The following is a 57,671-nucleotide window of genomic DNA, read 5'->3' as shown; positions in this document are numbered from 1 at the left end:
TCCTGTACGCGTTCTGCCTGCTGTCCCAGGGCAAGGAACCGGAGCGAGCGATCGCTGCCGCCGAAATCGCCGCACGCGACCCGGAGCTGCCGGAGGCGAAGGCGCTGCTGCACACGGCCAAGCAGCTGCGAGAGGTGCTGGCCATCAACGCGGCGTTCGAAGAGCACAACAACGCCGTGCGGCGGGTCGGCTCGCCGCCGACCCGCGAGCAGCTGACCACCCTGCGCCGCACCATGGAACAGCTCCGCGGGCGCTTCCCGAAGCTCGAGGCGATGGCCACGACCAAGGAGAGCACGAGACGTGTGGGCGAGCTCAGGCAGGCGGTGACGAGGCAGGTGCGGGAGATCGACCTGGCCATGGCCGACATGGAGGTCTCCGCGCTGGTCGGGCGGTTCAACGAGTGGGCGCAGCAGTTGACGACCGGCTGGCCGATCGGTTCACCCGGCCGCTCGGACAGGCTGGAGGGCGAGCTGATCGCCGCGGAGGCGGAGCGGCTGAAGACCACGCATCCGCACGCCAGGCAACTCCTGCAGGAAATGATCAACGGCATCGACCGCGCCAGGCGCTTCCGGTGAGAGGGCAGCAGATGACCGAGCCCGACAGCCACGACGGGTGGGACGTCTTCATCAGCTATGCGCGAGAGGACTACCAGAAGGCCAGAGACCTCGCGGACAGCCTGCACAAGTGCGTCACGTCCCGAGGCCTGCCACCGCGGATCTTCATCGACGTCGACCGGGAGGGCCTGCCGCCGGGCGTGGACTGGGAGCAGTACCTCGAGGCGGCACTGCCCCGGTCGAGGTACTTCGTCGCCCTCTACTCGCTGCGCTACTTCTCCAAGAACGTCTGCCTCTTCGAGCTGCAGCGTGCGGTCGACCTCACCAAGGCGGGCACGGTCGGGTTCATCCCGGTACTGATGGAGGAGGCGGCCAAGGACAAGATCTGGTTCACCGCCAGCAAGTACAACTGGGTCGCGGTCACCCACCCGGACTGGTTCGAGACCCTCCGGGACGCACTGGACCTGCGTCCCTCGCCGAGCAGCAGGCAGCTGCGGTTCGACGCACCCGTGACCGACGCCGTGGTCAACCACACCCTCTCCACGGTCCGGGTGTCGGTCGGCGGCGCGCACGGGGCCGCGGTGCCGGCGAGCGGTGAGCCGATCTCGCTCACCACCGTGCCGCCCGGCTCCGGGCTCAACGGCACGCTGATCGTCCCGACCGTGCACGGCACGGCGACGTTCGCCGACCTGTCGTTCCGCCGGCCGGTCGAGTCCGTCCGGCTGCGGGCGCAGGCACCCGGCTGCGAACCCGTCGAGACCGCGCCGATCCAGGTGAGCCCGCCCGCGCCGCAGCCGAGCGGTCCGGACCGCGTGCACCCGCGACTGCCCGCGAGTGGCCGCCAGGCGTTCTTCCCCGACGGGCGGCACGTCGCCGTGCTCGACGGCGCGGACCTGTCCGTCCACGCGCTCGACGACCCGGACCGCGTCCTGGGCGCCGCCCGCCTCGCCGCCCGTCCCCGGCTGTGGGCACACGGCACCAGCCACCTCGCCGTCGCCGACTGGACCGGCCGGGTCGTGGTGGCCGCACCCGACGGGCGCACCAACACGGTGGACCTCGCTCGCGCGCCCGGGCTCGCCGTGCCGGGGGCGTTGGCGTTCGACGGGGACACGCCGCTCGTCGGCATGTGGAACGGCACCGTCTGGTCGCTCGCGGACGCAGAACCCGAGACGGTGCTGGAGCATCGCGCGGGCGTGCAGCTGCTGGCGGTCGACAGCGGCGGACGGCTGCTCACCGGGGATCTCGACGGCGTGCTGACGGTGCACGCCGAGAACCGCGCCGGCGCCGAGTTCCCGCTGGAACGGCTGCTGCTGGGCATCCACCACGGACCGGGCTACACGTTGATCGTGGGCGAGCATCACATTTACCGCCTCGACAGCGGAGCCGACCGGCCCCTGGTCGTCGACCTGCCCGTGAAGCAGGTCGCCGACGCGTGGGTCGGCCAGGACCTGTCGATCGTGCTCAACGACGAGGGCCTCGGTGTCTGCTTCGACGCCGAACTGGGTGTGCATCTGGGTTTCCGCACTGTGCCCGGTGCCCGTGTCGTATCCGCGTCCCGGGACGGCAGGCTGGTCGTGTTCGAGTACCCGGACGGCTCGCACGTGCTGATGCAGGACGGCCGCATCGAGGTCACCTCCGCACACCCGCTCGCGCTATCGCCGGACGGGCTGCTGGCGGCGACGTCGGACGGACTGGGCACGCTGATCCTGCCGGTGGACGAGCTGCGGACCGGCGCGGAGAAATCCGCATGACGAACGTTGCCGTCCTGGAGACCCGGTCCGAGGTGTTGCGCCGCCTCGCGGACAAGCTGTGGGCCCGCTACGAACAAGGCGCCGGGTTGAGCGCGGACGAGCTCGAAGCGTTGGCGGAAGCGTGCTTCCGACTGGCCGTCCATCCCGGGACCGAACCGGGCGCGGCGCTGGACCTGCTGGCCCGGGCCCACCGCGTCGACCCGGTCAACCCCAAGCACCCCTACCACGCCGGCTTGATCCACCTCCGCCACGGAAGGCTCGAAGCCGCGTTGCGGTGGCTGACCGCAGCCGCCGGGTCCGCGCCCACCAACCACCGGGTATGGGCACACCTGTCCATCGTGCACCAGGGACTGCACGAGCAGCGAGCCGCCGACCCCACCTACGGAGGCGAGGAGCAGCAACGGTGCGGCGAGATCGCCTCGGCGATTCGCGAAGGCAAGGACGACCTCGCCGCGACCGACGACGTGCCGGTGCCGCTGCTGCGCCCTGGCGACTGCCGCTGGTCCGGGATCCACGACATCAGCGCCGAACTGGTGCTGCGGAGGCCCGCCGGCGCACGCGGCCGTGACGCGATCGCCGAGGACCTGCAGAGGATCGCCGAACTGGCCGACCGCCGCCCCGGGGGCGTCGCCGCGTTCGCCGTACTGGCCATCCAATGGCTCGCGCACGGCTACCCGCCGGCGACGATCCGGCGGCTCGCGCACGCGTTGCCGCCAGGAGACGGCCCGGCCCGGCAGGTGCTCGACGTGACGTGCGAATTGTTCGAGACGGACGAGCCGGCACTGCCTGCCCGGCTCGCCACCTGCCTCGCCCAGCGGGAGCTTCCCGACCTGCTCGTCGCCATCGTCCACCAGCGGCGGCTGCTGTGGCGGCCGCTGCACGTGCCCGATCTGAGCGCGTTCACGGCGGCGCGGACGTACGCCGGCGGTGCCGACCGGGGCGACCCGACGACTCATCTCGACGCGATGGCGTCGGCCGTGCGGGCCATCACCACAGCCACCCCACCGAAAACGCCGGCCGACGTCGCCCCCGACGGTCAGGCCGAGCCGGCTGCCGATCCCGGTGAGCTGCTGACGAGGCTCGAGCGGGACGCCGAGTCGATCTCGCGGCTCAAGAAGAACGCGAGCGTCTTCGCCAAGGAACTCCGCCGCGCCGACCTGGCCGACACCGCCTGGCGCGCCCAGGCCCACGCTGATCACGCCGTGCTGACGGACATCGCGAAACGCCTCGAACAGGCCCGCGTCGAGCGCCTGGGCGCATTGCAGGCGTTCAAGGCGAAGCAGATCGCCGAGCAGTTCGACACGCGCCTCGAACGCTGCGAAAAGGCGCTGCAGCAACCGATCGGGCTCAACGCGCACCTGAGCACCGTCCGGCGAAAGCTGCGCTCCCATGACGGACAGCCCGCCACACCGGTGCCCCCGTCCGCCGGTGTCACGGCGATCGACGCGGAACTCTGGGCCTTCGCGCCGAGCACCGCGCACGTCGCTCCGCCGCCGGCACGTCGTGAGCCGCCCCCGGAGGATCCACGGGCACAGGTCGCGGTCGCCGTGGCCGAGGTGGAAAACGCGTTGGCAGACAATGCCGCCCGCGCCTGGCAGTCACTCGACGCCTACCCGCCCGGCCTGCGGGGCCGGGCCGCGCTCGTCCTGCTGCGGTCCTACGTCAACGGCCGTCTCGCGGAGTCCTGGCACCGGATGGGCGCGCACACGGCTGCACGCAGGCACTGGCAGGCGATGCTCGCCGAGAACCCGATGTCCACCGCGGTGCTGCACAATCTCGCGGTCGCGCACACGGCGGCCGGCGACGTGGCCGCGGCGACCCAGATGTGGAGCCGCTACCTCGAGGCACTCTACGCCGAGGCGCTGCTCGCGGGCACGCCGTCGCGAGGCGCCGCCGAGCGGGCCGAGATCCACCGCGTGCTGGCAGGCTCGTTCGGCACCGCGGCGTTGTGCGGCCGGCCCGCCGACGACGGACCCAACCCACCGCCGCGCGGGATCCCCGCCGCGCTGACCAGTCCCGCGCGAGTCGCACTGGCCGTCGCCCACCTGCGCCTCGAGGAACTCAACCGCGCGCTGTCCTACCGCAGCGCGGTGCTGCGCCTCGGCGTGGCGCGCTCCGTGCGTCGGTCTCAGCTCGACGAGGCGTTCGACGCCCGCCTGAACCTCGTCGCGACGGCCTGCGCCCCGCTGCCGAAACGAGTGCGCGCGTCGTTCGCGGACCTGTGCCGCACCGCGTTCCAGACGGCCCACGAAGCCGCGTGCGACCCCGGCGGCCGGACCCGCGAGGCAAGCGACTCCGACGAGGAGGAAGCTCACATCGCCTGGACGCACGAACGCGTGCGGTGGAAGGAACGCATCGCCCGTGAGCTCGTCGGTGCGGATGACTGGCCGGTCACCGAAAGCTCCGGCGAGATCCTCGCCTGCCTGCGCATGATCGACGAGCTGCGGCTCGACCCGGCGGACGAGACGGTGCGCAAGGCCGTGCTGCGGCTCGGCGCTCCCACGACGTACCTCAGGCAGCTCAACGACCTGTCCGGTCTCGCAGCCCGGTTCGCCGTCGAGCGCATCTTCCGCGCCGCCGAGAACCGGCTCGACGCCTCCGCCGATTTTCCCCGGCGCTACCAGCGCATCTGCCTGTCCTGGCAACGCAACGGCGTACCGGAGCGCTACCTCGACATGCTGGACGACCCGCAGGCCGTCTACCTGCCGTCGGTGGAGCACGCACTCGAGCTGCTGCACGACGACGCTCCCGATCACGAGATCCGTCCCGTGGTGCTGTCGGCGCTGCCCGCCATGGAGCACTGGATCACCCGGCTGCGCGGTGCACCGGGCCCGCCCGCGATGCTCGGCGAACTGCTGCACGCGGTGGGCGAACACAGCAGGGCGAGTTCTCTGCTCGCGGAAGCCCGCGCCACCGCCAACCCACGCGACTCCCTGACCCGCGTACGCCTTTCCATCGAATGCGGCGCTTTCAAGGACGCCCTGGCCTGCCTGACCAGGCTCGAACAGCACAGTGCAGACCCGGCGGACGTACGCCGGCTGCGGGTCACCACCTACCGCCGCTGGCTGGCCTCGGACAGCGTGCTGCCCACCGTGGACGAGATAACCGGGGACCTGGCCGAGCCGCACCCCGAGATCGCGGACGCCCGGCGCCGGCTCCTGGTCGAGGTGACGATCGCCAAACACCTGCGCCGACCGGGCGAAGTGGACCCGGACTCACTGGGCGGGGACCTCCGCCGGCTGCTGCGGGACGACGCGGAGAACTCCCACGCCCGCTACCATCTCGCCCAGCTGCTCTACCAGCACGCCGTCAGCATCCGCACCCGCATGCGCGCGACCTTCGGCTCCCAGCGTGAGGCCCTGCGGGACGAACTGACCCGCCTCTGCTCGGAATGCTCGACCCACACCACCCACCTGTTGACCGAGGCGGAGGACGGCGACACCCACCACGCCCTGGCGGACGACGCCCGGCTCGAAGAGGTGAAGGCCATGGCTACGAAGGTCCGCAGCTACCGCCGATAGCGGGCTCCGGCAGCCGTCACGAACGGCTGCCGGCCTGAACTCTCTGCTGCGTCCCCATCGCACCCTGCAAGCCGCCCAGCACGCGCTCGCCGGCCATACCCCAGTTCATCCGGCCGCAGCCCGGCAGCGATCAGCCCGCGCTTCCGCGTGGGCATCATCCCGTGCGGATACGACGCCCCGGCAGCGATGCACGGCACGGTTTGCTCGTTTGCCGCCCGATCCGTCGGCGAGATGGTTCAGGGACGCCGGCATCGCGCCGGAGGCTAGTGCGCGAATCCGTGGTCAGCGCGGCGCGGCAGATCGAAGGCCGCCTCGGGATCGAGGCCTTGGCCAGCCATCAAGGTCCCTTTCGCCTGGCCGATGACATCGCGGGAGGCGATCGCCCGGCGCAGGCCGGCGCGTTCCAGCTCGGCGGCCTCGGCATTGCGGGCGTGCTGCAGCACCAGCGACGCGTGCGTGGCAAGCAGTGCTGCCGCGGGTCTTTGGACACCCGGCTGTCGGTGAGCAGCGACTTCAGGGTCTCGACGTGGGGAACGGCCCACGCGCGGACACCGCCGGAAGTTCCACCTGCACGGCAGAACCGCTGTCACGCAGCTTCGCGCCCTCACCCGGGATGTCGGCGCCATCGATGTCGAGGACGTACAGCTGCCGCTGATCCATTACCAGCCTCCCCTTCGATTCATGCGTTTCTTCGGCGGATCCACACGAGGCGCAGAGTCTTCCGCCCGCCGACGACGCGGAGACGTCCGCAAGCCGTCACCTCGAAGAGAGCGTTCTCCCCGAGACGACCGGTGACCACCACCAGCTGCCGGCCGATCAGGTCAGCGGCCGAACCGGCGTCTTCGGCCCCCGCACGCTGGTCGTACCTCGTTCCTCCGAGCACAGGCCGATGATCAGGACTACCTGGATCGATCGCATCCGTGGATCCCCGCGGCGCCGACCGGCCGCGGGTGAGGCCCCGAGCGCACCGCCCAGGGCCTCACGGCCGGCTCAGATCACATCGATGCCCGCCGGGCTGCCGAGGGCGCTGAAGTCGCTGGTGCGTGGTCGCGGTCCGGCGTCCGGGGCAGGCCCGCGAACTCCCCGACCTTCGCGAGACTACCGTCGGCGCTGATCCGCCACGCCGCCATCTTGCCCGAACCCGGCAGCACGTTGTAGAGGTTCCGCCCGTCGGGGCTGATGCCGAGATCCAGCGGTGTGCTGCCCTAGCCGGCGGCTGGCTTGTCGGTGGTTCCGGCCACTTCGTGCAGCAGAGTCAGGCTGCCGTCACGGCCGACTTTCCAGCTCAAGACCGTGCCGGAGGTGTAGTTGGAGCCGTAGGCGTACTCGCCGTTCGTGACCACCAAGCAGATGTCGATCTGGTGGTCCGCCACCGCCGTGCTGATCGGCGTCAGGCGCCCGTCGGCGCCGATGCGGTAACTCCCGGCGGCCACCACCGACGAACTCGGCGACCTCCACGTTGCCTCGCTTGTCGAAGTCGAACCCGAACGGACCCCGGTTGGCGAAGTCAGTGCGGACGAAGTCCTTGCCGGGGCGGCCACCGGCGTCGACGGTGGAGGTCAGCACCCGGCCCGGCCCGGCCGGACCGTCCTTGATGGACACCAGCAGGTGCTGCCCGTCCGGGCTGAACGAGACCTGAATCGGGTCCTTCAGCGCGTCCGGGGCGAACCGGTCCTGGTTGGCGGCGAGCTGTCGCGTCGATCCCGGAATGGGCGTCAGCTTGCCGTCGAAACCCAACCGGAAGCCCGTGATGGTGCCTTCACCGGAGGCATTCAGCACGTACACCCGGTCGCCGCGCTGCGTGACAATGTTCGGAAACCGCTGCGAATACGAGCCGTCACCGGTCGGCACGACGTCGACAACCTGCAGCCGGTCGGGCAGGACGCGCAGCACCGAAAGCGTGTTGCTGCCGGCGTTGGTCACCAGCGGGAACCGATGGTCGGCCGTCACCTGCACCGAGTTGCCCGAGCCGAGACCGTCACCAGCGAACCGCTGCCCCGGTGCCGGATCCTTGACCCGTGGCGAACGAGCCGACGAGCGTCAGCTTCCCCTCGGGGCCACGGTGGTAGTTGGCGATCTGGTTCCCGGGCTGGTCCAGGGCACTGCTGTTGTTGTGGTTGGTGCCGACGAAGACCGCGCCCGACGTCCGCCAGTCCGGAGCCGGTAAAGCCGCCACGGTGGCTCCGGTGAACACGGCGGCGAGCGGAACCAGCGCCGCGGCCGCGAGAGCTGTGCGCACGACTCGGCGTGTTGACGACTTGCTCATTCTGGTGAATTCCCTCCGTACCCGCACCGGCTGAATTTTCCGAAGCGGCCTGCCACCGACCCTAGAATCCGGAACGAAAACGACGGAAGAAAGCGAAATGAACGGTAATATATTACGTAGCGCGGAATTTCCGGTCCCCAGGGCGAGCACCGGGGTTTCCACCGATGCGAGTGGCGACCCCGGAGGCGCAGGCTCATCGCGGCCGCCGCCATCCACGACCGGCGGCGAGAAAGGCGATCGACCATGGCTCTTCTGCACCCGGGTGACGCCTTCCCCGAAATCACGGCGACCACCGTGGACGGTGCCACCCACCCGGTCCCCTCCGAGCTGCGCGGGCACTTCGGCGTGGTGCTGTTCTACCGCGGCAGCTGGTGTCCCTACTGCAACGCCCAGCTCCGGTCATTCGAGCGGGCCGCGGCTAAGCTGGCCGAGCTGGACATCAAGGTGGTCGCGCTCTCCGTCGACGACGAACCGACCACCAAGGAGCTGGTGGACAAGCTCAGGCTGTCGTTCCCGGTCGGACACAGCGCGGACGCGAAGGCCCTCCAAGACGCGATGGGCGCCTTCGTCAACCAGGACCCGGTCTACCTGCAGTCGACTGGCTTCGTCCTCGACCCGTCCGGGACTGTTCTCGTGAGCGTCTACTCGGGCGGAGCCATCGGCAGGCTGGTCCCCGAAGACGTCATCGGCATGGTCCGCTACGTCAGCGAGCAGGGCTGAGCACCCCCGGCTGTAACAACTCGGGCGCGCCGACGACTTGATGTCGGTCGACGAAGGAGGCGCTCGGTGACGGACCCGGCAACGGTGGAACCACTCGAGGAATTGACAGCGTTGTGGGCACCGGGAAGTGCTGTGCTGTGCGTGGGTGGCGGCGACGACGGGGTCGAGTCGCTGGCCACCTGGCACGTCAGCCCGGCTGGCGATCCGACGGGCGCGTGGATCTACCCCGCCGACGACGTGTTCGGCTCCCAGGAGGCCGCACGACGAGTCCTGTCCTTCGTCGAACGTCGTGCCATCGCAGCCGTCCACCCGGAGCGCCTGCAGGAGTGGCTCGACCGGCTGACGACAACGGCGAAGGTGGACGTCGAGGACAGCTGGTGGAAGCGGCAGCTGTTCTCGCCCGTGGACGCGTTCCACGAGACGACCCGCCGACGGCGGCAGTACGTCGTCACAGTCGAAGCCGCGCGCGAGAACAACAAGACGATCACCCCTCTGGAATGGACCCACGACCTTCCCGATGACGCCGAGGTCGAGGACATCGCGTCCCTGCAGCGCACCGCCGGCATCTCTAGCGCGCCCGGCGCGCCCGTCGTGTCCGAGATCCTGCCGATCACCCGCGCGCTGAGGTGGCTGGTGTCCCTCTGGGCGGAGACCGAGCAGGTCAAGAACCGGCGCCGCTACGTGCGAGCCGAACACGGGGATCCCGACCCGCTACCGCCCCAGTGGCTGGCCGCGGTCCAGTCCGCCAAGACCAACCGGCTGCCGCTGTGAAGACCTCACACGGCTACGCCGTCATCGACACCGAGACCACCGGCATCCTCACCGGCTGGCACCACCGCATCGCCGAGATCGCCGTCGTCCACGTGGATCCCCGCGGCACTATCACCGACGAGTGGGTGACGCTCGTCAACCCGGACCGCGACCTCGGCCCGCAAGCGATCCACGGCATCCGCGCATCCGACGCACGCCGAGCACCCCGGTTCGAGCAGCTCGCCGGCGACCTCGTCGAGCGCCTGAGCGGGCGTGTGGTGGTGGCGCACAACTGGACTTTCGACGCGATGCACCTCCGTGCCGAGTTCGGCCGGCTGGGTGTCGACACGCCGTTCGAACCCGAAGCCGGCCTGTGCACCATGCGCGCCGCGGGCCGGGCACGGCTGAGCTCCGGACGGTCCCTGGCCGACTGCTGCGCGGCCGCCGGGTTGCCCGATCGTGCTTGGCACACCGCCCTCGACGACGCACGCGGAGCGGCCGAGCTGCTCAGGTTCCTCCTGCGGCACGCACCGAGCGCCGTGGGTGTCACCGGCGCCCAGCTGCACGCCGCGAACTGGGCTTGGCCACACCTGGACCGGCGGCACACCCCGGCTGTGCACCGCACGGCGGTCGAACACGTCGAACCTCATTTTCTGGCCAGGCTCGTCGAGCGGATGCCGCGGGACGGCGAACCGGCCGTCGACGCCTACTACGCGATGCTCGACGACGCCTTGCTCGACCGCCAGATCTCCGCCACCGAAGGCGACGCGCTCGTCGAGATCGCCCACGACCTTGGGCTGCACAAGAACGAAGTGGTGGCCCTGCACCTGAGCTACCTGCGCGATCTGGCCCGCGAGGCCTGGGCCGACCAGGTCGTCACCGGCGAAGAGCGCAGCGACCTGCTCACCGTGGCCACCCTTCTGGCCCTGGACCCGGCAATCGTCGAAGCCATCCTCGACGAGGAACGCGACGCCGTGCGAGAACCGGCGCCCGGGCAGGAACGCAAGGTCGGCGGCTTGGTCCTGCGACCGGGTGACAAGGTGGTGCTCACCGGCGAGATGAAGCGCGAACGCGCCGACATAGCCGCCGAAGCCACCGCGGCGGGGATCCGCGTCACCGGATCGGTCAGCAAGCAGACGCGCGCGCTCGCCGCGGCCGACCCGGACTCCATGTCGGGCAAGGCCAAACGAGCCCGCGAATGCGGAGTACCGGTCGTTTCCGAGGACGCTTTCCTGAAGGCGCTCGCGGACCTCGGATCTTGCCGATGACCACCGTAAGCAGTCGGTAACCGCGCGGCCCAGCGTGACTGGGTGATTCGTCCGCTTCAATGAAGCATCAGCAGACGAAAGCGGAGGAATGAGATGACCCGCGCACAGCGCCTGCTCGCCCGGCCGTGGGCTCTGAGCATCCTGGTAGCGGCTCTGGTGGCCGTCGCGGCAGGCTTGTACTGGTTTCAGCCGTGGCAACTCGTGGTGAACGAGACGGTGCAGGAGGACGTTCCGGCCGCCGCACCGCTGCCCTCGCCCGCGTCTCCGTCGTCACCACAGGCGGCACCCGCCGAACTCGCAACCGGGACACTGATCAGCCACGAGCACCAGACCACCGGCACCGTCCGAATCCTGCGGGCGGCCGACGGATCACTCGTGCTGCGCCTGGAGAACCTCGACACCAGCAGCGGCCCGGACGTGCACGTCTGGCTCACCGACGCACCGGTGAAACCGGGCAAGGACGGCTGGAACGTGTTCGACGACGGCAGGTACCTCGACACGGGCAAACTCAAGGGCAACAAGGGAAACCAGAATTACCCGCTGCCCGTGGGCACGGATCTGAGCGCCTACACGAGCGTGAGCATCTGGTGTGACCGCTTCGACGTTTCCTTCGGCGCGGCGGAGCTGTCCAGACAACCGGCCTGACACCGCCGACGCCATCGAGCCGCAGAGCGTCGACACCGACCGCCGTCGTCCAGTCCGCGCCGCGGACAGTTCTCCCCCACCGCCGCCGGAGGACACCTGACCTTCAGACGCTGCTCATCGGATCTCAACGCAAGCCGAGCACAGCTTGCAGCAGCAGATCTCAGCCGAAACGGAAGCGGAGGAGGAGGGTGGGAACAAAGGTGTCGGTTGGAGGACGATGACCGCGATCTGGATCGCGACCACGGTGGTGGTCACCCACCAGAACGCGGCGCTCGCGAGGACATCGCCCGGACGGAGCGCCTTCGGCGCGCTGGTTCCCAGCATGACCTGGCGGCCATGCGTGCCGGGGGAACATGTCGGCATTGTTCAACGCCACGAAATTGCTCGTGGAGCTGGGCAACCGCAGCGCCGAGCGGCAGGCGCGAACGCGCAGCCGGCACCAAGGCCGACGATCCACCACGGTCAGGTCGGATTGATTTCCTGCCGGCAGAACAGCTCGTACGGGTGTGCGCCCTGATGAGCACGGAGACAGCGACGGGCCGCTGCCCGTCGCTGTAGATCGTGCGCAACTGCCGGATCACCGGCGTCCCCTCGGGCAGCTGAAGGGTCTCGACTTCCTCGACCGTCGGCGACCGGTCCGACGGTCGACCAGCCCCTTCCCCACGCCCGCCGCGACCATCACTTGGCTCGACGAGGTAGCAACAGCTGGCGAAGCTCCAGGTCACCACCGTTGCTGTCGACGTAGCGCCAGCATGCCGGCGAGCGCGGCGAAGGAACGCCTGCGAGTCGTGGCTGAACAAGCTAGTTGGATTCTCGGGCCGACTGCATCGATGCTCTCGCCGGGCCGAACTACTGCTTCCGACCACCCTTGCGCGGCACCTTCCCGGCCCGCGCCAGCTGCCGGACTTTTCTGCCAAGGAGATCGCCCGGGCTAGACTCCGGTTCACTCCTCACGCCCGTGCACAGGACTTCGTCCAACCCGTCCGGCCGTACCCCAACCGCGATCGCCTTCCCGTTATGACTCAGACCTCCAGGACGACGATTCCTTGCGCGGTCCCCACCACCAGGTTGCCGGAATCGGTGAAGACCAACCCTCTGATTTCCGCGTCGAGGTGAATGGTCCGCCGTGCGCCGCTGTCGGCGGTGAGTTCGACGATGTTCAAGCGCCCCAGCGCCAAGCCGTGCTCCTCGAACTGGCACCGGACCCGCAGGTTCGCACCGGTCTGCCTGGTTACGCTGCTGACCGCGGCCTACATGTTCGTGCTGCTGGCGGGCCTGCCGGGACCTCGCTGCTGACGTCCGGAGTACCGCCGACCGCGCTCCTTCCAGTGATCCAGCACGGCAGTTACCTCTTCGGTATCGAAGGCTCGGTGTTGGCGGTGGGGGCACTCGCCGCTCTGGCCCTGCTACTTGTCATATATCGGGATGGGAGTTCCTCTCCCAGCGGCGACGAAACCGACCGGGAAGTCACCCGCGGCGCGGCCGTGACCCTAACTGCCGGAGCTCTGACCGCGGGTGCGTTCCTACTTTTCGGTTACGACGACATCTACCGTGTCTTCAATTCCACCGGCCACTTTTCAGCACTGTTCTGGACACTTCATCTGGTGGGTTTGTTCGCCCCGATCGTGTGGGCCGTCGTGCGCACTCACCATGACATCGGCTCCCGGCGCAAGTGGCGCCCGGTCTCGCTGCCGAAACTGGTCATGAAGTATCCTGCGCAATTCGCTGTTTCCTGGCTATTTCTGGTTCCGACTGTGTCGTTCTTGCTGGCATCACACTTCGTCTACCCCTCGTCCCGGCTGTCGGCCGGCATTTCGACGACGGTGTGCGCGGTCTGGTCGGGCCTCTCGATGGGCGGCCTCCTCATGTACGAGCGAAAGGCCTGACGTCCCTGGTCCGCCGGTGAACGCACAGCACCGCGCGCGGATCGAGCAGGACGTTCAGGCTGGTCGCAAACCGCGGTACTCCTGCCACCAGGTCTCGGCGGGCTTCTCGTCAAGCGCGTCCTTCAGTCGCTCCAAGGCGTACCTCGAGTAGCACCAGGTGCTGATGATGAGCTTGGCGTAGTCGTCGTTCTCCTTGATGGCCAGCAGTTTGATCAGGGCGGTGGTCTGGTTGGTGGTGATGCCGAGCTTCTTGCGGAGCGAGGTAAACCGCAGGTTGTAGTAGTCGAGTTCGGCCACTCGCTTCACCGCGACGACGCTCGATCCCGCGTCCCCCTCGGGCACCAGGGTGACCGGAACGCCTTCCTTCTTCACGATCCTGAGGTTGATCGTCGGCCCCGAGCCTTCGGTGACGAACCTGACCGCGGCGATCCCGGGGAAGAGCGTGTCGAGGTCGGTGACCCCGCTCGCGATCCGCCGGCCGATCTCCCGCAACGTGCCTTCGCCGGGCTGGAGCTTCTCCCCCTGCATCGCGCCGTCCACGATCGACAGCACGCGAAGCCTCGCCGTCACCTCGGCGCCGCGGCGCTTACCCGGCTGCAGGAGGCGCGCGACCTCGCGGATCTCCTCCGTGAAGAGTGCGATGGGGTCGAGCGGCGCGATCGTCGCGATCGGCAGGACGCGGTCGGGGAGGACGTCGCACAGTTCCTCACCGAAGACGTGCTTCAGGAGGTCCCGGTACAGCGTGATCCCGGACTGGGCCTGCAGGTAAAGGTGTCCTTCACTGATGTCCAGCAGGTGGTGCTGCGCCGCGTCGCGAAGACCGTTGATCGACTGCAGGGTCAACGCCTGCTCCTCGGAGAGGAACTGGATCTTCCCGGTCGAAAGGGCGCGCCGGACACACTGGTCGAAGCCGATGGTGTTCTTTTCGCCCGGGTCCCGGATCCGCCCGCCGCGGTGCAGGATCGCCGCCTTCAGGAGCATCTCGAACGAGTGGTCCAGCAACATCAGGACCGCGTCGGTCCGGCCGATGTCCCACGGCCGGTTGAAGTGGTCGATGCTCAGGGTCAGCGAGTTCAGCGCCTTTTCCTTGAGTAGACGAGCTTCTTTCCGCACGGCGCACCTCCTCCTTCTTACTGGGCCAGTGGCTGCAGCCCGCTGGCTAGGTCGGCCTGCACGAGTTCGTCGCGCTCGGCCACGGTCAGCCAGCGCGCCGCCGAGCCGCCGGGCCGCGTTCGACCCACAGGACGTCGTCGACCGCTTCCGCGACGGCGTGCAGGTGGCTGATCACCATGACGAGGCGGTCGCTGCCCGCCCGCTCGCGCAGGACGTCGAGAGCGGCTTGCAGTGCCGCGGTGTCTAGGGCCGCGAAGCCTTCGTCGAGGAAGAGCGCGCCGAGCCGGGGGCCACTGCGGGAGTGCAGTTCCGCCAGCGCCAGCGCCAGCGCGAGCGACGCCAGGAACTTCTCGCCGCCGGAGAGCCGGTTCGGGGTGTGGGTGACGCGGGAGCTGCGACTGATGATCTCGAAGCCTTCGGCGAAGCCGAACCGCTGGTCGGTCAGCTGTCCGAGCAGGTGGCTGGCGACGCCGAGAAGTGCCTGGGTGTTCAGCCCGGTCAGGTGGCGGAGGAACTTGGCGTCGACGAGCTCGCTGCGCAGGACTTCGAGCGCGTCGAGACGGGCCCGACCGGCCGCAATGGCGAAGTCGAGGTCGGCGGCGGGCTTGATCTGGGCCTGAGCCGTCGCCTCCTGGACGCGCTCGGCTTTGGCCTTGTCGCCGGATGTCGCGCAAGCAGCGATGAGGGGATGCAGCGCATGGGGGCCGGTCAAGTCGGCGTCCGGGTCGAACCCGTCGACGTCGGCCAACGCCGCGGCGTACTCGCCGAGACGCGCCTTCGCGTCCTTGGCGCGAACCTCGTGGGCAGCACCGACGTCGACCAGCTCGCGGGACAACGTCGCGACGGCGTCCGCCAGCGTCGCTGCGAACGTCCGGATCTCGGCGATTCCCGATGCCTCGGGGACTTGCGGAACCAGATCCGCGTAACGGCCGTCGAGGTGAACGACCGCCTCGGCGGCGGTGTTCGCCCAGCCGGTCAGGCGGCCGCGCAGTGCGTTCAGCGGCTCTTCCACCTCGGCCCGGTACTCTTGGTCGAGGGCGCGCTCCTCCAGGAGGACCGCGGCCGTCTCCCCGTGGGCCTTTTCCCGGGCGCGCCGCAGGCCCTGGAGCTCCTCTGACCGGCCGGCGATCGCGGCGGCCGCAGCACGCACCCCGTCGACGCTGACGTCGATCGCGTTGTCCGGCAAGAGGGCCCGTACCCGGTCGGGCAAGGCTCGAATGCCGGAGGTCGTGCGGTCCACGGCGAGAGTGTGCTGAGCAGCAGCCGATTTCACGTCGTCGATCGCGTTCTCGAGGGTGCTCTTGCGGCCGTCCAGCGCCCTGCGGTCTGCTCGGATCGTCGCGGTGCGGCCGATCGCGTCGGCCCCCAGCCGCTCGGCGCGGTCGGCTGCGGCCGATTCACAGGCGGAGAGCGCGAGGATGACGGGTCGGGTGAGTTCTCCGGCATCGGGCGGGCTGTCGTCCGTGTGCGTGGCCAAGGCCGTGGTGGCCGTGGTCAGCGTCGCCGACGCGGTTTCGGCGTCGAAGGTTCCCTCGGCTTCATCCACGAATACGGTCAGTCCGGCGAGGACCTGGACTGCCTCGGCAAGAGCCTGGTCCGCCGCGCCCTGGGCCTCCCGGTGTTCTTCTGCGTGGCGGGCCACCGACTTTTCGTTCTCAGCGACCGCCGCGCGCGCGAGGGCAAGCCTGTCGGCGACGTCTTTTCGCTGGACTTTCGCCTTGAGCGCGAGGTCGTTCGCGGCCCGGACCTCGGCCGTGCTCGTCGAGGCGGAAGGCTCGAAGTCTTCGGGCAGCCGCCGCCGACAGACTGGGCAGTCTTCGCCCGGGTGCGCTTCGGCAGCGACGCCAGCCGCCCGATCGAGCAGTTGAAGGGCGCCAGCTCGTTCTTCGGCGGCGGTGAGATCGGCTTCGGCCGTAGCGAGTGCCCCGGCGAGCGGGGCGACGACCCCGCGGGCGGAATCGAGTTCGTCAGCGGCGACGCGACCGGCTCGGGCCGCCCGGGCGACCTGCTGAGCCGCCGCCGTGGCCGCCGCGACTCGGGCGCGCGCGATGTCGCTCTCGACCTTGAGCCGCTTGCTCGCGCGGGCGGCGACCCCCGCGGCCTTGGTCAGGGGTTCGGCCTGCTTCGCGCGCTCCGACAGGTCGTCTTCGACCGCTGTGATGGCCTCGGATTCGGTGGCAAGTGCGTCTTCGCGCACGGCGATGCGATCGCGGTCGGCCCGATGGCCTTCCGCGTCGGCTGCGAGTGTTCCGACGACCGCGGCGGCTTTCGCGAGCGCGTCCTGGCCTTCGCCACGCTCGTCGGCTTCCTTGATCTGCACGCTCAGCGCTGCGTCTTGCCCGGCGGCCGCCTCGGCGCGCTGTTCCAGGGCTTCGCGGCGGACGGCGAAGCCAACGGCGGCGGTCTCGAGCGTGGCCAGGGCGGACACGGCGTCGGGCACCGCGGCCCCGGCTATGGACCGCGCGGCCCGATCGACGGCGGCCGCGGCGCCGGCGGCGCCGAGCGCCTCGTCCCGCAGGTCGGTGATGGCCGCGACGGCCGCGTTCAGGCGCTTGACGGTCATCTCCGCGGCGGCGGCCGCCGCACCGGCCGCCGCCGCGACGTTCGCCGGATCATCCGGTATGCGATCCCGCTTGCGCGTCGCTTCCGCGAGGAGGTCCTTGAGGTTGTCGCGGTGACGGGCGGCGAGCCGCTGCACGGTCTCGAGAGTGTCGGTACCGAAGAGTTCCCGCAGCCGCGCGGTGCGCTCCTTATCGGCGGCCGTGAGCAGCTGATCGAATTTCCCCTGGGGCAGCAGCCCGACCCGCAAGAAGGTCTCGTAGCCCATCTGCAGCACGGCCCGGATGCGGGCGTCGACCAGACCCGCGCCATCGCTCTCCTCGCCGGTGTCGAGGTTGGTCAGGTGGTTCCGCCCGGCGTTCGGGTTGGCCGCGTGGAACGTGCGGTCCACGCACCAGCGCTGTCCGTTCTGCAAGAAGGTGAACGTGACGCGCATGGCCTGGGCGCCGTCGGCGACGAGCAGCCGGATCTCCCTGCCGTCCCAGGAACTCTTGCGGAACAGGGCGTATGTGATGGCGTCCAGCAAGCTGCTCTTGCCGGCCCCGGTGTCGCCCAGCACGGCGGCGAGGGTCTTCCCGGTGAAGTCGACGGTGACCGGGTTCGGGTAGCTGCGGAAACCCACCAGTTCCAGCTTCACGGGCATCATCTCGCGACCTCCGACCGGTGGGTTGCGGCGCTGGTCAACAGACCGGCCCGGCCGATGCCGTCGAGGTCCTCTCCCGCGATGGCCGCAGCGAGCAGGTTCTCCTCGGCGAATTGCGCCGGCGCCGCGGGATCCGGTTCGGCCTGCAGGTCCGCGAAGGTCGCCATCACGTGGTCCAGCGCGGGTCCGGCGGTGCCCCGCCTGGGGAGGTACTCGCGCAGCAGGTCCTCGACACCCGGAAGGTCTGCGGTGGAGGCCGTGCGGTCCAGTACCCGGTTTTCCGCGCCGGGCCAGCGTTCTTCGATGCCGACGATCGTCGCGTCCGGCAGCATCCCGCCGAGCGTCTCCGCCAAGGACGTGGTCGGGGCTTCGACGTCGACCAGAACTTTCACCCAAGCATCGCCGACGCGCCCGGCCTGCTGCGCGATTTCTTCCAGCGTCCCGGTCAGCTGGACCAGGCGGCGGCCGGAAGTCAGCGGTTCGAACTCGATCCGCGGCGGCTTGCCCGGCTCGATCTTGACCAGGACGACGCTCTTGGTGTCATGCGACTCGCCGAAGTCCAGCTGCAGCGGGCTTCCCGCGTAGCAGGCGGGAAAGCCGGCACGGCCGACGAGCTGCGGCTTGTGGATGTGACCGAGCGCGCCGTAGTCGACGGCGGGCAGGTCGGCGGCACCGGCGGCGTAGTCCGAGGAGATGGAGACCTTCCGCTCGGAGTAGGACGGCGTCGCCCCTTCGACAAACAAGTGGGCGGCGAAGACGAGGACGTCACGCGGGCCCCGGCCGTCGGCCAGGCGGCCGTAGACTTCGGCCTGGACGGTGCGGATCCGCTCGGCGTAGGTCGCGGTCGCAGCGGCGGGATCGGTGAAGTCGTAGGCGAACCGGTTCGGGTGCAGGTACGGCAGTGCTCCGACGCGCAGGGTCAGTTCGCCGTCGGCGGCCGGGTACTCGGCGATCAGGAGCCCGTCCGACCGCGCGTCGGTGGCGAAGCGCACCCGGACCTGGCCACCTGTTCGAGTGCCCATGTCGGTGAGCAGGTAGTCGACGAATCCCAGCACGTAGGGGGTGTCGTGGTTGCCGGCCACCACGACCACCGGCGCGATGTCGCCGAGCCGCCGCAGCGCGTACGCGGCGCGGCGCATGTCGTCCAGACTCGGCCGGGGCCCGTCGAACAGGTCACCACTGTGCACGATCAGGTCGGGCCGGAACTCCGCGGCGATCTCGACGATCTCGTCCAGGACCGCCTTGAACTCGGCGTCGCGCCGGCGGTGGCCGATCTGGCGGCCGAGGTGCCAGTCGGAGGTGTGGAGCACGCGTCCCGTCACGGAAGCCTCCCTGGGGAGTAACAGCGGCAGCCGAGACCGCGTCTGTGGGTGTGACACTCGCCATCGTACACGACTTCTCGGGAAAAGTCTGGAACACTCTGGAAGTCTGGTAGGCTTCGATTATGAGCGATCCGCTGGATTCACTGGAGGACACCATCGCCCAACTGCGACGCGCGATCCGCGACGCGGCGGCTGAGGGTGACAGCGAGCGGGTCGGCGAGCTGCGGGCTCGGCTGCGCCGCACCGAACGGGCCTGGAGCGCCCTCGTCGACACCGGTGATCCGGCCGCCGACCCAGTGGCTACCGAGCAAACCGACGTCCCCCCGGGCCCACCTCTCAGCCGGGGTGCGATGCTCCCGGCGCGCGAGCACGCACACCGGGCACTGATGCTGCTGCGGACCCCGGCGGCCCCCAAGCTCATCGTCGGCGTCCACGAGGCGTTCTTCCCCGGCGATCTGTCCACGGCGAAGCTCTCGAGCCTGCGCCGGGACGAAGAACGCTCCTATCGCGCCGCACCCGGCGCCAGACCGTATTACCTGTGCCCCGCCCTGACGCACGACCTGCTGTCCCCGGCGCGAGCACTCGTCACGATCAGCACGTGGCCGCTGGAGCAGCGGATCATCGGCCCGCTGTCGCCACGCACCTCCTTCCTTACTGGCGCCATCCACGTGGCCGAGGCGATCCGCACCATCACCGATTCGCCGGGCGCCGCACCAAGCCCAACGGCGTTGCGCTTGCTCTGGCGCTTCGCCGTGAACATCCCCGGCGCAACGAGCACGAAGCCGGCCACCGGCAGCACGCCGGTACCGAATCAGGTGATCGACGCGGCGCACGCCGAACTGGACGTGCACGCCGAGGCCGACCACGCCACCCGGACCGCATCCGCCCGGCGAGCACGCAAGCAGCTCACCGAGGAGCAGCAGCTGTTCGGCGCGCCGCTGCGCGACGTCACCCGTCGTCAGACCGAAGCTTGACCCCGAGCTCCATCGCACCCCATCGCACCACCGCAAGGAACCGAAACCCGTGACCACCTCTCCCGATCAGCGCCTGGACGCGCTACGCGGTAGCGCACCCCGGAAGCGCCACGACGCGCGAACCTTGGCCGCGCTGGAGAACAACCCCCGCTGCGCGCTCCGAGCCGTGCTGGATGCCGCCGGCTCCGACAAGGCCGCGATCGCCGCCCACGCCGGCTTTCCGGCCCCCTTCGGCCAGTCTCGCTTCGCCATCGTGCGCGGCAACGTGTTCGAGGCGATGGTGAAAGCCGACGGCTGCGCAGAGCTGCTCCGCGTCCTGCGCGAAACCCTCGAACTCACCCTGCCGGAGGTGGGGTACCAGGACCTCAACGACGTCGGCGGGGACATCTGTCGTGGGAACCGCGAAGAACTCTCTCGCGGCGACGAACGACGCTTCCGCTACACCACCGCTCCGCAGCTCCTGGTGCCCAACACCCGTGGGATCAAGGCGCTGGGCGACCTGGGCCGCATGTGCCGGTTCCGCCGCACGACCGGCCCGTACCCGGTGCCCGAAGTCGTGCCAGAGTTCGGGAAGTGGCTGACGTTCTTCGTCGACACGGCCGAGCAGGCGGGCACCTCGATGCTGTTGCCGGTCACCGGCCTGCTCAGCGAGCACTGGGCCACCGGCCAGAGCGCGCTCGAAGACCAGAACCTGGCCTCGATCATGGCCTGGATCTCACCCCCGGCCGGGCAGACCGTTGAGCAGGCCATGGCCGATGCCGAGAACCCCGCGGTGTGCCCGCCCGCGGGGCCGGCGACGTCGCCGGACTTCGACAACACCTACCTCGCGCCCGCGATGCGGCGGTTCGACACCGCGCGGGCGGTCGGGAATCAGCAGGCGCTGGCCGGCGCCCAGGAAGACCTGCGAGAGCTGATCTCCGAGCAGATCAACCCGACCTGGCGGCTGATGTGGGACGCCATCTCGCTGCTGCGCGCAGTCCCCGAGGCACGGCGGGCGGCCGTGCGTTTCGACCGCGACCGCGACTCCTTCACGAACTACTCCGACTACCTGGCCACCGATGACGCCCGGCCGCAGCCCAAGCGGGACGGCGCGATCGGCGCCGCGCGGCGGCTGAGCCGGCTGGAACGCGCACAGGCCGACTTCGAGGCAGACATGGCCTTCGACGACCCGTACGTCCGGGCCGACCAGCGGAGTATCGGCGAAGCATTCGCCGGAACGATCGTGGACGCCGAACCCGGCCGCGTTGTCACGACCGCGAGGAACCGGCGGGTGCCCAGGCCCCGGCTCCTCGTGCGCACCCTCGATCCCGTCCGGCTGGCCGACGACACCAAGCTGATCAGCCCGACGATGCCGCCCGGGCACAAGGCCGAGATCGTGTCCACCATCCGTGACGGCGAGGCGAGCCTGGTCACGGTGGAGGTCACCGGCGGCATGGGCAGCCGCGGCACCCCGAAGCCGGACAGTGTGCCGGCCATCGGGCAGCACGTCGCGTACCTGCCCGACCGCGGCTGGCGCCCCGCCCCGGTGTTCCCGGACCGCGACTACATCCCGTGGACGCACGCCGGTGACCCGGAGGATGCCGAGTCCGTCGACCCGGTGACAGCCGACCGAGACGCCACCGAGGAGTGGGGCGATGACCGCTGACGACCACGCCGGCTCCGACCCGGCCGCAGCCGCCGAAGCGGCGACCACCGCGATCCTGGCCGACCTCGCACGAGCCGACCGCCGGGCGGTCGTCGTCGATTCACCGCCCGGCGCCGGAAAGAGCACGCTGGTGGTCCGGGCCGCGGGCGAGCTCGTCGCGGGTGGCGAGCGCCCGATCGTCGTCGCCCAGACGAACAACCAGGTCGACGACCTGGTCGCCGGTCTGGCCGGGGCGCACCCGGACACCACGATCGGTCGGCTGAGCGCGTCCGGCTACACCGCGCCGCCGACCATCGACTCCCTCGCCAATGCCGTCGTCGCGACGCGGGTGGCGGACCTGGCCGGCTGCCGGATCGTCGTCGGTACCGCCGCCAAGTGGGCCACCGTCCGTGACGAGGTCTTCGGGTGGGCGATCCTGGACGAGGCATACCAGATGCGCTCGGACGTGCTGCTCCAGACCGTGGAGCGGTTCGAGCGCGGCCTGTTCGTCGGGGACCCCGGTCAGCTGGACCCCTTCACCGTCCTGGACACCGAACGGTGGGTCGGACTGCCCTACGACCCGACCAGCAACGGCGTCACCGTGATGCTGGAACACAACCCCGGAACTCCCGTGCACCGGCTGCCCGTGTCCTGGCGGCTTCCAGCCACCGCCGCCCCGACCGTCTCCCGGGCCTTCTACCCCTTCGCCGGCTTCACCGCAGGCACCGGAGAAGGCGTCCGCGCACTCGACTTCGGCACCGCAGGATTCGGCAGCACGGCCTTGGACGAGACCCTGGCAATGGCCTTCTCGACCGGCTGGGCGCTGCACGAACTCGCCCGCCGCCAAGTTCCGCGGACCGACGCTGAGACGATCCAGGCTGCCGCGGACCTCGCCGTCCGAGCGCTGGACCGCGGCGCGATCGCCGCCTGCGAACGCCACCCCGATGGCCGCGTGCTGGACGCCCGTGACATCGCGATCGGAGTCGCCCACCGCGACCAGGCCGACCTGGTCCGGATAGCGCTCGCCCGCACGGGGCGCCCCCACGCAGCGGGCGTCGCGGTCGACACCGCCAACCGCTTGCAGGGCCGCGAGTTCGAGCTCGTGATCGTCGTGCACCCGCTGTCCGGACGCCGGGACGCCACCGCGTTCCACCTGGAGACCGGGCGGTTGTGCGTGCTGACCTCCCGCCACCGGCAGGCCTGCATCGTCGTCGCCCGCGAGGGCATCTCCGACCTGTTGGACAGCCACCCGTCGACAGACCCCGTGCACCTGTCGGTGCCGGCGAAGTTCCCGGACGGCTGGGAGGCCAACCAGGTCGTGCTGGCCAAGCTCGCCGAGCACCGCGTCGCCGGCTGACTTCCCGGCCGACCGCGACGTCGCCGCGGGTTCCGTTCGGCGGTCGTCGTGGTCGGCCTCGGTTCATTCGGTGAGCTGCCAGCGCCGGGTGGGCACAACGGAAAGTCCCCGGCGAGTCAGGTTATCCGCAAAGTCACGCTGTTTCGACGCGACTCCGTGAACGAGCATCACGTCACGCGCACCTACGTCGGTGATGATCGACGAAAGGCCACGCCGGTCAGCGTGTGCCGACAGTCCGAACTTCGCGACCCGGGCATTCACTTCGAGCTCATCGCGGCCGAGTGCGAACGTGCCCCGCCGGTCGCCTTCGGCCAGCTCGAGCAGTTCGAACCCCGGCGAGTCCTCGTCCTGGTAGCCGGCGATCAGCAACGCCGCATCCGGGTCCGGCAGGATCGACCGGGCCCACGTCACCGCGGGACCGGCCGTCAGCATTCCGGACGTGGTCACCACGACTCCGCGCCGGAACGTGCGCAACAGCTGCTGACGATCACCCGGCCGCACCGCCGACACCTGATCGCCGTAGATCTCCAACGGTCGTGCGCTCCCGGCGGTCTGCTTCTCGTAGATCGTCGCGATCTCCTTGGCCATCCCGTCGATGAGGACCGGGACGTCCGGCAGGCGGTTGCGCAGCGTCAACGCGACTTCTTGCGCCCTTCCGAGAGCGAAAGCCGGCACGAGCACCCGCCCGCCGGCCGCCGCCGAGTCGCCGACGGTTTCGGCCACCATCCGCACGAACTTCTCGACCTCGGCCTCGCGGTTCGAGCCATGGTCCCCGCAGTACGTCGATTCGATCACCAGCAGGTCCGACCCGCGGGCCACCTCTGGTACGACCAGACCCGGCACGCTCGCCTGCTCGAGGTCCGACACGTCTCCGGTGACCGTGATGCGGTTCGGGCCGGCCGACACCACCACGCCAGCCGCACCGAGGATGTGCCCGGCCGGGAACAGCGTGATCGTGACACCGTCGGCGATCTCGACGACCCGGCCGCACCGGACCTCCCGGATGCGGTGCTGGGCGGCGAGCACCTGCGGCTGTCCGTAAGGAGGCTCCGCCAAGGGTTCATCGCGTTGAGCGCAGTCGTCACGGGCTCGCTCGAACACCCGCACCGAGTCGTTCCACATCGTCGGCAGGAGCGCAGCGGTGTCCGGGGTGCAGATCACCGGCAGGTTCGGGTAACGCGCGGTCAGCGCCGGCACGTAGCCGGCGTGGTCGTTGTGCGCGTGCGTGATCACGATCGCGTCGATCCGCCCGGTCAAGGCCACGTCGATGTGTTCCGGTCCGGCGTCGTCCATCGGTTTCCTTGGCCGCATCCCGGCATCGACGAGGAGCCGGACGTCACCGGCGCTCACCAGCATGCAGGAGCCGCCGATGTGGGTGCCGCCGCCCAGCGGCGTCAACACGATCTCGCGCGGCTCGCCGACCCACACCTGCTCGGCCTGTGCTGGCGGCGCAAGTACCCCGTCCAGGATCGCCAGAAGCAGTTCCGGCGTCACTTCGGTCTTGGCGAGCGCCGTGGAAATCCGTGGATCGACTCTGGTCTCCGCCGCTTGCGCGGCACCGACCGCCCCTTCGGCTTCTCGTTCACGCGGGTCGATGTCCACATCGACGACCGAGGCCGGAGCCGGCGGCGGCAAGAGCGCGGCCCGCAACACGGCCGCCGCTGCCGGAACGTCGGTGGCCAGTTTCGCCGCCCGGGCACGTTCGGCGGCCAACTCCGCCCGTAGCGCTTCGCTGACGGCCAGCGACTCGTCCCGATCCTGCTCTGCGGCTTCCAAATCACGACGCAATCGGTCGGTTTCCGTCCGGGCATAGTCGCGTTGTGCCCTCGCCTGGTCACGAGCTGCTCGAACTTCGGCCAGGCGTCGTCCGAACCGTTCCGATCGCCGGATCGCAGCCGGATCCGGTGACCGCTGTCCATCCCCGTTGCCGGACGGAAGTCCACCGCCGACCCGAGCCCTCGTTCGGCCGCGAGGCATTCGAAGCGGCCTCGGGCCCCGCAGCGCCTTCGCCGCCGCGACACTGCCCGCCCCGTCCGCACCCAGCAGTGCCACCAGCCGCGGATGTGTGTCGGCCAGGTCGTCACGGTACTTCCGCGCAAGCTCCGCTCGCAGGGTGGGCACACAGGCGATGAGATCCAGCAGCTTTTCCCGGTTCACCTTGGCGAAACCGGGTACGTCGATCTGCTCCTCGGCGTACATCGGCGATTCCACGGCTGCTCGGGCCGCGTCGAGGATCATGGCATCGAGCAGCTGCGCCGGGGTCTGGCTCATTCGTACCCGCGCTTGGTCGCGGCCACCATGACGGGCTCGAGCTTGAACTCGCCTTCAACAGGTAGCCCGATGACCACTCCCAGGACGCGCAGTACTTCAAGCACGTCCGCCATGCCGTTGTACCCGGCGTCGGCCAGCGCGGCCGAGGTCAGCGCATCCGAACCGGCTTCACCGCTGCCTCCGTGCAGGGTGAGGTAATCCGCCAGAGTGTCCAAGTCGGTCACCTCGTCGGCAACGGTCCGCACGAGGAAGTTCCACGCCTGCATCAGCGTGGTACCGCTGCGCACACCTGACGCTTCGACGAGTTCCCGGGAACGCTTGACGTCCATCGAGTCCGGCCGGACCGCGCGCAGGGGATCGGAACGCAGGCCGGAATCGTTCCTGGTGAGGTCTTCGGCCACCGTGTTCAGCAGGATCGGCCAGCCTCCGGTGATCGCGAGCAGCTCCTCACGCGCGGCGTTGTCCTGGAAGGGCAGGGTCGTGTCGGTCAACCACAGCCGCAGGTCGGTGCGGTCGTAGCGGTGCAGCTCGGTCAGTCCGGAGGACGTGTCCGACTCCCGCGCCGCGACCGGCCAGGTGGCCGCCAGCTCCGGACCGGACACGAGCACGACCCCGAGGGTGCCCCCGGAATGGGTTGCGATCAGCTCTCGTGCCTGCTTCCACGTCGCCGAAGCCGTCTCCGGGGAAGCATTCCTCAGGTCCACTATCATGATCACGTGGCGGCCAGCGGTCGTGAGCATCACCTGCCGGCACACTTTGGCCAGCGTCGCCGGGGTCGCGTTCCGCATGACGCTTTCCCTGTGACCGGACACCGCGTGCCCGTTCTCGTCCTGCAGCGCCTTCAGGCACCGCTCGATGGTCAAGGCGCGCGAACCGACCACCAAGCGGACCTGGCTGCGTGCGGCGAGCAGGTCCGCGATCTGCTGCGACGTCAAGGGCCCCCGGGTCGGCCCGTCGCCGAACACCGGCCGCATCATGCTGCCGTCGAAGCTTTCCGGCAGCTCGATCGACTCGGCTTGATCCAGAACCGCTTCGACTTCTTCCTGCGTACCGAGCAGGTCGAGCACGTTCGGCGTTCGCAGCCGGTACCCGCGGTTGGTGTAGGAAAGCACGCCGAGATCCACGCATTCGTCGAGCAAGGCCCGGAACTCACCGGTGCGGACGTCCTCGGCGGAGAAGCCAGCCGGCCACCACGTCTCGCACTCGGCCCGCAGCTCGCTCGGGGTCATCGTCGTCTCGATCCCGTCTGCGTGGGCGTGCAGTGCGACGCTGTAGGCAATGATCTTGTACCGCGGGTCGAGTTCGAGGGTCCAGTCGAACCGCCTGCGGAACGAAGTCCGCAGGCCGGCATCGGCCCATACGCGCTCGATGTCCTCAGCGTGCACGGTTTGCGGAGGCGCGGTGCCGGGCATCTTGGCGGCCTGCAGATTGCGCAGTAGCTGAGCGGCGAACAGCTGGATGAGGGCGGGCTGGTTGTTCGCCAGCGCAAGCACCCGCGCGGCGTGGTCGTGGTCGTCGAAGTGGTACCCGAGCGCGTGCAGCGGCCGGGTCAGCAGGTCGTAGGCGGCCTGCGGGGCGAGCGGACCGACGCAGATGGGTTCCCCGAAGTGCGCCAGCGGGTGGTTCGCCAGCCGGTCGAACCTGGCCGTCTGGTGCAGCCCGGCGAACACCACCTTCACCGCGCGGCCGGTTCGCTCCATCAGTTCCTTGAAGTGCGTGACGTGGGTGAACATCCCGTTCACCGCCTCGGCGTCACCGTCGAGGAACTTGTCGGACTCGTCCAGCAGAAGCAGTAGCTGCCGGCCAGGGCGGGCCGAGATCCAGGCCTCGACGTGCCGGGTGAGCGCCCCGGCGACATCCCCCGCCGGGATGTCCTGCGGCACGATGTCCCGGGCGGCCAGCAACGGCCACAACGTCGTCCACACCGCGTCGACGGGCACGGCGAGGCCGATCTTGAAGATCGACTCGTAGATCGCGTGCCGGTTGTGCTTGTCGTCGAACTTCCGGGCCGCCTCCAGCAGCAGCGCCGACTTGCCGAGCTGCCGGCCGCCGTACACGATGCACGGGCCCATCATGTCGATGATCTTCGCGCGCTCGTCGCTGCGCCCGTAGAACATCTCCTGCCGGATGCTCGCACCAGGCACGTCCGGGGTGAACGGTGAAGAGGCCGTGAACGGCAGCAAGGTCGACATAGTGATCTCGCGGCTCGGCTCCGGCTGGCACGACAGGTATGCGAACGCGGCGTCGTCGATCACGATCGTCGGCGGCAGCCGCCGGTCGCCGCGGAACAGGCTCGCCAGCTCGCGGCGCGCGATCGCATCGAGCGTGCCGAAGTACAAGACCACGATCGAGTTGTCGCTCGGCTCGTCGCGCAGCATCTCCACGAGCTCGCGCGGGGTGGGGCCGCGCCAGATGCCCAGCAACCGCAAAGAATCGCCCGACGGGCTCATCCCCGACCCGAACGCCGGCACCAGGGCCTTGCCGGAGGTGGCTCGGACACCGTGCAGGTCCAGCCATGAGACGCGGCCGCCGGCGTGCCCACGCCGGGCAGGTGGGTTGGTGGACTTGTCGAACGCGAACCCGATCTGTTCGACAACCGACTTCACGCTGCTGACCCGGGCGTCGAACGAACGGGCCTCCGCCAGCAGCGTCCACTGCTCGATCCGGGCCGCGGACGTCGTTCCCCGGCCGACGTTCTCCAGCTTGATCTTGGCCGAAGCCAGCGACTCGGCGAGCGCATCGGCGGAGATGTCGACGGTCGGCGTGCCGGCCTCCAGCGCCTGCCGCAGCTGGCTCAGCATCGGGTGGACACCGGCACCGATCCCGGGGCGGGTGGCCGCGAACGCGTCGGGAAACGACTTGGAGAAGAGCGACAGATGATCGACGTCGCCCCGTGGACTGGGCAGCCGGCCACCTGACCGAATCGTTTCCACGTACTCCGCCGCGGTGGTCAGGTCACCATCACTGATCCGGCGTTCGATTCGTTCGATGGCGTCGGCTGGCATGCCGGCGGTGTCGAGCGTGTCTCGCGCGGCGGCGATGGCCGCGGTCACCGCCTCGGCCCGCTCCGCCTCGATCGCGTCGAGGTCGTGGAGCATGACGTCGAAGTCGGTACGGGTGCCGCGGCGCCCGGGCTGGCAGGCACTCGCCCTGGTCGTCAGATCGGTCCACTGGTCGACGCTCAACCGGCCGAACAACCGGTCGGAGTCGATGCGCGCTGCGAGCGCGGCGGTGCGCTCGTCGAGCTGGGCGACAGACACGTCGATCGCCTTGTCGCGCGCGGCGGACAGCCGCTGGGCCAGCCGGGGGTTCCGCGGCCGCAGCGTTTCGATCAGCAGCTGAGTACCCACCTGGTCGTGCCGCTGGGCGCGCGCGTCGAACGCCATCCTCCAACCCTGCTCGCCGGCGCGGAGCGCGTCGAACGCGACCACGATGTCCTCCACCTCGATCCCGCGACGCGGCGTCATCGACTGGGTGAGCTCGACCTTGGGGGCGAGGGTGAGCGGTCCGCCGAGGACTCGTTCGCACGGGATCTCCGGCCCGACGACCAGTTCGGTTCCCATCAGCAGGTCCAGCGCGTCGTTCAGCAACGCCAGCCCGGCGTCGGCCGCGGCGTCACGGACCTTGTCGCCGCTGTCGCGCAGCTGCTCCAGCTCCGCGAGCGCTTGCTCGCGCACGGCGGCCACTTTCGCCTGCAGGTCGGCGATCGGGTCGCTCATCCACGTTTCGTCGTCGGAAGGGGCTAGTGGTTCCGTCACGGTGACCCACTCAGAAAGCAGTTCGGTGACTTCGCCGGTCCAGTCGAGCAACGTGGTCCGTGCCCGGGCTTCGATCCGCTTGGCCGCGCGCTTGCCGCTGCGGATGCTCGATGTGGACCTATCGAGCTTCTGCTCGAGATCGCGGGGCGAGCGCAGCTCCGCAATCCGGTTGCGGATGAAGGTCAGGTCACTCGGCGACCGCGACCCCGAAGCGACAATGCTCAGGGGTTTGCCGAGGTAGCCGTCCTCGGGCGCCATCCACATCTGCCACAGGTCGGTTGCCGGGGCGTATTTGATGGTGCGGTTCGGCGCGTTTTTCAGCTTGGTGGCGGCATCTCGGGCGAGAGCGTTGTGTTCGGACGCGGCTTCGGCCGCCTCGACGACCGTGCCGACGTTATGCGAAGTCAGGTGGACCCCAGCATAGATGGCGTTCAGAAGCAACTCGGTCAATTCACCGACAGCACCGCCGGACCGCACCACACTGGTGGTGGCGTCCCGCAGGGGATCGGACGCACCCGCGATGGGGGAAAGCAAGCCAGCTCGCACGGATGCGCCGTACACGAGCATCTGTGCGCCTGGTTGGTCTTTGAGATCGCTCGGTTCGAGGCCGGCCACCGTCGACGCGAACGCTGCCGCGTTGGATCCGGCGGACGTCTTGATCGCACCGGCCAGTGCGGCGAGCCGGTGTGCGGTCTGCAGCGGTGCGCCGACGTCTTCGGCGACTGTCAGCCAGTACGCAAGAGACAGCTCACCGCAACGCAGAAGCTCACTGTAGAGCGCGACCGAACCGGACTCGCCCGGCACGACCGGATCGGCGGAGACGCCAGACCCGTCCGGGATAGCACCGGCAGGCAGCGCACCGGCGGTCGGGCGCGGCACGGGAACGGTGAGGTTGAGTTGCGCGAGAACATCTTCGAGTCCCGGTTCGCTGCGCTGAGCGGCCGGCTGCTCCACGGTCCCCTCTTCTTCGACGGAAACGTCGCTCCCGTTGTCATCGGGGGGCCCCGCATCAGGGTCGGCCACGACTTTCGCGACGTCGACGGTCTCCTCCGGAGCGCCTGCCGTCTTGGGGGCGGCCAGGCCGCCGAGCGTGAAACTGCCGCGATCGTTGATGAACATGAACAGTGGATTCGCCGCCGGGACCGCCGAGCTGACCGTCCGGACGAGTTCCACGGCCCGCTGCGGGTCACTACCGGCGAGCTCGACTAATTCGACGAGCGCGGCCAGGCCGGCGACCGTCTCGGCATCGCTTTCGACGGTCACGTCCCTCGCCAGGGATCGAATCCGCGCGATGTCGGCTGCGACGACCTTCGGTCCGTTCAACGTCGTGAGCCGCCGGACTCGTCCGACTCGGGCGGCGGCCGCATCCACTTCGTCGGCAGTCTTCCGCGCGCGTTGCAAGGCCTGGTCGGCAGTCGCCAAGCTCGTGACCGGCTCATCGTCATCGGTGGCCGCCGCAGCCACGAGCAACTCGGTCAGGTTCGCGAAGAACTCCGCGACCCGGGCCAGGCAGGACGGCTCGGCCGGGACGCCGTCCGCGACCGCACGAACCAACGCAGGCAGGACGTCGCCGGCAATCGCTTGGCGTTCCTGCTCGACCCGCTCCACCTCGGCGGCGAGCTCGGCCAGCGTGGTCGGCTCACTCCTGCCGGAACGTTCCCGGGGCGTTCCGGTGCCCTCCGAAGTCGCTGTTTCCCGGGTGACAGCGTCGAGCTCGTTCTCTTCGTCCAGAGCGGAAGCCACATCGACGAGGGTGGCCAGCGGCACCGGAGCTTCCGGCAGCAATGGATGCCGCTCGCGAACCGTCCGCCACACCTGCCGAGCGGTTTCGGTCTGAGCCGCGTTCCAGAACGCGGGCGGATCGGCGACGAGCCATCCCAGTGCGGCCACTGCCCCGACGCGCCCGGCCCCGAGCATCGATGACCAGGCCGCCGCCCGTACCGTCGGTGTCGACCCGAAGTGCTCGAGGTCGAGCAGATTTTCGTACAGCCTGGTCTTGTGAAGCGATTCGACAAGCCGGCCGAGTTCGTCTGCATCCGCGCCGAGGATCGCGGCGAGCTGGCTCTCCGACAGCTCGCCTGTTGCCGCGGTCACCAGGACAGGTTGGCGGAAGCAATCGCGGAGAACCAGCGCCGCGTGTTCGTCATCAGCGCGGGCAAGCGTGGACCGGACGGTCAAGGCGACATTGGCGAGCGATGCCCCGGCGCGGAGCTTGAGATGCTGGTGAAGGCTGGTCGTCTGGCGGCTGTCGAGCTTCGGGATCTCCCCGACGAGGTCGGCCTGGCTGACAGCGGCAGCGGCCGACTTCGCGATCCGAGCCCGCCGGAGGCTTTGCCGCTCGTCCTCGGCGAGCACAGCACCACGCTCGGCAATCTGCTTGTCGGTGCCGGGCTCGGTGCCAGCGCTCAAGACGACTCCCTCGATCAGCCACCGCTTCGCGGCACGCATCACCGCATACGGTGCGGGCCACGGGGTTGCGGCCCTCCACAGTCACCCCCTGATCGCTCGGCGGCTTCGCGGTGTTTCAGTCCGGAAGGAAGTTTTTCGGAGTGTTGTGCCCATGCCCCCGCTTCCCCGGTGTCCGGAGTGGAACATGGACCGCGAACGTGAACGAGGTCGCAGGGTTTGACGGCCGGGTCCGCGCAGCGCCGGCTTGCCACCGAACTCCCCCCTCCCGGGCCGCGGAACCATTCGCAGCGATCCACAACCGGGTTCCTGATCCACAGGGTCAGCCGGGCACGAGCCGGATCGGAACCGATGACCGGAAAATGACGCGTTTTTGTCCACTGAGCCTTCGACTGCGCCCGCAAGATCACCCGTTTAGCCGATCACCACGGCGCCTACCAGCAGGAATTCGCCGGAGCCAACGACACTTCGATGCTCCTTCAACGACGGCCGCGCACCGTTTTTGTCGGTGGGCAGTCCCATACTGCGCTGATACAACCGGAATGCCCGCGACGACTGTCCAGGCAGGGAGGCCCTGTGACCATTTCGCACGCTTCACCGGACCAGCCGCCGCAGTGGTGGCGGCAGGTCATTGCGAGCGATTGGGTGGCTTTTTCGCATCACAACGACCTGGTTCGTGAGCGGTATTCCGCGTTGCTCGCCGCCCTCGAGGAGTTGAGCACCCGCGGCCCTCAAGCGACGCTGGGCGAGATCGGGGAGAGGCTGCGCGCGGTCGGGTTCCACGATCCGTTGACCGACGCCGAACTGCGCGGTCTGCTGGACCAGCTCGCCCAGTGGGAGTTCGCGAAGCCCGTTCCGCGACTTCGCCGCTCCGCTGCGGAATCTCCATGGCGTCATCAGCCGACAGGAGGCCTGGGCGCTGACCCGCCGCGGCCGCGCGATCGTCGCGGCCGTCCGCACGGCGGTGCTATCCGCCGATCGCGCACTCCAACTGCCGAGCCGGCTGCTCGACAGCGTCGAAGACACGATACGGACGTTGCTCGGGCACGCCGGGAACCAGGACGAGCACGGGCTGCTCGACGCGGACCTGAGCAACGTTGAGACCCGCATCGCGGAACTCCAGCGCGTCACAGCCGACTTCTACGACGCCCTCGGCCAGCTCGTCCAGTCGGACGTGACGAAGGACGATGTCTTCGACGGTAACCGCGACCGGGTCGTGGAAGCGCTGCGGCAGTTCGCCCGCGAGTACGACCGGGCGTTCGTGCGCGTCGGTTCCGCCCTCGAGGCGCTGCGGCAAGTCGGCCACCAGCACGTCGTGCAATGCGCTGTGAAGCACGCCGGGCTGCTCGATCCGGCCGCGCAGCAGCACTGGGTGACCGACCGCGTCGCCCTGCTCTCCGCGCTGGAGGCGTGGTTCGTGCCCGGCGGCAGTGTGCACCGGCTCGTCGAATCGGCCTACGGGGCGGTGAACACGCTGCTCAATGCGGTCGATAGGCGGTACAACGCACGGTTGCGCGGCTCGGATCTCGCAGTGGACTTCCGGCTGCTCGCCCAGTCCCTGCACCGGCAGCCGGACGATGATGCGGCCCGGCAGGTGTATGCGGCGGCTTTCGGGGATTGGCCCGCGTGGCACGTCGTGTCCGGTCCGGCCGAGGAGGACGTCGAGCACGCTACCAGCGCCGCGGCCGGCCAGGCCTCGTTCGGTGTGGATCTGACCCTGCGCGAACATGAGCGGCACGGCCCGGCGGGTGGCCGCCCGCGCAAGGTCGTGGATGCCAGCGCGCAGCGGGAAGCGGCCTTGGCGGAGGCCGCTTCCCAGGCCGAACACCGGCGGCGCTGTGCCGCGGCCCTGCTGACTCCGGGAGAGGTCGGGCTCGAGCACTTTACGGGCCTCGACGGTGAGACGGCTGCGGTGCTATTCGACACGATCCAGCTCGCCTTGGACATGGTGGAGCCAGCGACAGGAGTCGGGCAGGCCGAAGCAGACGAAGCCGGGGTGCTGGTGAGCGTACGGCTGGCCGGCCGCGGCGAACAGGTCACCGTGCCGCTGTCAGAAGGCGACCTAACCGCGCCGCGGCTGCTCGTCACGGTGGTCCCGGCCGGGGCCACGATGCCGAGCCCGGAACCGCCGGCCACCGGCCGGCCCAGGAGGGTCGCATGAGGCACGACACGCTGCTCCACCCGGATCTCGCCGAGGGAGCACGGGTCCTGATCGCGCAGGGCAGGCTGCTTGCCGAGCGGGAGCCGGAGCTGTACCGGAGCGCGAGCCGCGGCCGCGCCGAGCTCGCCAGGTTCTTCCACACCGAACTCGGCTGGACGTTGGAAGTGCTCGAGGCCGCGGACCTTATCCGACTGCACAAGCGCCGGGAGGACGTCCCAGGCGCACGCGGCTTGCGGATCCGTCGCGAAGGACAGGACCCGGTGCCGGCGTCACAGCTGGTGCTGGTGCTGTCCGCCCTTGCCTGCGAACAGCTGTGGCGACGCCCCCGGATGACCTTGAACGACCTGCTGCAGTCGGTGGCGCAGGTCTGCGCGACCGACAGTGAGAGCAACCTGCTCCCGCGATTCCCCGTCGTGCCCGGTGACGGGGTGAGCAAGCAGGAGGCACACCGCAACCGGCACAGTCTCGTCGATGCGCTGCGCCTGCTGCAGGCCGACGGGACCATCGCCGTCGACCGGTCGCTCGACCAGGCGGCCGGTGACGGTGGTGACGCAGTGGTGTCCTCGTCCCGGGACCGCTTGACCGCGAAATTCTCCTCGCTTTCGCCGTCGCTGCTCAACCTGGCGCAGCTGCCGCCCCGCCGGCACGCCCGGGCCTTGGCCACCGACCGGATCACCGAAGACGACGAGCTCCCCGACGACCAGGACGAACCCGATCTCGCCGAAGGGCCCGAAGCCCGGCGCGCCGCGCGGAGCGAGACCACCCGGCGCCGGCTGCGGGCGATGCGACGGCTGGTGGACGACCCCGGCGTCGACCCGGTGGCCGACGACTACCTGCAGTCGACCACCGGCCGCAGCCGTGCGCTCAGCGTGCTGCACGCCCTCGGCCTGGTTGCCACCGTGCGCCATGACTGGTGGCAGGTCAGCGACCCGTCTCAGCTGGGCAGCACGCTCGACTTCCCCAACGGCAGACGCAACGAACGTCAGGCCGCGCTTGCCCTGCTCCGGCACCTGAGTACCCGCGATCCGACGCTCGACGGACGCGAGCGCGTCGTGGCGATCGAGGAGATCGTCACGTTGTTCGAACAGGTCAGGGAGGACTTGCCACGTTGGGCGGCGGCCTACGGCGGACAGCTCCGGGCGCTGGCGAAAGCAGCGGCGAACGGACTCGTCGACGCGGGCTTCCTCGTGGCCGAACCGGCCGACGATGTCCCGGAACCGAGGTGGCGGCCCACGCCTGCGGTGCGGATGTGGCGGGTCAGGCTCCACACCGCCTCCGGAGCGAACAGCGAGCATAGAGCCGTAACACCCACCCTTTTCGATGCTCCGGAAGGAATCGCCTGATGCCTACCGCACCGCAGACCGACCACGGCGCGCCGGCCGTAACCGGGCGGTGGCAGCCGACCCGCGCCGGCGTCCTCAACAGCTGGAAGTGGGCCGACGAAGAGTTCCACTTCGCCGACGGCTGGCTCGCGTTCATCGGCCGCAACGGATCAGGCAAGTCACTCACCGCATCGCAGCTGGTGACCGTCCTGCTGGACGGCGACACCTCTCAAACGGCACTGAGCGTGTCCGGGCGAGCCGCCGGCACGCTGCTGAGCCGACACACCGACAACCGCGACCGGGAGGACAAAACCGGGGTCTGGTGGCTCGAATACGGTCGGACCGACCCGCAGACCGGCCGGACGGAGTACCTGACGACGGGCCTGTGGCTGCGCTCGTCCGGCCAGGCACTGCTGCGCGCGTTCTTCCTCGTCCCCGGCCGCGTCGGGCAGGAGCTCACCCTGCACGTCGACCGCAACCCAACCGGCATCGACAGCGTGGCCGAACAGCTCGCCGCCCACCACGGCGAGCTGTTCACCGACGCGCCGCGGCTCAAGCCCAAAGCGGCCGCGCACCTGAGCACCATCGGCACCGAAGCCGACTACCGGACCGCGGTCCGGACGCGGGTCTTCGCGCCGCTCGACGAGATCCAGTACGACGCCCTGCTGAGCGTCCTGCGGACCCTCCGCAGCGTCCGAACCGCGGAAAAGATCTCGGCCAAGGACATGCTCACCGTGCTCACCGGAGCGCTGCCAGCGCTCGACCAGACGCGGTTGACCGAGATCGCATCGGCGATGCAGCGCATCGCCACCCTGGAAACTCAGCTCGCCGACACCAAGGAACAAGCGAAGAAACTCGCCGACACCGACCGCGTCTACGAGCTCTACCGGCAAGCGGTCGCGCTCACCATGGCCGCCGCTCTGCGCTCGGCCAACACGGAGTTCGACAACCTCACTCGGTCGGAACGCGCGGCCGAGAAGAAGCTCGAAGACGCGAACGCCGCCATCGCGCAGGCACAGTCCGCGCTCGACGAGGCGAACCACAGTCTGCAGCTGCGCGAAGGCGACCACCGGGCTGCGGAAACCGCGGTCCGCGACCACGCCGGCGCCGAGCTGCCGCACAAGGAAGAACGAGCCCGCAGTCTTGCCGACAGCGCCGAGGCCGCGAAAGAGCGCGCGGGCCAGGCAGTAGTAGATGCGGCGACGGCGGCGCAGGACGCCGCTACCGCCGCGCAGGACGCCGTCGACGCCCAGCGCAGCCTGACCAAGATCACGCAGGAACTCACCACCACCGCGGCGAAAATTCAAGCGGACGGCGCAGTGACGAACCTGGCCGGCGCCACTTCCGAGCTCGCGAAGGCGGGCCAGCTGGATCCGGAAACTGCCGCGGTCGACGTCGCGGCCGAAACCCTCGTCGAGACTCCGTTGGCCTGGACGGAAAACCGGCAGCACAAGATCAAGACGGTAGCCACGGCTCTGAACGGAGTCGAGACGGCCAATGGCATCGCAGTCGCCACCGCCGAGCAGCACCGCAAGGTGGAGGAGGAGGCGGGCGGCCACCGGGACACGCTGAAAGAGTGCACGGCTTCGCGGGAAGAAGCCGAACGACGTGTCGAAGCCGCCGTCGTCGCTTGGCAGAAGTCGGCGACGCACTTCCCTGCGGTGCCCGATGGATTGTTCGACCCGGACCCGGTCGACGGCCGGGTCGTCCCGGACCGGCTCGTGGACTGGGCCGATCAGCAGACCGCGTCGATCAGGCAGCGGCTCGACACGGCCGGACACGAGATACTCAAGATCACCGCCGAGCAGCTGCGGGATCAGGCTGTCCGGGACGCGGCGACCACGCGTTCGATCGCGGACCGCACTGCGGGTGAGGTCGAGAGGCAGCGCGCGCGGGAAGCAGCACATTTGCAGGAGTCGGACGTGGCAGCGGCACAGGATGCCGAGAGCGCCCGGGAGGCCGAGGCAGAGCACGCTCGAGAGGCCGAAGCCGCCCAGCTGTCCCGTCACGAGCACTTCGTCGAGCAGCTCGACTCGACCGAGTCAGCCCTGGACGAGCTGCGCGGGTGGCACGCCGGCGTCGACCGGTGGCGATCGGCGTTGCAGCACCTCGACCCGACTTCACTGGCTGGCGCCCTGCCTTCGATCGATGCGATCTCACAGCTGCGCATCGACCGGACCGGCGAACAACTCACGCGGATCGCGTTACCGGTACAGGTGTCCGAGCAGACCCTCGAACTGCTCGTCGAATTCGACGACCAAGCGCTGCGGACTGCGGTGGGTAACGCGGGCCAGGTCGCGATCAGGCGGATCGACGGGCAGATCGCCAAGGCCGAGGCTGTCATCGCCGGACTGGACGAGGAGCTGAGCGCTGTCACCGCCGAGCTCGACCAGGCGCGGCAGAAACCGGCGCCACCGCCCGTTCCCGTCTGGCGCACCCGCACCGACGGCTATCCTTTGTGGACGTTGGTAGATTTCCGGCCTGAGGTCGGCACGCAGCGGCGGAACGCATGCGAGGGTGCACTCCTGGTGGCAGGGCTGCTCGATGCCGTTGTCACCTCCGACGGCCGGGCACGGGCTGGCGACGTCGTCCTGTCCGGACGGGAGCAACCGACCGGCCTGACTCTGGCCGATGTCCTGTCTCCGGAGCCGGAGTCGCCGGTAGCCTCCGGCCAGCTGAATACCCTGCTGCGGAGCATTTCGCTCGACGAGACGGACGCCGGTATCACCACTGTGCGGACCGGGGCGCTGACCGCCGCCGCGCCTGCGGGATACGTCACCCGCCACATCGGCGCGACCGCGCGGGAACGAGCGCGGGCCGAGCGCGTCGCCTGGCTCGAAGCGCTGCATGCCGAATTGACGCAACGCCGTGAGACTGCGGAACTTGATGTTACGCACCAGCAAGCCGTGCTCGCCGAAGCAGTCAACGAGCGGGACAGCCTCCCGTCATCACGGCCGTGGCAGGAGGCTCGCACCCGAGCACAGACCACTCGGCTGAACGCCGGTCGAGCTGACGGCGACGCCACGGATCGGCTCGTGAAGGCGGAATCGGCGCGGCGAGCGGTGCTGGACCGGCTACGTGAGAAGGAGGCTGCTCGGAACCGGGTGCTGAGCGATATCCAGGCCGAGCTCGCCGCCGCGGCGGGGAAAGCCGAGACGGCGTCCGAGGCCGCGGAGGCCGCCGCAGAGCACCTCGCCCGGTGCAACGAAGCCACAGCACAAGCCACGGCCGCCTGGCAGGACGCGGTCCGCGAACAAGCGAGCGCGGACGAGCAACGCGCCGGGTTTCCACCCCTCACTGCGCTCGTCACCGCACGAGAAGACGAGAACGAAGCCACGAACCGGCTGCAAGGCGCTCAACGGAACGTCGTGCGCATAGTCGAGCAGCTCGAGTACACCCGGCTGGAAACCCGGAAAGCCCTGAAGGCACTGAACGAGGCGGTGGATCTCGGTGGCGGCCTGTCGCTGCCCGCCGAACGCCGGGCACTGGAGGCGTTCGCGGACGAGGTGACCCACTTGGCCGTCCAGGTCCGCTCGTGGAAGGAGATCGTCGACCGGACACAACGGCTGCGCACCCAAGCTCGGCGCACATCGGAGACCGCGGCCGACCAACGCCGTCGAAGCCGCACGGCCCAAGGCGAAGCAGCGAAAGGCAGTGCGGCCGCAGTGAGCGCGCAGGCAGAGGTGGAACAACTGCGCAAGCTCTACGGCGCGGCCTATGAAGAACTCCGCCGAGCCCTCGAAGAGATGACGCAAGCCCATCAGGCAGCGCGGGAGGAGGTCGACCGGATCAAGGACAAGATCACGCGGGCCGAAGTCGCTGCAGCCGGCGCAAAAAGCACTCTGGAGGGAATCGCACCGCAACGGCAACAGGCCGAAGACACGCGAGAACGCTGCCTCGACCGCATGTACCGGCTGGTCGACGAATCGGTCGTGCCCGTGGCCGCGAACATCGCCGTCGACGACGACGGCCGGCCGGCGAACCTCACCGCCGCGCTCGCCTGGGGATCCGCTCTGCTGGCAACGGAACCGCGCGGGCACAGCCGGGAGGAGCTCACCAAGCTGCTCGAGAACCGACGCCTGCGGCTGGAGACCGAAGCCAGGAAGGTCAGCGCGGCGCTGACCCGGTTCGACCGGCAGGTCACGGTGCAGACGATTCCCGGCACCGACTGGCGCCGCGCGGTCGTCGCCGCACCGGACGCCCTCAGCGGAGAAGACCTGCACACTACGGTCCTGACCTTGCACCAGACGGCGGAACAACTGGAGAATGATCTCCGCGGAGACGTCAAGTCCACACTCAAGACCAGCATGTTCACCGCGTTGCGCCGGGAAATCGCCACGCGGCGGACCGCCGCGGAAGACCTCGTCCGGCAGATTCGGGCCACCCTTGAGGACGTGCGCACGGGAGTCGCGCGGGTCGGCGTCGAGGTCGACTGGAAGGTCAAGAAAGACCCCGACGCCGAACGCATGATCGACCTGGTGAAGGCACTGCCCTCCGACGAAACGTTCGAGCAGATGTACGAGGTACTACGGCAACGGCTCGAGGACGCGAACGGCGAGACCTGGGAGGCGCGTGTCGCACACACCTTCGATTACCGGGCGTGGCACGAGTGGGTTATCAAGGTCACCCACGCGTCGTTCGGCGACGGCAAGACAGAAGCGTTCCGTGCACTGACTCCCCGATCGAACCCGCTCGCCTCCTTCAGCACCGGCGAAATGCGCCTCGCGACGATGCTGCCCCTGCTGGCGGCAGCGTGGTCCATGTACGAAGCCCCAGGTTATGCAGGCCCGCGGATGCTGTTCGTGGACGAGATGAACGCCGCGTTCGACCCGCAGAACGTACGGAAGCTCCTGGGTCTGCTGCGCGAGTGGAACTTCGACGTCCTCTCCACCGCCCCAGAGATGAGTGCACTGCTGAAGGCCGAGTCGGGCCGGGTGATGATCGCGCAGGTCACCCAGTCAGGCTCGGTGGGAGTGTCCACGCCGTGGCTGTGGACCGGCTCCGGGCAGCCGGTCCTTGTCGCCGACCGCTTCCGCAGCGGCGAGGCCCGGCCATGACCGCGGCGGAGCTCCCGGCAGCTGCACGCGCTCTGGCCGAAGACACGGATCTCGCTCTCCTGTGGCAGGCGGTTCACCAGCGGCTGTGCCAGGTGGACGATCCCGCCGAGCTCGCCACGGTCTCGGTCACCGGACTGTCCGCGGCCGGCGTCGCATTCCTGCGCAGCTGGCTCGACACCAACACTCGACGGCGCCGCGGGAAGTCGGCGATCTCGCCCGCCGCCGGCGTGGCCAAGGTACCGGTGCGCGAGCTGCTGGCCAAGCTCGGTGTTGCCGCCGAGTACCTCCCAGCAATCGCCGAGCTGGCGACAGGGCGGCCGGTGGCAAACCACGCGGCCGGCCGCGCCGCGAGCGCGGCCGCACGCGCGGCGCTCTGGACCGAAGTTCAGCGCACCCTGGCGGCCGCGCCGCTGCTCGCGCAGCGGATCCGAGCCGCCGGCGTTGCGGACACCGACATCGACTCGGTTCGGACCGAGTCACGGCACCTCGCGACAGCCGTGACAAAGATCGATCGGCTCCGCCGGCCAGGCACTCCTCCGGTGACGCTGGCCAAACTGGCTCATGACTGCACCGGCGACCCCCACGGTTTCGACCTGGACAAACTCATCGGTCGGCGCTTGGTCGAAGCCGTCGCCGAACGGGCAGGCGAGCCGATGGTGTCCCGGCCCGACGCAGCGAGAGCGCTGCTGGCGCGGTCGGGGGTGCTCGCAGACCGGCTGTCGTCCTCAGTCGTGGTGCTGAACCTGCAGGCTTCGGGCATCGGCGTCGTCGACGAGCGGCTCAGGTTGGGCGGCGGCCCGGTGCCGCTGACGCTGTTCGACCTCACCGTCAACCCACCGACCCTGGCTGACGAGGCTGTCTTGGTCGTCGAGAATCCGTCGGTGATCGAAGCGGCGCTGGCCGCGGGGTTCACCGGTCCGATCGCCTGCACCAGCGGGCACCTGCGAGCAGTCGACCACGCGTTCCTGCAGCGCGCGATCGACTGCGGGGTGCGGTTGAGCTACGCGGGTGACGTCGACCGAGACGGCCTCATCATCGCTGCCCAGGTGCGGAAGCTGTACGGAGCGAGAATCCTGGCAATGGACCACGCCACGGTCACCGAGGCGAATACCGCCCCGTCCGCGGTGCCGCTCGGACCGTTGCCCGAGGAGACCCCTCCCGAACTGGTCGCCGCTTTGACTGACCGCGGGCGAGCCGTCTACCAGGAGCACGACGTGCTCCTGAACGTCCTGCTGGATGATCCGCTTGCCGTCGCCGCGAATGACAATTCGCTCGAGACGGCAACTGTCCAGCGGCACATCAGCATCACGACGGCAGACCCGAGGAAATGACCGCCCTCACGGACGTCGTTGCCGCACGAATCGCTGCAGAACGTCCGGGACCATCGACCTGCCGATCCTGCTCGGTCCTCCACTGTCGGAGAATCCGCCGTCCGTAGTTGTGAGTTCCGGCCACTCGATCCAGTTCAGCGCCCGTCGGCGTGCGACCGCAGGCTCGCTCGCCGACGTAGTAATCCCACATTCTCTCTTCGGCCGTTCGCTCGGGACTCTCCATGGCCGGTCGCGAGACCGCCGTCAGATCGGTCGTCTCGGCGGTCTCCTCGCTCGGTTCCCTTTCGGGAGACTGTCCGCGTGTCTCGCTACCGGCGATCGCGGTCTCGGAGCCAGTCTCACGAGACCTTTGCTTCAACGCACCGTTCAACAACTCGACCGTCAGCAGCAAGACCAGCCGCGTACACGCCGCCACCGTCACCTGCAACAGACTCAACGCCGGCGCCGAGCAGATGTTCGCCACCAACGACAGGCAGATGCCGAACACGAACGCCAGCCACGCCACCCATCTACCCGCCGGACGACCGCCGCGGTGAATCTTCCACAACTCGACCGTCGCGATCGTCAACAAGCCGTCCACCAGCAGCGGCCAGATTGATGCGGTCACGCCGTCCGCGCCGAAGCGGAGTGCGAACTCACGTCCACGACGGTACGAGGCGTACGCCGCACCAAGTGCGACCAGACCGGTGCAGACGCATTGGATGGACAGAGCAAGGTCTTGAGCAAGCCAGTCCTTGAGTCGCCTCACGTCCGCACCGCCCCGTCAACCTGCTCGGGATAGCCGCCTCGCCCTCCACCAAGCGGTCGCCGTAGGAGGCTTGGACCAGGCGACATGGCCCGGCAGCTGCGAGCCCGAGGGGAGCCCGAGAGCGCACGGACGGGACGACAGATCGCGACACAGGCCGGTACCGTCGCGAACCGACGACCGAGAAAAAGACCTGACCCGGCATCACGCGACACCATCCGAAACCTCAAGATCACCACTCTTAACCAGCGGGTTCGGGGTTCGAGTCCCTGATGGCGCACACCCCACCACCCCAGGTCTGATTCTCTTCGGCCTGGGGTTTTGTGGTATCCGGAACGTTTTCTTCCACTTGCCCACTGTCCACTGTGGTCTCGTGCGAGCCCGAGAGCGCAGGCCCGGTCTACGGCTTCCTCGGGATGATCCCGGCCACCTTCAACGAGGCAGATCGGCCGGCCTGATCAATCGCGCGAACTCGTCCGCCACGTCGGCCGGATGCAACGGGCTGCCGTCGAGTTCGGGTCCGTGTTGACCCAGGCAGCGCCCAAGCGGGCCTTGGCCTCGTCCTGCTGCGCCAAGTGCATCCGCAGGACCAGCACCGTGTTCGGATCCCTCCGACGACGGGGTCTTCGGCTTGCTCTGGCCCGGGTCTCCGGCGACAGCGAGCACCCAACCCCCTCCAGGTGCCGGACGGCGCTGCTTGGCAGCGGCACCGGTCCTGCCACGTCTGCGCCACTCCCGAGGCGAGCCTTCACTCCGGCTCCCAGTCCACCTCGAACGTCGGCAGGTCACGGAGCGAACGCTCGCCGCTCGTCCCCGAGCGGACCGGGCCTCTTCGAACGACGGCGGCGCAGCCCGACGATCACCGCGATCACGGCGGCCGCCGCGGCCAGGCCGAACAGCCACCAAGGCGGGGACGACGAATGACTCGGTGGTCCAGCGAGACCCGGCTGCCGGGCCGCATACCGGTCGTGGACCTGGTGCTGGTACTCGCTCAACGGGACCAGTGCGCCCACCTGGCTCTGCGGCAAGCTGGCACGCAACAGCCGCACTCCCCTCGCACCCAGCTCGTACCAGCCGTTGATCTGGGGTTCGCTCAGCAGCACCGATCCCGGGCTCAGCCGGCGCACGAGCTGAGCCTCGTCGTCGCCGGAGAGGGCGCTGCCCACCCGCCAGCCCGAGTCCGGACGGCCGGCGAGGACCGGCCTGGCCTGGATCGTCGTGACGCGCCCGTCGTCGGTTCGCGCCACGACGGCGACATACGCGAGGATCGCGGCCGGGCCCGCCCCGCCACCGCGCACGAAGGCCGGATCGAGCGAGTACGCCGGGATCCCGTTGTCCGCCACGGTGATTCCGGCCGGTTCCGGCCGGCCAGGCCTGCGCAGGTTCGTCCGGGCGTAGCTGACCGCCTGGGGCGTGTGAGCGGCCGCGACTGCCGCCGTGAGCTCAGCGGTCGTCGGAGACACCCACGCCGGCGTCGCAGCCACCGCGCGAACGGGCGTCCCCAGCCCGAGCAACACGGCAGCCAAGACGACCCACGCAGACCTGGTCATCGCTACCTCACCGCCCAGCCGCGATGTCGACGACCGTGTCGCCCCACGTGAACTCGCTGTTCTGCAGGTAGTCGTTGTAGGACTGGGTGCGGTAGCGCTGATAGGTCGGCCACGGGTCGCCGACGTCCATCGACTGGTTGGCCGCGTCGTAGCCGTAGATCACCTCGGCGTGGCCGCCACCGGAGGTCCAGTAGATACCGGTGAGCGCCGGATTGCCCGCGTCGATCTGCTGGGTGATCGCCGAGTACGAGACCGCGCCACCGGCACTGTCCGCCGAAAAGCCCGTGCCGTGGAACCCGTTGACGATCTCGTCGATCTGCGCCGCCTCGTTCGGGCAGTAGCCCGGCATGGTGCCCTTGCCGGCCGCGCAGAAGTCCTCTTGCGACGTCGACGCGCCGTGGAACTGCTCGATGCTCGCCCCGTCGGCGGCCCAGCACCATTCGTCGTTCTGCTGGACCTGCTGGCTGTAGTCGAGGCTGACCGCGGCGGTCGCGGCCCTGCCGGCCGCGGCCAGCTTGAAGTGGCTGTTGTCCTTGAGCGGGTGAGTCAGCGTCAGACCGTTCGGGACCGGCGCCGCAGGGCCGCCCGGCGTCGCCGCCCCGGCAGTGGGGGCCAGTGCGAGCGTGGCCGCCGTGACGGCGGCACAGCAGGCGAGCGCCATTCCGAATGCTTTTCTGTCCAGTGCGATGACCATAGATTTCTCCTTGACAGCGGGGAAAGGGAGCAGCTCGATTTCTCGAGCTTTCGCCCCCACACCCTGCGTCGACGGGAAATCTCCAACAAGCTACGAACGTCGGTAAACATTCGGTAAACAGGTCGACCATCTGAAGCAGAAAACACCTGGTCATCGAGGTTTCGACAAGGGACATCGCGATCGGTGTTATAGCAGATGTTATGGCCCCGCGAAGCTGAAGCGGCTGTGCACGAGCTCTTCCCGATTCACGCTGGGAGCGTTCCCGTGGCCGCGGTCAGAAATGCCACGCAGACAGTCAGCGGCCTTCGATGTCGATGTGGCTGGCGGCGAGCGAGGTCGCGGGCTTGACGTTGAGATCTTGGGACGTGCCGCGCAGCAGGGCGAACGCCTCGCCGGCGCCGATTCCCTGGCGAGCCATCGCTTCGTAGACGGCCAGCTGTAGTGCTGCCGAACGCCTGCGACCGCGTCCTCCTAGGCTCCGCAGGCTCGCCGCGCCAGCCGACCACCGAATCGCTGACGCTGAGCCAGGCCACTGCCCGGGCGGAGACTGGCAGCCAACGACTCGCCCCGCAGACCGGCGTCCTGGTCACGACCTTCGCCGCCGGCTCACGGGCCGCGAAGACCGGATCATCGGAAAACCCTTTACCGGGTCCGAACATGACGCTGATCTCGCTCTTGCGTGGCGTGCTTAGTGTGCGGGCATGGCACCCAACGCCCGTCTCCTCCTGACTTCGGCCTTGGTCGTGGCACTGGCCTCGACGGCGACAGCCTGCAGCGTCAGCAGCCCGGCGTCTTCCCAGCCCTCCGGCGCGGCGGGCAGCAAGCCGAACGTCGTCCTGGTGCTCACCGACGACCTCTCGATGAACCTGTTGCACTACCTGCCGCACGTTCAGGAAATGGCCAAGACCGGCACCTCCTTCGCCAACTACACGGTGACCGACTCGCTGTGCTGCCCGTCGCGGTCGTCGCTGTTCACCGGCATGCTGCCGCACGACACGGGCGTGTTCACCAACGGCGGCAAGGACGGCGGCTACGCGGTGTTCCACGGCCGGGGCGACGACAAGTCGACCTACGCCACATCGTTGCAGCAGGCCGGCTACCGCACCGCCATGATGGGCAAGTACCTCAACGGGTACGACCCCAAGACCGACGCCGTGCCACCGGGCTGGAACGAATGGGACGTCGCCGGGAACGGCTACGGCGAATTCGACTACGACCTCAACGAAAACGGCACGGTCAAGCACTACGGCAAGAACCCCGAAGACTACCTCGTCGACGTCATGGCGGGCAAGGCCGCGCAGTTCGTCACCAGCTCGGCGGCCGCGCACACGCCCTTCGCGATCGAGCTCGCCACCTTCGCCCCGCACGGCCCCTACACCCCGGCTCCCCGTGACGCCGACGCCTTTCCCGGGCTCACCGCGCCACGCGGGCCCGCCTTCGACACACTGCCGTCCGCCGCGCCGCCGTGGCTCGCGTCCCGCACACCGCTGACGGACAAGGAAAAGAAGACCATCGACAAGGACTTCCGCAAACGCGCGCAAGCCGTCCAATCGGTCGACAAGATGATCGGCACCGTCCTGGACGCACTGGACAAGTCCGGCGTCCGCGGCGCCACCGACATCGTGTTCACTTCGGACAACGGCTACCACATGGGCGAATACCGCCTCACCCCCGGCAAGCAGACGGCGTTCGACACCGACGTGCACGTACCGCTGGTCGTCACCGGGCCAGGCGTCAAGGCAGGCGCGACGGTGAACCAGCCAGTGGAGAACATCGACCTGCGGCCGACTTTGGAGGCACTCGCCGGCGCCGGAACGCCCGCGGAAGTGGACGGTGAGAGCCTGGTGCCGTTCCTGACCGGGACCGCGCCGCAGGCGTGGCGGACGGTCGGCCTGGTCGAGCACCACGGCCCCGACTTCGACAAGACCGACCCGGACAAACCGGCGAAGAACAGCGGCAACCCGAGCACCTACGAAGCGATCCGCAGCGTCACCTACACCTACGTCGAGTACGCCGAGGGCACCAAGGAGTACTACGACCGTGGCACGGACCCGCAGGAACTGCACAACACCGCGGCCCAGCTGCCGCCGGACAAAGCGAAGCAGCTGCACGACACAGTGCAGGCGATGATCTCCTGTCACGGCGCGAACGCCTGCCGGCGCTGAATCCGGACTCCGGTGTCCGGTCTCGTTGCCTGATACGGTTTCGCTCGACACAGATGTCGTGGAGGCCTCCTCGTGTTCTTCTCCGGAGTCGCACCGCGTCCCGCAGAGGTCGCCGCCGCTCTCCCCGGTGACGATCTCGTGCCTCGCCCCGACGTCGTGATGGATCGCGGCTTCACCCTCTCCGCACCGCCGGAGCGGGTGTGGCCCTGGTTCGCCCAGCTCGGCAAGAACCGCGCCGGCTGGTACCTGCCCACCCGGATCGAAACCCTCCTCCCCCGGCGCCGTCGCGCCTTGCGCCGCATCGACCCGGCACTGCAGCACCTGCGCCCCGGCGACATCATCGACGACTGGGGCGGCCGCGACGCGACGTTCGAGATCGTCACCCACGACCCGCCGCACACCCTCGTGCACCGCTCCACCCGAGGTCACCTCGCGATCAGCTGGGCGATCCACCTGACCGCCGACGGTGACGGCACCCGGGTTCAGCTGCGTTTCCGCTTGGCCGGAGCCCGCCACCGCCGGCTCGTCGAGCACGGCGGCGGGCTGGTGGATCTGCTGACGGTCGCCGGACTCGCCGCCGGGCTCCGGGAACGCGTCACGACCTGATCGCGCCGCCGGGACAGCGGAGAATTCCGCATGGAGCCGCGCCCGCACCTGCGACCGGGTTCCGCGGTTCGAGGTGACAGCTGGATATCTGCATCGTGCTCCTGGTGGTGAGCGGTCATCGGGACGGCCTCAGCCGGGGGAAGGAACCACTCCCTCACCGGGTTCGTGCCGCCGTGCTCGATCCGGGTCAGGCGCCGCTGTGCACGAGCGAGGCCCAGAGATCGGGCCGGTCGGGATAGGTGTCCCTAAGGCCCAGCGAAACAGCGCGCAGCGCCTCGGCGGCACCATCCGCTCCGGTCCGGCCGGGCACCAGGCGGTAGAAAGCGCGCGCGGCGTCGGCGGCGATCCGGTCGGACAGCGGCCAGAGACTGGCGACGACGTGCCGGAAGCCGGCCAGCTGGAAGGCCGAGCCGAGGGTCACGGCCTCGTCGGCGAGCAGGTCGCCGCTGTGCGCGGCGGGGAACCGGCCCTGGAGGTCGCCGCTCACCTTGCCGGTGAGGTCCGCGAGCGCTCCGGCGGCGACCATCGTGGGCAGGAACTGGTACTCGACCAGCGCGATGTCGGGGGCGTTGCCGGCCTTCACGGCGGCTTGCAGCTTGGCGTAGTAGTCCTGCGCGGGCACATTCTCGGCCTTGACCTGGATTGCCGGGTTCTTCGCGTTCCACTTCGCGACCTCGGCGGTGTTGTCGAGGAACGTCCAGAACGTCAGCTGCGCCTTCTCCTCGGGCGCGGCCTGCTGGGTCCCACCGCCGTCGTCGCTCGCGCAGCCGGCGGCCAGCGCCAGTGCGGCCGCGCCGCTGCCGATCAGGAACCCTCGACGGCTCAGGTTCATGGCTTCTCTCCTTTGAGGACCCGGGGGAACGGCGCTCACGCTAAGAACCGCGACCGCTGCCGGTCAACGGAAACGGCTTCGAAAGTCGGGCAGTTTTTCGAAGCTCTGACCGGCCCGTGACGTGGTTGAATACGAACGCGGACGTCAGATCGAGGTTCGACTTTCGAGGAGTTTCGGAGGGTTTCGATGGACGGTCCCCGTGCGACGCTCGCCGCCGTCGCCGAGGCGGCCGGGGTGTCCGTGCCGACCGCGTCGAAGGTCCTCAATGGACGGACCGACGTCGCGGCGGAGACCCGGGCGCGCGTCGAGAAGGTCGTCGCCCGGCTCGGCTACCGCAAGCCGGCCGCGGCCCGGCGCCGGCCGCGCAAGGCCGTGACGATGCTCGATCTGGTGATCAACGAGCTGGACAGCTCGTGGGCCGTGGAGATCCTCAGCGGCACCGAAAAAGTGGCCCAGGAAGCCGGGATGAGCATCGCGCTCACCGCCGTGCACTCGAACTCGACGCTGACCCGCAAGTGGCTCGACTCCCTGGCGCTGCGCGGCTGCCGGGGCGCGATCCTCGTGCTGTCGGACCTGAGCGGCTACCAGCGGGCCGAGCTGGCGCGCCAGGAGATCCCGTTCGTCGTCGTGGACGCGGTCGGCCAGCCCGACGAGTCGGTGCCGTCGGTGGGCGCGACCAACTGGCACGGCGGGTTCGCCGCGACCCAGCACCTGATCGAGCACGGCCACCGCCGCATCGCCGTGATCGGCGGCCCGCAGCAGCTGATGTGCACCCGGGCGCGGATCGCGGGCTACCGCGCCGCCCTGGACACGGCGGGCCTCCCGCTCCACCCGCCGTACGTCCGCTACGGCGACTTCCGCCACCAGCAGGGCTACGAGCAGACGAGGGAGCTGCTGAAGCTCCCCGACCCGCCGACGGCGATCTTCGCGGGCAGCGACCTGCAGGCGCTCGGCGCGTACCAGGCAATGCACGAAAGCCGCCTGCGCGTCCCGGACGACGTCAGCATCGTCGGCTTCGACGACCTGCCGTTCGCCCCGTGGACCGCGCCCCCGCTGACGACGGTCCGCCAGCCGCTCCAGGAGATGGGCGCGCTCGCGGCCCGGATGCTGCTGTCCCTGATCCGCGGCGAGCCGCTGGGCGCGCGCCGGGCCGAGCTGGCGACGAACCTGATCGTCCGCGGCAGCACCGGCCCGGCGCACTGCGGCCATTGACAGCGAAAACCCGGTGCTGCGGGTCCCAGGCGCTGTCGTGGCCGACGCTTGCCGTGGTCGTCGTGGCTCACGCCCCAGGCCAGGCAGATCTGGTCCACGAGCAGCAGACCCTGCCCGCCGAAACCGCCGGGTTCCCGCAACCGCGGTGCGCCAGTGCCACGATCGACGACGGCCACGGTGCTCTCGCAGGGGTCGGCCAACCGACGCAACTCGACCGCACCCTCGGCGTGCTGGTGCGCATTGTCCAACAGCTCACCGGCCACCAGCAGGGTGTTCAGGCGATGCGGTTCGCTCGAGCTCGCGAGCTGGGCCTCGGCCCAGTGCCGGGCCGCCGCGTCACACCACACCGCCCGATCACGCGACCAGCGGTACGAGGAAGTAGATCTCGATCGCCTCGTACACCGCACCGATGAAGAACAACGCGAGTGCCGGGAGCCAAAGCCGGCCCATCCGGCGGAGACCGTGCACGTATCCCTGGCGACGCGTCGAGGCCTGCGCGGTCGCCGGGCGGAGCCAGGACCGGCCGAGCAGGTAGGCGCCGAACATCACCAGCGCGTAGGCCTGGAACTCGATGAGCAGCGTGAGGGAATGCGGGATGAGGGTCAGCCTCGATGTCGCGTCGACGGGGGCGAGGGTGATGCCCAGGTCGGCCGTCTTGACCGCGAAGACCACGAGGCCCGCGAACGGGACCACCAGCGACGGCAGGGTGATCAGCAGCAGCGCGGTCGGGAACACGTTGACGAGGAAGATGACCGTGCCGAACAGCCATCCGTTGCCGACGACCGCGTTGACGAGCGCTCCCTGACCGCCTCCCGCGAACGACGCGACCCGTGCGGCGTGCAGCTCCGGGAACAGCATCCCCAACGCCATACCGAGCAGCAGCACTCCGTAGACGAAGGCGTTGACGAGCAGGTACGCGCGAAGGTCGGCGCGGATGATCTGGAACGGCCTGCGCAGGCAGTCCATGGGTTTCACGTCCGTTTCCTGGGTCGGACAGCGGCGCACCGGGCACATCGACCTGGCGACTAACACACTGTGCTACTGCGGTCGGCCGCGACCGTAGCACAGCGTGCTAGTACGGTGTGTCAGAGGAGGTGCGCCGGTGAATCAGGAGACAGCTGGCGGCAGCCGGGAGCGGATCCTTCGGGCGGCCATGGCGATGTTCGGAGAGGATCCGGGGGCGCGGCTCAGCGTGCGGGCGGTCGCGGCGCGGGCCGGGGTGAGCACCGGCTCGCTCAGGTACCACTTCCCGACGCAGCGCGTCCTGCAGGACGCCGTGCTCGCCGGTGTCTACGACGTGCTCACCCCAGGCGACCGGATCCACGACCGGGCGACGCCGGCGCGGGAACGGCTGATCGACTGCCTCCGGCAAGTGCTCTCCCTCGCCGGCGTGGGAGACCAAGCGCGAGCCGCCTGGGCCGAGATCTTCAAGACCTACATCGAACCCGGCCACACCGATGAGAACCGCGCCGCGTACCTGGCCGTTCAGGGGGAGGCGCAACGCCGGGTCGAATACTGGCTGACCGTCCTCAAGAACGAAGGCGCCATCGCCGACGGCGACAACCGGCGCCGGGCCAGGTTTCTCGTGACCGTCCTCAACGGACTTTCGATCGAACGAGCCCTGCCCGCCGAAGAATCGATCCTGACCACCGAAACCGAGACACTGCACGCCGCCGTCGACTACGTCCTCAGCACTCGGCTCTGAAGCGCTAGGATGACCGGTCATGCGCGAAGGGTTCCAGGACGATCTGCACCGCCTCACCGCACGGCTCGCCGACATGTGCGACGCCGCCGCGAGCGCGATCCGCGACGCCACGACCGCCCTGATCAACGCCGACCTCGGGCTCGCCCAGCAGGTCATCGCCGCCGACGACACCCTCGACGCGCAACGCGCCCAATGCGAAGAAGACGCCTACGCGCTGCTGGCCCTGCAGGCCCCCGTCGCCGGCGACCTGCGACGCGTCCTGGCCGTCGTCTACTGCGCCGAAAAGATCGAACGCATGGGAGACCTGGCCGCGCACATCGCCGACACCGCCCGCTTCGCCCACCCCTCACCGGCCGTTCCCCCCGAGCTCGCGCCGACGTTCGAGCGCATGGGCTGCCTGGACACCGAAATTGCCGAGCGAGTCGCCACCCAGATCCGGACCGGAACCGACGGTTTCCAGGAACTCCGCCAGGCCGACGAAGCCGTCGACACCCTGCACGCCGACCTCCTCGCCGGCCTCACCGGCGAGGACTGGGGTCACGACCAGCGAGCCGCCGTGACCGCGGCCCTGACCACCCGCTTCTACGAACGCTTCGCCGACCAAGCCGTCTCGGTCGCCAAGCGCCTCGAGTTCGCCAGCACCGGAGACCTCCCGCGGTGAGTCACGCTCGACAGCCGCGTTCCTCTTTCGCCGGCACTACCTGCCCGAAACCGACCAGCGTCACCGGCTGCCTGCGCACCCACCCGGTCACCGAGGCCGTCCCCGACGATGTGGGCGCGGCTGTGGCGGTACTGCCCGGCCGAGGCAAAGGCCGGCCGGGCAATCCTTCCGGTGCGACGCTCCGCGAAACCTCAGCGATTGCGCGACCTCACCAGCGCAAACCTCACGGACGACCGGCCCGCCGAGTCCGCCGCAGCCCGGCGACGTCGTTACCGCCAGACCTCGGCTGATCCGAGGGCGGCGCCGAAGATCACCGGCGTGCAGGGTGACGACCCTTTCCACCCCGCGCCGCAATACCCGCCATGCGAGCCCAGCGCTCGGGCCGCATTCTGACCATCAGCTCCAGTGCCGGCTTCACTTCCGGAACCGGAAGAGTGCTGTACAGCGCCTCGAAGTTCGCCGTCGAAGGTCTCTCAGCGAAGCCCTGCGAGAAGAGCTCGGGTGAAACCTGCAGCGGGCGCGGCCGGTCCCCGGGTTCTTCGGCGGGCGAAGAGCTTGACCGTCACCCGCCGGTGGCTGCACCGGTGAGGTGAGTCGGTTTCAGCTCGCGTCGCCCAGCATGCCGCCCAGCAACGTCGCAAGGGTGCGGCGGTCGGAGACCCCGAGCTTGGCCCGGATGCGGGCCATGTGGTGTTCGACGGTCTTGCCGGAGATGTACAGCTGCTCGCCGATCTCCTTGTAGGTGTGCCCGACGACGAACAGCCGCCCGATGTCGCGTTCGCGCGCGGTCAAAGCCGGCGGCTCGGTGGCCGTCGGCGGCGTGGCGGACGCGGTGGCGCCGACCGGGAACTGCTTGGCCGCGCGCAGGAGCGTCACCATGGCCGCACGGTCGGTGGCCCGGACGGCGGCCTGACCGGCCAGCCTGGCCGCGTCCCACGTCAGGCCGGCGCGGCCGAGCAGCTCCGCGGCGGCCAAGACCGCCGCGACCTCGATGGACCCCTCGATGACCGCCAGCCATTGCCCACCCGCGGCGGCGAACGCCTCCGCCAAACGTCCGGAATCCGAGGCAGTGGTCAACGGGCGCAACGCCTTCCGCGCGGTGTCGCCGTCGCCGGAGACGATGGCCGCGTGGAACGCGGCCCAGTGCAGCCACACCGACCACAGCACCGGGGCGCCGAGCCGGTCGAGCAGCGCGAAGGCGCGGTCGCGGTGCATCGTCACGCGATAGCCCTCCTCGAGCCGGGCCGCGGCCACGAGCATCTCGCCCAGTGGCAGCAGGGCGAACAGGTCGATCGGTTGCCGCATCACGGCTTCGTACGCCGCTCTCCAGCGTTCCCGCACGGCCTCGGGCGTCCCGCCGCGGCGAGCCAGCCCCAGCTCCAGCCCGTGCAGGAAGAGCTCGTCACGCGGTGCGAGGCGGCTTTCCGGCCGGCGCACCGCGGCGCGGTGGGCTTCCGCGGTGGCGAGGTCGCCCCGCAGCATCGCCGTCCAGCCGAGCAGCAGCGTGTGCCGCTCTCCCCCGCCGGCCCGCTCGAGCACGCCGCGGGCGAGGTCGAACTCACCCGCGTGCAACGCGACCAGCGCCGTGAGCACGGCGGGCGAGTCCGGCAAGAGATGCCCGGTCCCGGTGGCCGCCGCCGAATCCGCCGCGCCCAGCAAGGTCGACAACGCGGTCTCGGGCCGCCCGGCCACGGACTCCCGGATGCCGCCGAGCAGCAGCGCGGCGACGTGCCCGTAGGTCCGAGCCGGCTCCCCCGGCACGTCGAGCACCTCCTCGACGGTCTCCCCGAGCGCGATCGCGGCCAGGTCCGCCAGCCGAGCCGCCCCGGGATCGGCGGACCAGCGCAGGAGCTCCGCGCCACGGGCCAGGTCACCGCGGCGGGCGATCACCGTGCCGACGACAAGCGCTCCGCGAGCCCGCGTGTGCTGCTCGTCGGCGCTCAGCAGTTCGTCGCCGAGCCGCAGCGCGGCGTCGAGCCGCCCGCTCAGCACCGCCGCGCGCGCCCAGTCCGGCGCCAGGCGGATCCGCGAGCTGCCGGCGTGCTCCGCGGCGGCGTAGAGGTCGAAAGCGAGTGCCGGATCCTCGGCGACGACCTCAGCGGCCCCCGCCTCGAACCCGGCGCGGACGAGACCGCCCGCCGCGCCGAGCCGCAGCAGCTCCCGCGCGATCGCCAGCACCGGCCGCCCGGCGGCCAGCTGAACTTCCAGCATCCGAACCAGCACGGTCAACCGGCGATCGACACCGGCGTGTTCGCGCACCGCCCGCGCCACGACCGGCGGCACCGCGCCGTCGGCGGCGAGCAGCCCGGCGGCCCGAACCCGCTCGACCACGGCGGACACCTCGTCTCGGGGCCGGTCCAGCGCGACGGCGAGCAGTTCCAGGTCACTCCGGCTGCCGGCGCCGGCCGCGACCAGGTAGGCGAGCCCCGGTTCGTCCAGGCCGTCCAGCTCGGCCCGCAGCTGGTCGATCAGCTCTTCTACGGCGTTGCCCCGCAAGCAGCGCGTCACGAGCCGCGGCACGCCGCTCGTGGCCCGCTGCACCGAGACCGCCCGCTCCCAGGTGAGCTGCCGGCCGAGCACGTCGCCGGCGAACCGGACGACGTCACCCGGGCTCCACGGCGTCAAGCGCAGGTACTGGGCCGGCGCCCCGGCCAGCATGGCGACGACCGAGCCCGCCACCCCCGGGGTGTGGGTGAGCACCAGCCTGGACGTGCTTTCGGCGAGCCTGAGCAGGGCCGCGCCGGCCTCCGGGGTGAGCGTCTCGGCGTCGTCGAGCAGCACCGCCGCACCGGCCCCGGGCGTGGTCGCGAAGAGGTCATCCCGGCCGATCACCGGGACGCCGGCCGCGTGGTACCGCCGGCTGATCGCGTTCAGGACCGTCGACTTGCCGTGCCCGTGGGCTCCGGTCAGGACCAGCCGCACCGGATCACCCGGACGGGCCTCGATCCCGGCCAGCAGTTCCCGCAGCCGGGCCGACAGCAGCTCCTCCACGACGCCTCCCGTCACGGCGACCCGGAATGGCCACCCGTAAGAGGTTCGGTCCTGGGAGCCGCTGAAGATGGGCGCGGCGGCCCTCGTTCCGAGATGAGACCCACGCCACTCGATCGGGTTACCCCCTAACGGGTCGCAGAGCCCCCTCAGGGATTCCGAAGATCACCGTTAGGCGTCACACCCGATGTCCGCCACCCGGTCAGCGCCCTAGCTTCGGTGCGGTCGGTGATCCCCGTGGTCGACGACGCAACCCGTTCCCCCAGAGGAAGCCTGATCGATGAACCCCGCGCAGTCGCTGTACGAATTCACGCTCAACCTGCTCAACGACTCCTCCGCCCGCAGCGCCTTCGGCGACGACCCGCAGGGCACGCTCGACGGCGCGGGCCTCGGCGACATCTCCGGCGCCGACCTGCACGACATCCTCCCGCTGGTGCTCGACTTCGCCCCGGTCGGCAACCTCGGCGGCGCGAACGGCCTGAACCTCGACTCGATCACCACCGGCCAGGCCGGCGCCATCGAGCAGCTCAAGGCCCTCACCCAGAACTTCGCGCTCGGCGACGCCACCTCCGAGAACAACGTCCTCGGCGCGGTCAGCGGGATGACCGCGCTCACCCAGAACATCACCGACCCGTTCTCCGCCGCGGGCGACCTCACCAGCAGCATCGACCACATCGGCGGCGGCCAGGCCGACCCGGTCACCACCGTCACCGGCGCCGTCGGCGACGTCACCGGGCACGTCGCGGGCGGCGACGTCACCGGTGCCCTCGACGGCGGCAACCTCACCTCCGGCATCGAGAACCTCTCCGGCGTCACCTCGGCCGTCGATGGCGCGCAGGGCGTCGGCTCCACGATCGGCGACCTCACCGGCAACCTCGGCGCGAACACCGGTCTCGAGCACACCGTCGGCGACATCACCGCCCACGGCGTCGGCGACGTCACCAACCACCTCGGCGACATCAGCCACAACGGCACCCTCGGCGATGTCACCAACCACGTCGGCGACATCGCCTCCCACGCCGGCAGCGTCTCCGACGTCCACGACGTCGTCGGCAACATCGGCGAGGGCGCGCTCAGCGGGAACATCGGCGCCGACCTGAGCCACCTGACCATCGGCTCCGGCAACGACGTCCACCTGCCCCACTAGGGCCTCGCGGTGGGTGCGGGGTCCCCGCCCGCACCCACCGCTCTCGGTGCTGAAGCTCTTCGAGCTGTCGGCAGGTAAGCGGCGGCCGCCGCGGTTCCCGGTGATCGGGAGACCGCGGCGGCCGTTCTGCGTTCCGGGCCCAACCGCAAGGGAACGGTGTTCGCGGCCCGGAAGTCGGTGTCATCCGGCGGGCTCGCGGGCCAGGACCTTGTCGATCACGAAGACCGTGGCGTTCTTCGTGGGGATGTTGCCGCACAGGATCTTGGCGCCGCCGATGGTCATGTTCTCGCCCGAGCCCTCGATCTTCACCGGGCCACCGGCGGTGTCGAGCGAGGCAACGGAACCAGCGGTGGCGAGGCCCTTGGCGTCGTAGCGCGCGCCGACGACGTGATGCATGAGGATCGGGACCAGCTCGGCGCCGCTCCACGCCGAGAAAGCGGGATCGGCGGGAGCGAACACCGTCATGGCCGGACTGCTGTTGAGCGTGTCGACCAGGCCGACGGCTTTCACCGCGGCCGACAACCTGGTGAGCAGCGGGTTCGCCGACGTGGCCGAGGCGACCGGCTGCGAGCCCATCGACGCCAGCGGCAACCGCGGACAAGCCGAGCCGAACACGTCGGCGTCGGTGGTCACCCCATCAGGGGTTCCGCTGGTGCCGGCGCCCGGAACCGGCGCCATCGAGACGGCCGCACCGGCCGAGGAAGCGGCAACGCCGCTGCCGCACGCGGTCAACGTGAACGCGGCGGCCACCGCCAGACCCGTACCGGCAAGGCGAACTTTCGTCACGAAGCACTCCTGAGTGAACGGGCAACAACGTCCACTGTGGATTCGCAACGTCGGTCGACTGGGATGGCCCGGATCGCGCCGACCACCCGATCGGGCGACTGGTGAATCCAATCCGTTCGAAGCGTCAGCTCGAACGGCGAGATGGGGTTTTCCCCTGAGTCCGTGAGCGAGCCGCTGCGCGCCCAGGGGCCGATCGCCGCCACGGCCCTGGAGTGATCCGGCGGTGGCGACGACCGGCGGACGCCGCCGCTTCGGCGTCCCCGGCGGCGGATCTCCTGCTACCCGCCGCCAGACTGCGCTCGCTGTCCCGGCTCGGACAGCGAAGGACGGCTGCCCCGGGCTCCAGGAGGTAAGTGGAGCCCGGGGCAGCCGTCCGATGCCGGCCGCCCGTCGGCGGCCAAGCCGGTTGTCAGTTCTTGTTGGTGCCGGGGGTCAGCACCTTGTCGATCACGAAGACCGTGGCGTTCTTCGTGGGGATGTTGCCGCACAGGATCTTCGCGCCGTTGACGGTCATGTTCTCGCCCGAGCCCTCGATCTTCAGCGGCCCACCCGCGGTGTTCAGCGAGTCGACGGTGCCGGCGGCGGCGAGACCCTTGGCGTCGTAACGCTTGCCGACGACGTGGTACTGCAGGATCGGCGCCAGCTGGTCCGGCTTGCCCGCCAGCTCCTTGAACTTCGCGTCACCCAAAGCCTCGAACGCCGGGTCGGCCGGCGCGAACACCGTGATGGCCGGCTGGCTGTTGAGCGTGTCGACCAGGTTGGTGGCCTTCACCGCCGCGACCAGCTTGGTCAGCAGCGGGTTCGTCGACGCGGCCGAGGCGACCGGCTGCGGGCCCATCGAGTCGAGAGAGCCGGGCGCGGAGCCCTGCGGCAGCTGGCTGCACGCGGGCCCGAAGACGTCGGCGTTGGTGGTCATGCCGTCCGAAGCGGCGGCGCTGGAGGACGGTGCGGCGGCCGACGACGAGGGCGCCGGGGCGCTGCTGGAGGCGGACGAACCGGAGTCGCTGCTGCCGCACGCGGTGAGGGTGAGCGCGGCGGCCGCGGTCAGACCGATTCCGGCAATACGAAGGTTACGCACGAGAATTCACTCCAATTGATTACGCGGCTGAGGCTGCCGAGTCGGCGAGAACCTCTTGTTGCCGGTGATTCGGGGCCCGGCGGGAACCGGATTGGTCGATCGGAAAGAAAATTTCTAGGCTGCGGTGAACGTGACGTTGTGCCACCCTGTCGCGCCGTCGGGCACCGTGCCCGCACGCTGGTCGGTCTGGGTGTAGCCGGACTTGTCGGTGGCCCGGCAGAACACCTGGTGCACCCCGGCCGG

General features: G+C 69.7%; 42 protein-coding genes (1 of these 42 running past the window's edge). 22 read left to right on the top strand and 20 right to left on the bottom strand.

Annotation, left to right across the window (positions count from 1 at the left end; all coding sequences use genetic code 11):
• The 3 genes in view from M8542_RS44110 to M8542_RS44100 are tightly spaced (at most 11 nt apart) and all read left to right on the top strand, a layout consistent with a single transcriptional unit that may run on beyond the window.
• Positions 1-575: the 3' portion of a CDC27 family protein gene (locus M8542_RS44110; RefSeq protein ID WP_257926377.1), read on the top strand. Its footprint begins 1,072 nt before the window's first position; only the last 575 of its 1,647 coding nucleotides appear in the window; its start codon lies beyond the left edge, outside the window; its stop codon occupies positions 573-575.
• 11 nt (positions 576-586) lie between these two features.
• Positions 587-2,305, top strand: coding sequence for a TIR domain-containing protein (locus M8542_RS44105; protein ID WP_257926376.1), 1,719 nt, complete (start codon positions 587-589; stop codon positions 2,303-2,305).
• Complete coding sequence (locus M8542_RS44100; protein ID WP_257926375.1) at positions 2,302-5,826, top strand: hypothetical protein; 3,525 nt, start codon at positions 2,302-2,304, stop codon at positions 5,824-5,826. The genes M8542_RS44105 and M8542_RS44100 overlap by 4 nt, the downstream gene beginning before the upstream one ends.
• Before the next feature lie 263 nt (positions 5,827-6,089).
• Here M8542_RS44100 and M8542_RS44095 read toward each other — a convergent pair whose 3' ends face one another.
• From M8542_RS44095 to M8542_RS44080, 4 genes are all read right to left on the bottom strand, one after another.
• On the bottom strand, positions 6,090-6,269 hold the full coding sequence (locus tag M8542_RS44095; RefSeq protein WP_257926374.1) for an ANTAR domain-containing protein: 180 nt from the start codon (positions 6,267-6,269) through the stop codon (positions 6,090-6,092).
• 70 nt (positions 6,270-6,339) lie between these two features.
• On the bottom strand, positions 6,340-6,486 hold the full coding sequence (locus M8542_RS44090; protein ID WP_257926373.1) for a hypothetical protein: 147 nt from the start codon (positions 6,484-6,486) through the stop codon (positions 6,340-6,342).
• Between the two features lie 606 nt (positions 6,487-7,092).
• A complete protein-coding gene (locus M8542_RS44085) occupies positions 7,093-7,749 on the bottom strand; it encodes a lactonase family protein (RefSeq protein WP_257926372.1) in 657 nt (218 codons plus the stop codon).
• Positions 7,750-7,804: 55 nt separating this feature from the next.
• Positions 7,805-8,065, bottom strand: coding sequence for a hypothetical protein (locus tag M8542_RS44080; protein ID WP_257926371.1), 261 nt, complete (start codon positions 8,063-8,065; stop codon positions 7,805-7,807).
• Between the two features lie 270 nt (positions 8,066-8,335).
• On the opposite strand from M8542_RS44080, the gene M8542_RS44075 reads away from it, so the two are divergent.
• The 4 genes from M8542_RS44075 (at position 8,336) to M8542_RS44060 (ending at position 11,475) form a co-directional block, all read left to right on the top strand.
• Positions 8,336-8,812, top strand: a complete 477-nt coding sequence (locus tag M8542_RS44075) for a peroxiredoxin family protein (RefSeq protein WP_257926370.1) — start codon at positions 8,336-8,338, stop codon at positions 8,810-8,812.
• 66 nt (positions 8,813-8,878) lie between these two features.
• Positions 8,879-9,583, top strand: a complete 705-nt coding sequence (locus tag M8542_RS44070; protein WP_257926369.1) for a DUF6218 family protein — start codon at positions 8,879-8,881, stop codon at positions 9,581-9,583.
• Entirely contained in the window at positions 9,580-10,830 is a 1,251-nt protein-coding gene (locus M8542_RS44065; RefSeq protein WP_257926368.1) for an exonuclease domain-containing protein, read from the top strand. The genes M8542_RS44070 and M8542_RS44065 overlap by 4 nt, the downstream gene beginning before the upstream one ends.
• Positions 10,831-10,923: 93 nt before the next feature.
• Complete coding sequence (locus M8542_RS44060; RefSeq protein WP_257926367.1) at positions 10,924-11,475, top strand: DM13 domain-containing protein; 552 nt, start codon at positions 10,924-10,926, stop codon at positions 11,473-11,475.
• 1,022 nt (positions 11,476-12,497) lie between these two features.
• Here the strand turns inward: M8542_RS44060 and M8542_RS44055 are convergent.
• Entirely contained in the window at positions 12,498-12,653 is a 156-nt protein-coding gene (locus M8542_RS44055; RefSeq protein WP_257926366.1) for a hypothetical protein, read from the bottom strand.
• Between the two features lie 3 nt (positions 12,654-12,656).
• Between M8542_RS44055 and M8542_RS44050 the strand changes: the two genes are divergently transcribed.
• Positions 12,657-13,361 carry a hypothetical protein gene (locus M8542_RS44050; RefSeq protein WP_257926365.1) on the top strand — a complete coding sequence of 235 codons (705 nt, stop codon included), beginning with the start codon at positions 12,657-12,659 and terminating at the stop codon, positions 13,359-13,361.
• Between the two features lie 54 nt (positions 13,362-13,415).
• Here the strand turns inward: M8542_RS44050 and M8542_RS44045 are convergent, their stop codons facing one another.
• The 3 genes from M8542_RS44045 to M8542_RS44035 form a co-directional block, all read right to left on the bottom strand.
• Positions 13,416-14,474 (bottom strand): DUF3644 domain-containing protein, encoded by a 1,059-nt coding sequence (locus tag M8542_RS44045; RefSeq protein ID WP_257926364.1) that lies wholly within the window; start codon positions 14,472-14,474, stop codon positions 13,416-13,418.
• Positions 14,475-14,559: 85 nt separating this feature from the next.
• Positions 14,560-17,670: an AAA family ATPase gene (locus M8542_RS44040; RefSeq protein ID WP_257926363.1), complete on the bottom strand. Its 3,111-nt coding sequence runs from the start codon at positions 17,668-17,670 to the stop codon at positions 14,560-14,562.
• Positions 17,671-17,675: 5 nt separating this feature from the next.
• The gene (locus tag M8542_RS44035; RefSeq protein WP_257926362.1) at positions 17,676-18,998 is read right to left on the bottom strand and encodes a metallophosphoesterase family protein; all 1,323 of its coding nucleotides are present in this window, start codon (positions 18,996-18,998) and stop codon (positions 17,676-17,678) included.
• Between the two features lie 122 nt (positions 18,999-19,120).
• Between M8542_RS44035 and M8542_RS44030 the strand changes: the two genes are divergently transcribed.
• Genes M8542_RS44030 through M8542_RS44020 form a run of 3 tightly spaced genes read left to right on the top strand, consistent with a single transcriptional unit; the run spans position 19,121 to position 22,953 of the window.
• The gene (locus tag M8542_RS44030; RefSeq protein ID WP_257926361.1) at positions 19,121-19,972 is read left to right on the top strand and encodes a hypothetical protein; all 852 of its coding nucleotides are present in this window, start codon (positions 19,121-19,123) and stop codon (positions 19,970-19,972) included.
• A gap of 49 nt (positions 19,973-20,021) precedes the next feature.
• Positions 20,022-21,617, top strand: coding sequence for a hypothetical protein (locus M8542_RS44025; RefSeq protein ID WP_257926360.1), 1,596 nt, complete (start codon positions 20,022-20,024; stop codon positions 21,615-21,617).
• Positions 21,607-22,953, top strand: a complete 1,347-nt coding sequence (locus M8542_RS44020) for an AAA domain-containing protein (protein WP_257926359.1) — start codon at positions 21,607-21,609, stop codon at positions 22,951-22,953. Before M8542_RS44025 ends, M8542_RS44020 begins: the two co-directional genes overlap by 11 nt.
• 63 nt (positions 22,954-23,016) lie before the next feature.
• Here M8542_RS44020 and M8542_RS44015 read toward each other — a convergent pair whose 3' ends face one another.
• The 3 genes from M8542_RS44015 to M8542_RS44005 all read right to left on the bottom strand — a co-directional run bounded on the left by M8542_RS44015 (position 23,017) and on the right by M8542_RS44005 (position 32,414).
• Positions 23,017-25,224 carry an MBL fold metallo-hydrolase gene (locus M8542_RS44015; protein WP_257926358.1) on the bottom strand — a complete coding sequence of 736 codons (2,208 nt, stop codon included), beginning with the start codon at positions 25,222-25,224 and terminating at the stop codon, positions 23,017-23,019.
• A complete protein-coding gene (locus tag M8542_RS44010) occupies positions 25,221-31,430 on the bottom strand; it encodes a hypothetical protein (protein ID WP_257926357.1) in 6,210 nt (2,069 codons plus the stop codon). The genes M8542_RS44015 and M8542_RS44010 overlap by 4 nt, the downstream gene beginning before the upstream one ends.
• A gap of 552 nt (positions 31,431-31,982) precedes the next feature.
• Positions 31,983-32,414 (bottom strand): hypothetical protein, encoded by a 432-nt coding sequence (locus M8542_RS44005; RefSeq protein WP_257926411.1) that lies wholly within the window; start codon positions 32,412-32,414, stop codon positions 31,983-31,985.
• Here M8542_RS44005 and M8542_RS44000 point away from each other — a divergent pair.
• Genes M8542_RS44000 through M8542_RS43985 form a run of 4 tightly spaced genes read left to right on the top strand, consistent with a single transcriptional unit; the run spans position 32,353 to position 41,259 of the window.
• Positions 32,353-33,549, top strand: a complete 1,197-nt coding sequence (locus M8542_RS44000; protein ID WP_257926356.1) for a DUF2397 family protein — start codon at positions 32,353-32,355, stop codon at positions 33,547-33,549. The two genes, M8542_RS44005 and M8542_RS44000, sit on opposite strands and share 62 nt — an antisense overlap.
• Positions 33,546-34,892 (top strand): DUF2398 family protein, encoded by a 1,347-nt coding sequence (locus M8542_RS43995; protein WP_257926355.1) that lies wholly within the window; start codon positions 33,546-33,548, stop codon positions 34,890-34,892. Before M8542_RS44000 ends, M8542_RS43995 begins: the two co-directional genes overlap by 4 nt.
• Positions 34,892-39,928 (top strand): SbcC/MukB-like Walker B domain-containing protein, encoded by a 5,037-nt coding sequence (locus M8542_RS43990; protein WP_257926354.1) that lies wholly within the window; start codon positions 34,892-34,894, stop codon positions 39,926-39,928. Before M8542_RS43995 ends, M8542_RS43990 begins: the two co-directional genes overlap by 1 nt.
• Complete coding sequence (locus M8542_RS43985) at positions 39,925-41,259, top strand: TIGR02679 domain-containing protein (RefSeq protein ID WP_257926353.1); 1,335 nt, start codon at positions 39,925-39,927, stop codon at positions 41,257-41,259. Before M8542_RS43990 ends, M8542_RS43985 begins: the two co-directional genes overlap by 4 nt.
• Here M8542_RS43985 and M8542_RS43980 read toward each other — a convergent pair.
• From M8542_RS43980 to M8542_RS43965, 4 genes are all read right to left on the bottom strand, one after another.
• Entirely contained in the window at positions 41,234-42,007 is a 774-nt protein-coding gene (locus M8542_RS43980) for a DUF2637 domain-containing protein (protein ID WP_257926352.1), read from the bottom strand. The genes M8542_RS43985 and M8542_RS43980 overlap by 26 nt on opposite strands.
• A 782-nt stretch (positions 42,008-42,789) precedes the next feature.
• On the bottom strand, positions 42,790-43,554 hold the full coding sequence (locus M8542_RS43975) for a hypothetical protein (protein ID WP_257926351.1): 765 nt from the start codon (positions 43,552-43,554) through the stop codon (positions 42,790-42,792).
• 7 nt (positions 43,555-43,561) lie between these two features.
• On the bottom strand, positions 43,562-44,248 hold the full coding sequence (locus M8542_RS43970; RefSeq protein WP_257926350.1) for a papain-like cysteine protease family protein: 687 nt from the start codon (positions 44,246-44,248) through the stop codon (positions 43,562-43,564).
• 295 nt (positions 44,249-44,543) lie between these two features.
• Positions 44,544-44,666, bottom strand: coding sequence for an ANTAR domain-containing protein (locus M8542_RS43965; RefSeq protein WP_257926349.1), 123 nt, complete (start codon positions 44,664-44,666; stop codon positions 44,544-44,546).
• A 283-nt stretch (positions 44,667-44,949) separates the two neighbouring features.
• Here M8542_RS43965 and M8542_RS43960 point away from each other — a divergent pair, with 283 nt between their 5' ends.
• Together M8542_RS43960 and M8542_RS43955 are read left to right on the top strand one after the other, a co-directional pair.
• Positions 44,950-46,413 (top strand): sulfatase family protein, encoded by a 1,464-nt coding sequence (locus M8542_RS43960; protein ID WP_257926348.1) that lies wholly within the window; start codon positions 44,950-44,952, stop codon positions 46,411-46,413.
• Between the two features lie 138 nt (positions 46,414-46,551).
• Complete coding sequence (locus M8542_RS43955) at positions 46,552-47,019, top strand: SRPBCC family protein (protein WP_257926347.1); 468 nt, start codon at positions 46,552-46,554, stop codon at positions 47,017-47,019.
• Between the two features lie 187 nt (positions 47,020-47,206).
• On the opposite strand, the gene M8542_RS43950 is transcribed toward M8542_RS43955, so the two are convergent.
• A complete protein-coding gene (locus tag M8542_RS43950) occupies positions 47,207-47,851 on the bottom strand; it encodes an extracellular solute-binding protein (RefSeq protein WP_257926346.1) in 645 nt (214 codons plus the stop codon).
• A 186-nt stretch (positions 47,852-48,037) separates the two neighbouring features.
• Between M8542_RS43950 and M8542_RS43945 the strand changes: the two genes are divergently transcribed.
• Positions 48,038-49,063 (top strand): LacI family DNA-binding transcriptional regulator, encoded by a 1,026-nt coding sequence (locus M8542_RS43945; protein ID WP_257926345.1) that lies wholly within the window; start codon positions 48,038-48,040, stop codon positions 49,061-49,063.
• Between the two features lie 354 nt (positions 49,064-49,417).
• On the opposite strand, the gene M8542_RS43940 is transcribed toward M8542_RS43945, so the two are convergent.
• Positions 49,418-50,029, bottom strand: coding sequence for a stage II sporulation protein M (locus tag M8542_RS43940; protein ID WP_257926409.1), 612 nt, complete (start codon positions 50,027-50,029; stop codon positions 49,418-49,420).
• Positions 50,030-50,132: 103 nt separating this feature from the next.
• Here M8542_RS43940 and M8542_RS43935 point away from each other — a divergent pair, with 103 nt between their 5' ends.
• The 3 genes from M8542_RS43935 to M8542_RS43925 all read left to right on the top strand — a co-directional run bounded on the left by M8542_RS43935 (position 50,133) and on the right by M8542_RS43925 (position 52,022).
• Positions 50,133-50,768: a TetR/AcrR family transcriptional regulator gene (locus M8542_RS43935; RefSeq protein WP_308210336.1), complete on the top strand. Its 636-nt coding sequence runs from the start codon at positions 50,133-50,135 to the stop codon at positions 50,766-50,768.
• A 19-nt stretch (positions 50,769-50,787) separates the two neighbouring features.
• On the top strand, positions 50,788-51,429 hold the full coding sequence (phoU, locus tag M8542_RS43930; protein WP_257926343.1) for a phosphate signaling complex protein PhoU: 642 nt from the start codon (positions 50,788-50,790) through the stop codon (positions 51,427-51,429).
• A 353-nt stretch (positions 51,430-51,782) separates the two neighbouring features.
• Positions 51,783-52,022: an SDR family NAD(P)-dependent oxidoreductase gene (locus M8542_RS43925; protein WP_372508763.1), complete on the top strand. Its 240-nt coding sequence runs from the start codon at positions 51,783-51,785 to the stop codon at positions 52,020-52,022.
• A 7-nt stretch (positions 52,023-52,029) separates the two neighbouring features.
• Here M8542_RS43925 and M8542_RS43920 read toward each other — a convergent pair whose 3' ends face one another.
• Positions 52,030-54,420: a helix-turn-helix domain-containing protein gene (locus M8542_RS43920; RefSeq protein ID WP_257926341.1), complete on the bottom strand. Its 2,391-nt coding sequence runs from the start codon at positions 54,418-54,420 to the stop codon at positions 52,030-52,032.
• Between the two features lie 277 nt (positions 54,421-54,697).
• Here M8542_RS43920 and M8542_RS43915 point away from each other — a divergent pair, with 277 nt between their 5' ends.
• Positions 54,698-55,564, top strand: coding sequence for an IniB N-terminal domain-containing protein (locus M8542_RS43915; protein ID WP_257926340.1), 867 nt, complete (start codon positions 54,698-54,700; stop codon positions 55,562-55,564).
• Between the two features lie 180 nt (positions 55,565-55,744).
• On the opposite strand, the gene M8542_RS43910 is transcribed toward M8542_RS43915, so the two are convergent.
• Together M8542_RS43910 and M8542_RS43905 are read right to left on the bottom strand one after the other, a co-directional pair.
• Positions 55,745-56,350, bottom strand: a complete 606-nt coding sequence (locus M8542_RS43910) for a fasciclin domain-containing protein (RefSeq protein ID WP_257926339.1) — start codon at positions 56,348-56,350, stop codon at positions 55,745-55,747.
• 409 nt (positions 56,351-56,759) lie between these two features.
• A complete protein-coding gene (locus tag M8542_RS43905) occupies positions 56,760-57,428 on the bottom strand; it encodes a fasciclin domain-containing protein (protein ID WP_257926338.1) in 669 nt (222 codons plus the stop codon).
• Positions 57,429-57,671 lie beyond the last annotated feature (243 nt).

This window comes from Amycolatopsis iheyensis, assembly GCF_024703995.1.
Classification (GTDB): Bacteria; Actinomycetota; Actinomycetes; order Mycobacteriales; family Pseudonocardiaceae; genus Amycolatopsis; species Amycolatopsis iheyensis.
Note: the sequence above shows the minus strand (reverse complement) of the source record. Positions and strands in the feature narration are given on the sequence as shown.

Excerpts from the sequence above, each read along its gene's own strand:
- M8542_RS43940 (WP_257926409.1), bottom strand. The coding sequence starts at position 50,029 with ATGGACTGCCTGCGCAGGCCGTTCCAGATCATCCGCGCCGACCTTCGC.
- M8542_RS44060 (WP_257926367.1), top strand. The coding sequence starts at position 10,924 with ATGACCCGCGCACAGCGCCTGCTCGCCCGGCCGTGGGCTCTGAGCATC.
- M8542_RS43965 (WP_257926349.1), bottom strand. The coding sequence starts at position 44,666 with ATGGCTCGCCAGGGAATCGGCGCCGGCGAGGCGTTCGCCCTGCTGCGC.
- phoU (WP_257926343.1), top strand. The coding sequence starts at position 50,788 with ATGCGCGAAGGGTTCCAGGACGATCTGCACCGCCTCACCGCACGGCTC.
- M8542_RS43975 (WP_257926351.1), bottom strand. The coding sequence starts at position 43,554 with ATGACCAGGTCTGCGTGGGTCGTCTTGGCTGCCGTGTTGCTCGGGCTG.
- M8542_RS43970 (WP_257926350.1), bottom strand. The coding sequence starts at position 44,248 with ATGGTCATCGCACTGGACAGAAAAGCATTCGGAATGGCGCTCGCCTGC.
- M8542_RS44100 (WP_257926375.1), top strand. The coding sequence starts at position 2,302 with ATGACGAACGTTGCCGTCCTGGAGACCCGGTCCGAGGTGTTGCGCCGC.
- M8542_RS44075 (WP_257926370.1), top strand. The coding sequence starts at position 8,336 with ATGGCTCTTCTGCACCCGGGTGACGCCTTCCCCGAAATCACGGCGACC.
- M8542_RS43915 (WP_257926340.1), top strand. The coding sequence starts at position 54,698 with ATGAACCCCGCGCAGTCGCTGTACGAATTCACGCTCAACCTGCTCAAC.
- M8542_RS43950 (WP_257926346.1), bottom strand. The coding sequence starts at position 47,851 with ATGAACCTGAGCCGTCGAGGGTTCCTGATCGGCAGCGGCGCGGCCGCA.
- M8542_RS44020 (WP_257926359.1), top strand. The coding sequence starts at position 21,607 with ATGACCGCTGACGACCACGCCGGCTCCGACCCGGCCGCAGCCGCCGAA.
- M8542_RS44010 (WP_257926357.1), bottom strand. The coding sequence starts at position 31,430 with ATGCGTGCCGCGAAGCGGTGGCTGATCGAGGGAGTCGTCTTGAGCGCT.
- M8542_RS44090 (WP_257926373.1), bottom strand. The coding sequence starts at position 6,486 with ATGGATCAGCGGCAGCTGTACGTCCTCGACATCGATGGCGCCGACATC.
- M8542_RS43945 (WP_257926345.1), top strand. The coding sequence starts at position 48,038 with ATGGACGGTCCCCGTGCGACGCTCGCCGCCGTCGCCGAGGCGGCCGGG.
- M8542_RS43985 (WP_257926353.1), top strand. The coding sequence starts at position 39,925 with ATGACCGCGGCGGAGCTCCCGGCAGCTGCACGCGCTCTGGCCGAAGAC.
- M8542_RS43995 (WP_257926355.1), top strand. The coding sequence starts at position 33,546 with ATGAGGCACGACACGCTGCTCCACCCGGATCTCGCCGAGGGAGCACGG.
- M8542_RS44015 (WP_257926358.1), bottom strand. The coding sequence starts at position 25,224 with ATGAGCCAGACCCCGGCGCAGCTGCTCGATGCCATGATCCTCGACGCG.
- M8542_RS44105 (WP_257926376.1), top strand. The coding sequence starts at position 587 with ATGACCGAGCCCGACAGCCACGACGGGTGGGACGTCTTCATCAGCTAT.
- M8542_RS43990 (WP_257926354.1), top strand. The coding sequence starts at position 34,892 with ATGCCTACCGCACCGCAGACCGACCACGGCGCGCCGGCCGTAACCGGG.
- M8542_RS44030 (WP_257926361.1), top strand. The coding sequence starts at position 19,121 with ATGAGCGATCCGCTGGATTCACTGGAGGACACCATCGCCCAACTGCGA.
- M8542_RS43960 (WP_257926348.1), top strand. The coding sequence starts at position 44,950 with ATGGCACCCAACGCCCGTCTCCTCCTGACTTCGGCCTTGGTCGTGGCA.